Source organism: Phaeobacter sp. HF9A, assembly GCF_011806385.1.
GTDB lineage: Bacteria > Pseudomonadota > Alphaproteobacteria > Rhodobacterales > Rhodobacteraceae > Epibacterium.
This window is the reverse complement of record NZ_JAATOX010000006.1, coordinates 1-57,267: the sequence shown is the minus strand read 5'-3', so window position 1 is coordinate 57,267 and position 57,267 is coordinate 1. Positions and strand designations below refer to the sequence as shown.

The window sequence follows — 57,267 nt, the reverse complement described above, 5'->3', positions numbered from 1 at the left end:
TCATCGTGGTGGGAGATATCGCGCAGGTGCGGTCCTGGCGTCGGCTGACATTGCACAGCAAGCTGATGCTGTCCGGCACCCTGGCGCTGATCTTGATGGGGTGTATTGGTTTTGCGCTGCTGGAATGGAACAACCCCGCGACGCTTGGCGGGTTGCCCGATACCTCAAGCCGGCTCTGGGCGAGCTGGTTTCAGGGGGTCTCGCCGCGCACGGCAGGGTTCAACACGCTCGACACCCATGGCATGCATGACAGCACCGCCTTGATGACCATGTCGCTGATGTTGGTGGGCGGCGGCAGCACCTCCACCGCCGGCGGCATCAAGGTGACGACGCTAATTGTTCTGCTGATTGGCACGGTTGCGTTTTTCCGACGCCAGACGGCGCTGCATGTCTTTGGCCGCAGCCTCGCGCTGGAAGACATCATGAAGGTGATGGCGCTGACCACCATCAGCATCGTGATCGTATTGGCCGGGATTTTCCTGATTTCGATCGCCCATGATTCAGAATTCCTCGACCTCGCCTTTGAGGCGACATCGGCCTTTGGCACGGTTGGGCTGTCGCGCGGGGTGACCCCGGAACTGGACGGTTTCGGCCGGTTGGTGATCATCATCATCATGTTTCTGGGGCGGGTGGGGCCGCTGACGCTAGGGTTTTTCCTGGCCACCCGCAGCACCCCGCGCGTGCGCTACCCCAAGGGCGATGTCTACCTCGGCTAGGGGACGGCATGGCGCCCGGTTTGTTTCACATTGGCGAATTCTGCGATCCTCCGGCGAGGCGGGAACGCGACGGCAATTTTGCCGGGACAGATTGACAGTCTCTGGCGATTCTGGTTTATTTTAATGGCCGAAATAAATATGTGCAGCATTTAGCGGTGCCGCGCAGAAGGCGATTGGGAGGACATCGAATGTTTCTGGGGCTTGACGTGGGAACGTCGGGGCTGCGCGCGTTGCTGGCTGATGAGGCGGGCAACGTGATTGGCGTGGCGGATGCGGCCTATGGGGTTTCGCACCCGCAGAGCGGCTGGAGCGAGCAGGATCCGCAGGACTGGATCGAGGCCTGCAAATCCGCGCTGGCGGGGTTAAAGGCAGCGCATCCCACGGAACTTGCGGCGCTGCGCGGTATTGGGCTCAGCGGTCATATGCATGGCGCAACGCTGCTCGATGCGGCGGGCAAGGTGTTGCGGCCCTGTATCCTGTGGAACGACACCCGCTCCGCAACCGAGGCTGCCGCGCTGGACGCGATGAGCGGCGTGCGGGATCTTTCGGGCAACATCGTGTTTCCCGGCTTTACCGCGCCGAAACTCGCCTGGGTCAAGGCCCATGAGCCGGAGATTTTTGCCAAGGTTGCCAAGGTGCTGCTGCCCAAGGACTATGTCCGCTATTGGCTGACCGGCGCATATATTTCCGACATGTCCGACAGCGCCGGGACCTCCTGGCTGGACGTTGGCGCGCGCGATTGGTCCGAGGCGCTGCTGGATGCCTCTGGCATGCGCCGGGACCAGATGCCTGATCTGGTAGAGGGCGCCGCACCCGGTGGCGATCTGCGGGGTGAACTGCAACGCGAGTGGGGGATTTCCGGCCCCGTTGTTGTTGCCGGTGGCGGTGGTGACAATGCTGTCGCCGCCTGCGGTGCCGGCTGTTTCCGCGACGGTGAGGGATTTGTCAGCCTTGGCACATCCGGCGTGTTGTTGGCCGCCAAGGGGCAGTATCAGCCCGATCCGGCCTCGGCGGTGCATACCTTCTGCCACGCGGTGCCTGACACATGGTATCAGATGGGGGTGATCCTGGCGGCGACCGATTGTCTGAACTGGCTGTCGCGCTCACTCGGGCAAACGCCCGCCGCGCTGGCCGGGTTGTTGCCGGAGCGCATTGCCGGTCCCTCCTCGATCACTTTCCTGCCCTATCTGTCCGGCGAGCGAACCCCGCATAATGATGCCCGCATCCGCGCCACTCTGGCCGGGCTCGACATTGGCGATGGCCCCGCCGAGCTGACACAGGCGGTGATGGAAGGTGTGGCCTTTGCGCTGCGCGATTGCCTGGAGGCATTGAAGGGCACCCAGACCGATCTGACCCGGCTGCTCGCCGTCGGCGGCGGCACCCAGTCGCGCTATTGGGTGGAGACCCTGGCGACCGTGCTCGGCCTGCCGCTGGACATTCCCGACAAGGGCGAATTCGGCGCGGCCCTTGGCGCGGCGCGTCTGGCCATGGCGGCCACTGGTGGCGATCTTGCCAGCATCATGACCGCACCGCCCATTGCCCACACCATAGACCCGCGTGCGGATCTGGCCGAAGCCTTTGACGCCTCATACGCCAAATACCGCGCGCTCTATCCTAGTATGAAAGCACTGATGACATGACGACTGGCTTTTTTGGCGACGTCTCGCAGATCCAATATGAGGGCGAGGACAGCCGCAACCCGCTGGCCTTCCGCCACTACAACCCCGAGGAGGTGATCCTCGGCAAGACCATGAAAGAGCATCTGCGCTTTGCCACCTGCTACTGGCACAACTTTGTCTGGCCGGGCGGCGATCCCTTTGGCGGTCAGACCTTTGATCGCCCCTGGTTCAAGGACACGATGGAGGCCGCCAAGCTCAAGGCCGATGTGGCGTTTGAGATGTTCACCCTGCTGCAATCGCCCTACTACTGTTTCCACGATCTGGACGTGCGCCCCGAGGGCAAGGATTTTGCGGAAAACACCCGTAACCTGAACGAGATCGTCGAGTATTTCGCGCAAAAGCAGGAAGAGACCGGCGTCAAGCTCCTTTGGGGCACCGCCAACCTGTTTTCCAACGCGCGCTTTATGTCCGGCGCGGCGACAAACCCCGACCCGGAGGTCTTTGCCTTTTCGGCGGCGACCATCAAGACTTGCATGGATGCCACCCATCGCCTCGGTGGCGAGAACTACGTGCTCTGGGGTGGTCGCGAGGGCTATGAGACCCTGCTCAACACCGACCTGCGTCAGGAAGACCAGCAATTGGGCCGCATGCTCAATCTGGTGGTGGAGTATAAGCACAAGATCGGCTTCAAAGGGCAGATCCTGGTGGAGCCGAAACCGCAGGAGCCGACCAAGCACCAGTATGATTACGACGTCGCCACGGTTTATGGCTTCCTGAAACGGCATGGGTTGGAAAACGAAGTAAAGATGAACCTTGAGCAGGGTCATGCGATCCTGGCCGGGCATTCGTTTGAACATGAGATCGCCACCGCGCAGGCGCTGGGCATCTTTGGTTCCATCGACATGAACCGCAACGACTACCAATCCGGCTGGGACACCGACCAGTTCCCCAACAACACGCCCGAGGTGGCACTGGCCTATTACCATATCCTCAAGCACGGCGGCTTTACCTCCGGCGGCACCAATTTTGACGCAAAGCTGCGCCGCCAGTCGATCGACCCCGAGGATCTGCTGATGGCGCATGTCGGCGGTATGGATATCTGTGCCCGTGGCTTTAAAGCTGCCGCCGCGATGATCGAAGACGGCACCCTGGATGGTTTCGTGACCGACCGCTATGCGGATTGGCAGAAACCGGATGCGCAGGAGATGCTGGCGGGCAAGCTGTCGCTTGAGGATATCGCGCAGAAGGTCGAGGCCGAGGGCATCAACCCCAAGCCGCGCTCCGGCAAGCAGGAATACCTCGAAAACCTCGTCAATCGGTTCGTCTGATGGGTAAGGCGCAGATCATCAATCACGGGCTGCATCGCGGTCAAATGCTCAAGGAAGTCACATTGCAGAGCGACGGGCTCTCGCTGAGCCTGCTGAACTTCGGGGCGGTGACACGAGATCTGCGCCTGACGGCCAAGGGCGAAGACCGGCCGCTGATCCTCGGGTTCGCGGATCCGGCGGCCTATCTGGACAATCCCGCATATCTCGGCGTGATCGCGGGGCGGGTCGCAAACCGGATCAAGAATGCACAGTTCGCGCTGGGCGGGCAGCATTATTATCTGGACGCGAACGAGGGCAACAATCAGCTGCATGGCGGCCCCAAGGGGCTGTCGCATGTGATCTGGGAGCTGGAACCGCTAAGCGCCGCAAGCGCGCGGTTGAGCTATCACTCCCCGGACGGAGAGAATGGCTTTCCCGGGGCGGTGGATTTCACCGTCGTTGTGACGCTGGACGCGATGTCTGTCGATTACCAGATGTCCGCCACCGTTGATCGGCCCACACCGATCAATATGGCGCAGCACAACTATTATAACCTCATGGGGGGCGGGCAGCCGATCTGGGATCATCGGTTGCAGGTGGATGCCATCGGCTATCTCGCGGTGGATGATACCAATGTCCCCTATGGAGAGATCGCACCTCCCGATGGCACGCGCTACGATCTGCGTATGGGGCAGAGCCTCGGTGATCTGGATCGCGAACGTTTGGGCACGGATATCAACGTTGTGTTTGACGACACCCGCGATCCGGCCTTGCCTGTTGCCATCCTTACTGCGCCAGACGGGTTGCGGATGACCGTCACGACCGAGCAACCCGGTGCACAGGTCTATACAGCGATGATGCTGCCGGCACAGGGCGGTGGCCTGTCCGGGCAAACGATCGGCCCCGGAATGGGCCTGTGTTTCGAACCGCAAGGACATGCCAATGCGGTGAACCAGCCCGATTTTCCCAGCGTGATCGTGACGCCCGATAAACCCTATGTCCAGAACCTGAGGCTGGATTTCGGATGGGGCTGACGCGCGCGATCATCGTTGCGGGGCTGATGGCCTCTGCGTCTTTTACAGTTGCAGGAGAGCGCCCCGCGCTTGGTCCGCGTCCGATCTTTCCCGAGGCCGACATGGCGGCGGTAGAGCTGGGGCAGCTGCTGTTTTACGATCCGATCCTGTCCGGCAATCGCAATATCGCCTGTTCAACCTGTCACCATCCCAAGTTTGGCACCGGGGATGGGGTCTCTCTGGGGATCGGCGAGGGCGGTCTTGGCCTTGGCCCGGAGCGCAAAGCGAACCCCGCCAACCACCCGGAGGAACGTATTCCGCGCAATGCCCCGGGCCTGTGGAACCTCGGCGCGGCGCAGTTCACGGTGATGTTTCACGACGGGCGGCTGGAAGGGCACCCGGATTTTCCCAATGGTCTGCGCACGCCGCTGGGCGAGGATATGGTTGCCGGCTTTGACGACGCGCTTGCCGCGCAGGCGATGTTTCCCGTTCTCTCGCCGGATGAGATGGCCGGACATTATTCAGAGAATGAGGTCGCCGAGGCGGTGCGCCTGGGCCAGCTGTCCACCCCCGGCGGCGCCTGGGACAGAATCGCGGCGCGGGTCGAGGCCATTCCCGACTATCGGGCGCGGTTTGACACGGTTCTTGGCGCAGGCGCGCCGATCACATTTGCCGAGATCGCCAATGCCATGGCCGATTTCATCCGCTTCGAATGGCGCGCCGATATGAGCCCTTTTGATGTCTATATGCTCGGGCAGGGCGGGCTTTCGGATCCCGCCAAACGCGGCATGGATCTGTTTTACGGCGCGGCGGGATGCAGTTCTTGCCATGCGGGCTGGCTACAGACCGACCATGCGTTCCACGCTTTGGCGATGCCGCAGTTTGGCCCCGGCAAGGCGGCCCGGTTTGAGAGCCACCACCGGGATGAGGGCCGCATCCGGGTCACCGGAGAGGCGGAGGACGCCTATGCCTTTCGCACGCCGTCGCTGCGCAACGTAACCCTGACCGCCCCCTACGGGCATGATGGCGCCTATGCCACATTGGAGGGGGCCATCCGGCACCACGTAAACCCCGCGCAAGCGTTGGATAATTACGACAGAACTCAGGCTATCCTCCCGCCGCTGGACGGGGTGGCAGACTGGGCCATCCTTGACAGCGCCGAAGACCGCGCGGCGCTGCGTGCATCGGTCACTGCGCCTGACATCACCCTGACGGAGGCAGAGATCGCGGATCTTGTCGCCTTCCTGAACGCCCTGACGGATGAGACCGCAGCGGCAGGGCGGCTGGGGGTGCCAAAGGCGATTCCCAGTGGCCTGCCGGTTGATCACTAGGTTCTGCCCATCACTGAGGTGACAGCGTAACACGCTGGTTTGCCTCCAGATCCTGCCACTCACCGATCTGGCCGTCAGGCCAGATCACCCGGACCATGGCGGTGGCTGCGGCCCCAAGCCCAACATGGAAATCGCCACTGTCACCGCCTGCATGGCCACCACCAATGGTGACCTCGCGCATCATGCGCTGGCCGTCCACGTCGATTTCAATAAAGGCGCCGACAGCGCGGGTATTGGGGGCGCGGGCCTCCAGGCGCAGCAACAGCCAATTGCCGCCGGTCGCCCCATCGTTCTGCCAGACTTCCATCGCGGCACGTCGGTTGACCACGGCGATGTCGAGAAACCCGTCGCGATTGAGATCCACCAAAGCGCCGCCACGACCCCGGTGCAGGCTGGCGATACCGGCGGCCTCGCCGATCTCAACAAAACTGCCATCCGCCTGTTGCAGCATCAGGTTGTTGGGATCCTTTTGCGCCGCGCCGGGCATCTGTTCCACATTGCCCTTGGTGACAAAGATGTCGTCGCGCCCGTCGTTGTTCACATCACCAAAGGCCGCATGCCAGCCGGTCGAGGGCCGCCCGTCGCCGCCGGTATAGGGGCGATGCGCGGTGGTGCCAAACCCATAGGTTACATCCTCCCACACGGGGCCATCGGAAGCGGGGTTTTGCAGCTGGAACTTCTGATCCCCCATCGAGGTCAGATAGACGTCCTGATAGCCATCGCCGTTCATATCGCGCGAGGCGATCCCCATGCCCCAGAGCGCATAGGGCTTCCAACCTTCCTCGGCGGTATAAAGCCGCGGAGTGTCCTCCATTGCCCACAGTTGTTCTTGCCCACCTCGCACATAGTAGTGGCGGTCATTGGAGAGGCGCAGATCCGCGCGGCCATTGTGGTTCCAGTCGCTGAACAGGACGGAGAGCGCGCAAAACCCCGGCGACAGCGCCTTGGCGGTGTCGTAGTGCCCGTCCTTCGGACGATAGAGCAGGGTATCATCGCAGGTGCCAAAGGGGCCATTGGGGTCGGTGCGGTCCACATAGGTGCCAAAGGCCAGGGTCGGCAGTGTGTTCCCGCCCTCCCAGGTGGCGGAGAATCCAGTGGTCCAGTGATTGTCGCTGCTGAAGCCAAGATCCGCAAAGGGGGTGAAGTGGCAAGAGCCGCTGCCCTTGAGCAAGACATCCGTTCCGGCGCGCATGATGGCCAGGTCGAGGATTGAATCGCCATCAATATCAAGCGGATATGCCCCGGTCACGCCGGTCAGCGCCAGCTCCTCTGGGGTGTCTAGGGCAAAAGATAGCGCCGCACCGTCGCCATCTGTGGTATTCATGAAGAGCTGCGCCGGGTTTTCGCCACCGGCGGCGTAGAGCTCTGGCAGCGCGTCGCCGTTGCAGTCAAACACCGCAAGTCCGCCCCCCACGTAATGCTCCCAGCCACCACCATAGATATGTTCCGCGACCGGAACGGGGGTGAAGCTCGGTGCCTGCGGCGCGGCAGAGAGCGGGGCCGCGATGGTCAGCAAGACCAGGCTCAGATGGCTAGGCGGCCGCATTGGCGAGTTCCTTTACGGTTTGGGTGGTTACTTCTTCGATTCCATAGGCGGCGGCACCCTTGGCCCACATCAGATCGCCCCAATCATGCACGATGACCTCTGGCAGCGGCGCGTCGACCTGCACCACCCAATGGCGCATTTCTTCTATGACCTTGTCGGAATAAAGGTGATCAAAGGACAGTCGTGCTCCGGCCAGAATGATCTTGGACGGGTCAAAGATATTGACCACATTGGCAAGCCCCATGGCGAACATGCGCCGGGCCCGGTCCAGAATGGAGCGCGCAACAGCATCGCCGTTTTGGGCGGCCTCAAAGAGCGAGGCCAAAGTGGCGTGCCGTGCGCCGCCGCTGGAAAGATTGGCCTCTCGCAGCAGCGCGTAATCGCCGACATAGGCCTCCAGACAGCCGCGCTGGCCGCATTGGCAGAGCGCGCCTTCCAGATGGACTTTGGTGTGGCCAAGCTCCGCCCCGCAGCCGCGACTGCCGCGATAGATCTTGCCGTCGATCACGATCCCCATGCCAACGCCATGTTCGATGGTGATGACGATGAAATTCTCGCAGGTGCGCCCCTCGCCAAAGAGATGTTCTGCCTTGGCCACCAGATTGGCGTCATTGTCGAGAAACACCGGGCAGGGGAGGACCTGCGCAAGCGCGTCGCCGAGGGATACATTCCGTTCGTCCAGCGAGGAGGACCAATAGACGAAATTGCGCTCCGCATCGACCATCCCGGCAATGCCGACGCCAACGCCCGAAAGATCGTTGATCGACAGGTTGCCCTTTTGGCAGGCGATTTCCAGCGTGCGCAGGATTTGCGTGCAGAGGTCCTGAACCGGCATGCGCCCCTGCGAGAGCGGCATTTCATGGCTGGCCAGCTCTTCGCCGACAAAATCTGTCAGGACCGCCGAAATAAGATGATGCGACACTTTGATCCCGGCGATCAGCCGCGCCTTGCCACAAATGCGCAGCGCCACGCGCGGCCGGCCGCGTCGGCTCTCGGCGGAGGCATCGGGGGCGACCTCCTCGATCAGCCCTGCGCTCAGCAGCTCGGCGGTGATCGAGGTCACGGTGGCCGGGCTCATACCGGTGGCTTTTGCGATGTCGATCCGGGCGATGCTCTCGGTGGTTCGAATCACATCCAGTATCTGTTGACGTCCATTTTCGCGCTGATCGCCCAAAGACGACAGCCTGCCTGATCGTGCCAAGAGTATGCTCCTCCAGCGCAAGGTTTTTTGCGCTATCTTTCTATTGGTGCCAGCGTAACCGCTGTGGCACCCTCTCCCTGCGGAAAGGATACATGATTTAATTTGAAACTCAAAAAAAATGTTGTTACAGATGAATCACAGTGTGTCCCGTATGAACGTCAGGGCCACACGACAAGGGAGGAAAATATGAAATTTCTGAACGGACTCTCCGTTATCGCACTGAGTGCATTTGCTGCATCTTCGGCATTTGCTGCTGATTTGACCGTGGGCGTGAGCTGGTCGAACTTCCAGGAAGAACGCTGGAAAACCGACGAAGCGGCCATCGTTGCGGCGCTGGATGAAGCCGGAGCCGAGTATATCTCTGCTGACGCGCAATCCTCGTCCAGCAAGCAGCTGTCCGACATCGAAAGCCTGATCGCACAGGGCGTTGATGCGCTGATCATTCTGGCGCAGGACACACAGGCCATTGGCCCCGCCGTGCAAGCTGCGGCAGACGAAGGCATCCCGGTTATCGCCTATGACCGTCTGATCGAAGATGGTCGTGCCTTCTACCTGACCTTTGACAACGTCGAAGTGGGCCGCATGCAGGCGCGCGCCGTATTCGAGGCGATGCCCAAGGGCAACTACGTCATGATCAAAGGTTCGCCGACCGATCCGAACGCAGACTTCCTGCGCGGTGGTCAGCAAGAGATCATCCAGGCGGCTGTTGATTCCGGTGACATCACCATCGTTGGCGAAGCCTATACCGATGGCTGGCTGCCGGCGAACGCACAGCGCAACATGGAACAGATCCTGACCGCCAACGACAACAAGGTCGACGCGGTTGTGGCCTCCAACGACGGCACCGCGGGCGGTGTTGTGGCGGCGCTGACCGCTCAGGGCATGGAAGGCATCCCGGTTTCCGGTCAGGACGGCGACCACGCAGCGCTGAACCGCGTTGCCAAGGGCACCCAGACCGTTTCCGTGTGGAAAGACGCGCGCGACCTTGGTCATGCGGCTGGCGAGATCGCCGTTGCGCTGGCCGGTGGCTCCGCCATGGCAGATGTCGATGGGGCCACGTCCTGGACCTCTCCGTCGGGCACCACCATGACCGCCAAGTTCCTGTCGCCGGTTCCGGTCACCAAGGACAACCTGTCCGCCGTGGTTGACGCTGGCTGGATCACTCAGGAAGCGCTGTGCCAAGGTGTTGAAAACGGCCCCGCACCCTGCAACTGATCTGATCTGACATACTTCAAACGGGCGTTCCGATCTGTCGGAGCGCCCGACCCCTTCCCTGCTGAATACTGGAGCCGGACATGACCGACACCACGTCTCAGCCGATCCCCCCTCAAAACAAGCGCAATATGTTCCAGCAGCTTGAGCTGGATGTGCGGCTGTTGGGCATGATCGGTGCCTTTGTCATTCTTTGCATCGGGTTCAACCTGGTGACCGATGGGCGCTTCTTGACGCCGCGCAATATCTTCAACCTGACGATCCAGACCGTTTCGGTGGCAATCATGGCGTCGGGCATGGTGTTTGTGATCGTGACCCGCCACATCGACCTCAGCGTTGGGGCGCTGTTGGCGACCTGTTCGGCGGTCATGGCGATGACGCAGACCGAATTTCTCCCGCATGTGCTGGGGCTGGGCTTGAACCATCCGCTGACATGGGTGCTGACCGTTGTTGTCGGCCTGGCGACCGGAACGCTGATTGGCGCCTTTCAGGGGTGGATGGTCGGCTACCTGACCATTCCCGCCTTTATCGTCACGCTTGGCGGTTTTCTGGTCTGGCGCAACGTCGCCTGGTATCTGACCGACGGCCAGACCATCGGCCCGCTTGATTCCACCTTTCTGATCTTCGGCGGCACCAATGGCACGCTTGGCGTTTCACTGAGCTGGATCCTTGGGGTTGTGGCGACGGTTCTTGCGCTCCTGACCCTGTGGAACAGCCGCCGTGCCAAGCTGGCACATGAATTCCCGGTAAAACCACTTTGGGCCGAGGGCGTCATGGCGCTGATCGTGTCTGGCGCAATCCTTGGCTTCGTTGCGGTCCTTAACGCCTATGAGATCCCGACCCGCCGTCTGGCCCGCCTGTTCGAGGCACGCGGCGAAGTGATGCCCGAGGGCTTCACCCAGGGTTACGGCCTGCCGATTTCTGTGCTGATCCTGATTGGCGTGGCGGTGGTGATGACCGTTGTCGCAAAACGGACCCGGCTGGGGCGGTATATCTTTGCCACCGGCGGTAACCCGGACGCGGCGGAGCTTTCGGGCATCAATACGCGCCTGCTGACGGTGAAAATCTTTGCCATCATGGGGTTCCTCTGTGCGCTGTCGGCTGTTGTGGCCTCGGCCCGTCTGGCCAACCACTCCAATGACATCGGCACCCTGGACGAGCTGCGGGTGATCGCAGCGGCTGTTATTGGCGGCACCGCGCTTTCGGGCGGCTTTGGCACCATCTACGGCGCCATCCTGGGGGCGCTGATCATGCAGAGCCTTCAATCCGGCATGGCCATGGTGGGCGTTGATGCGCCGTTCCAGAACATCGTTGTCGGCACCGTGCTGGTTGCGGCCGTATTCATCGACATCGTCTATCGCAAACGTGTGGGGGCAAAATAATGGCTACTCCCAAGGAACTCCGCGCCCAGGGCGCAACTCCGATGGTGGAGATGAACAACATCTCCATCTCCTTCGGCGGCATCAAGGCGGTGGACGATGTGTCTGTCGATCTGCATCCGGGCGAGGTCGTCGGCCTGCTGGGTCACAACGGTGCCGGGAAATCGACACTCATCAAGGTGCTTTCGGGTGCATACAAGATGGACTCGGGCGAGATCCGCATCAACGGTAACAAGGTGGAGATCACCAATCCCCGCGATGCGCGCAGCCACAACATCGAGACGATCTATCAGACGCTGGCGCTGGCCGATAACCTCGACGCTGCCTCGAACCTGTTTCTGGGGCGTGAGATCGTCACAGCGACGGGGCTGGTGAATGATGCCGCGATGGAGGCCGAGTGTCGCAAGATCATGGGGCGCCTCAATCCGAACTTCCGCAAGTTCAACGAGCCGGTCTCCGCGCTTTCGGGTGGGCAGCGGCAATCGGTGGCGATTGCGCGCGCGGTCTATTTCAACGCCAAGATCCTGATCATGGACGAACCCACCGCGGCGCTTGGCCCGCACGAGACCCAGATGGTGGCGGAGCTTATCCAGCAGCTCAAGGCACAGGGCATCGGGATCTTCCTGATCGACCACGATGTGCACGCGGTGATGGAGCTCTGCGACCGGGCATCGGTGATGAAGAACGGCCAGCTTGTCGGTACGGTGAACATCGAAGATGTGACCGATGATGACCTGCTGTCGATGATCATCCTCGGCAAGAAGCCGGGCGAAGCCGCCGCCTGATCTGGTGATCGGTCTCAAGAACAAAAAACGGGGCGCGAGGCGCCCCGTTTTGCATTTCAGGTCAGATAACCGTCAAGACGCGTAGGTCGCGCCCTCCTCGTCCAGAATGGCCTTCAATTCGCGCAGATGCGCTGCGGTGGCGTCTACGGGATAACTCTCGATCTCTTGCGCGGTTTTCTCCGCCACGTCAGGGCTAAGCTCGCGCAGCGGCTGGCCGGTTTGCAGGGCGCGAATATAAGTCTCCGCCGCGCGTTCGAAATAATAAAGCTTGTCGAATGTCTCGGCGACGGTGTTTCCGATCACCAATACCCCGTGGTTGCCCATGATCATCACCTTGACCTTCGGATCGGTGAGCATGGCGGCGCAGCGCGCGCCCTCGTCGGCAAAGGCCAACCCGCCGTAGCCATCGTCGATCACATAGCGGTTGTAGAACGTGGCGCAATTCTGGTCGATGGGCGGCAGGCGACTGTCCTTGAGGCTCGCCAGGACGGTGGCAAAGGTCGAATGCACATGCATGATGCAGCGCGCATGCGGGCAGAGCCGATGCAACGAGCCATGCAGCCCCCAGGCGGTGGGGTCCGGCGCGTCGGGGCGCTCCATGGTGCTGGGATCATTGGCATCCACCTCCAGCAGGTCAGATGCCTTGATGCGGGAGAAATGGCGCAGTTTCGGGTTGATCAGGAACCGGCTGCCGTCCTCGTTCACCGCCAGCGAGAAATGGTTGGCGACCGCCTCATGCATATTGAGCCGCGCGACCCAGCGAAAGGCCGCAGCCATATCGACGCGTTCCTGCCAGTGATCGAGATTCGCTTGCATCGGAAATTCCCCTGTCTGATTTCAGGGGCACTCTACTGATGAGATCAGCAATGTGTAGGGGATAAATGGTGCCCAGAAGAGGACTCGAACCTCCACGTCCATACGGACACTAGCACCTGAAGCTAGCGCGTCTACCAATTCCGCCATCTGGGCACGGGTCGGTGAAGCGCGATATACGCAGAGTCGCGCAGGGCGTCAAACGGATTTTTGACATTTTTGCAAAATCCTGCGTCACAGGGGCAGGAACCTCGGATCTTGGAACAATCAGCGACGTTTTGCGCCTTGTTTGAAAGGGCTTGGAGCGGTAGATCGGGGTAACAGCTAGCGCAAGAGGAGCCAAGTCATGTCAAAACTGGTCACCATCTATGGCGGGTCGGGCTTTGTCGGCCGCTATATTGCGCGCCGCATGGCGAAGGCGGGCTGGCGCGTGCGAGTCGCGGTGCGCCGTCCCAACGAGGCGATGCACGTCAAACCCTACGGTGTGCCCGGCCAGGTCGAGCCGGTGTTCTGCAACATCCGCGATGACGCCTCTGTTGCGGCGGTGATGGCCGGGGCCGATGCGGTGGTGAACTGCGTGGGCGTGCTCAACGAGACCGGCAAGAACACCTTTTCCGCCGTTCAGGCCGAAGGCGCGGGCCGCATTGCCCGTATCGCGGCACAGAATGGCGTCGAGACATTGGTGCATCTTTCCGCTATCGGTGCCGACGCGGAGGGGGCCAGCGAATATGCCCGCACCAAGGCCGAAGGCGAAGCCGCCGTGCTCGCGGCCTTCCCGCAGGCTGTGATCCTGCGCCCCTCGGTGATCTTCGGGGCCGAGGATGGTTTCTTCAACCGCTTTGCCGCCATGACTCGCATGGGGCCCGTCCTGCCCATCGCCAGCGGTGCTACTCTGTTTCAGCCGGTCTATGTCGATGACGTGGCGCAGGCTGCGGTTGCCGGGATCCTGGGCAATGCCGCGCCGGGTGTCTACGAGCTTGGCGGTCCCGAGACCAAGAGCTTCTCTGCGCTGATTGCGCAGATGCTGGAGGTGATCAACCGTCGCCGTCTTGTTGTCTCTCTGCCGGGTTTTGTGGCGGGTCTGATGGCCTGGGGCTTTGATATGGTGCAGAAGCTGACGCTTGGGCTGGTCGAGAACAAGATGCTGACCCGCGATCAGCTCAAGAGCCTGAAGAGCGACAATGTCGTCAGCGACGGTGCAAAGGGGCTGGCCGATCTGGGGATCGAGCCGATGCCCATGGGCACGATCCTGCCGGACTATCTGTGGAAGTTCCGCCCCTCTGGTCAGTATGACGAGCTGATGCAATCCGCCCGCAATCTGCGCGGAGATATCTAAAACCGATATTCGATGACGGATCGAAAGGCGCGGGAGACCGCGCCTTTTTTGTCAGCTATAGGCGATGACCAAAAGCACGACGCCCAGAATTACGCGGTAGATGACATAGGGTGTGAAGCTCACCGATTTCAGAAGGCGCATCATGATTGAAAGCGCCACGAGCGCCGAGACCATCGACAGCAGCGCCGCAATCCCCATATCGCGCATCAGGGCCATATTGGCATCCAGGGCGACCTCAGTGCCCAGCAAAACGCCCGAGGCGATGATGGTCGGGATCGACATCAACATTGCGACCCGGGCACCGTCTTCGCGGGCGTAGCCCAGCTGGCGCGCGCCGGTGATGGTAATGCCGGAACGCGAGGTGCCGGGAATCAACGCCACCATCTGCCAGAGCCCCATGATCAGCGCGTCCCCCAGCCCCCAATCGGAGCTCGTTTTCCGGGTGTCGCCTTTTTGGTCGGCGACATAAAGGACAATGCCAAATCCAAGCATGGTCCAGCCGATCACGGTGACGGAGCGCAGCGCGTCGCTCAGCCCGCTGAAATGCAGGAAGGCGCCAAAGATCACGGTCGGGATCGTCGCAACGATCAACCCCATCGCAAGCCGCGCGCCGGGGGTGTCCAGACGGCCTGTTAGCGCGCGGGGCAGGCCGATCAGCCCTTCGCGCACGTCGCTCCAGAAATAGATGATCACTGCCGCAAGCGTGCCGACATGCACCGCCACGTCGATGGCCTGGCCCTGATCCTGCATCCCGGTGAGGCCGGGCAGGAGAATCAAATGGCCGGAGGAGGAGATCGGCAGGAATTCGGTGATGCCCTGGATCAGGGCGACGAGGATCAATTGAAAGAGCGGCATGGGAGGGGTCCAGGGTGATCGGCGCAGGGTGCGCAGTGTCGCTTCTGTATAATCCCATTGATTTTAGAGGGAAGTTGCAATTTAGGACCGTATCGGTCCCAAAAATACTGTACAACCGCTCCAGAATGATTATTCACACAGTAGAGGTTGGATAATAGGTCAGCATTAATGACCTTTCTACCGACCCGGAGGTTTTCTTACTGTCGTCGCCAGCCAAAAGGGAGAGTTTCGCCGTGGCCAAGCAACCGATGCTGAAATTCGTGAAGATCAATCGCGATATGCCGGAGAAACGAACTGCGGATGCACGCAGAGAAGACTTCGATGAGATCTATGCGGAATTCGCCGCCGCCAAGGCCGAAGAGCAGGCCAGCCGGTGCAGCCAATGTGGCGTGCCCTATTGCCAGTCGCATTGCCCGCTGCACAACAACATCCCCGATTGGCTGCGCTTGACCGCCACGGGCCGCCTCGAAGAGGCCTATGCCACCAGCCAGGCGACCAATACCTTCCCGGAGATCTGTGGCCGCATCTGTCCGCAAGACCGCCTCTGCGAGGGCAACTGCGTGATCGAACAATCCGGCCATGGCACTGTCACCATCGGCGCGGTGGAGAAATACATCACCGATACCGCCTGGGAAAAAGGCTGGGTGAAGGCCAACGCACCGCGCGTGGAGCGCGAGGAATCCGTCGGCATCATCGGCGCGGGCCCCGGCGGTCTGGCCGCAGCCGACATGCTGCGCAAGGCGGGCGTGCAGGTCACCGTATATGACCGCTATGACCGCGCAGGCGGTCTGCTGACCTACGGCATCCCCGGCTTCAAGCTGGAAAAAGAGGTCGTGATGCGCCGCAACAAGCTGTTGGAAGACGGCGGCGTGACCTTTGTGATGAACTGCAACGTCGGCGTGGATATCTCCTTTGAAGAGATCCGTAGCAAACATAACGCGGTGATCATCGCGACTGGCGTGTATAAATCCCGCGATCTGGCCATGCCCGGTTCCGGGGCAAGCGGCATCGTCAAGGCGATTGACTTCCTGACCGCCTCCAACCGGGTGGCGAACTTTGGCGACAGCGTGCCGGAGTATGAGGACGGAACCTTCAACGCCGCGGGCAAGAACGTCGTCGTGATCGGCGGCGGGGATACCGCGATGGACTGCCTGCGCACCTCGATCCGTCAGGGCGCGACCTCGGTGAAATGTCTCTACCGTCGCGACCGCGCCAATATGCCCGGCTCGCAGCGCGAGGTGCAGAACGCCGAAGAAGAGGGCGTTGTGTTCGAATGGCTCTCGGCGCCGAAAGGCTTCACCGATGAGGGCGGCAAGGTCGCGGGCGTCATGGTGCAGAAGATGCGCCTGGGGCAGCCCGATGCCTCCGGCCGTCAGGCGCCCGAGGTGATCGAAGGTGCGGATTATGTCGAGGACGCCGACCTGGTGATCAAGGCGCTTGGCTTTGAACCTGAAGAGCTGCCGACGCTCTGGGATCAGCCGAACCTGCCGGTGACCCGCTGGGGCACCATCAAGGCGGAGTTCAAGACCGGCGCAACCAACCTCGATGGCGTCTATGCGGTGGGTGACATCGTGCGCGGCGCCAGCCTCGTGGTTTGGGCGATCAAGGACGGTCGCGACTGCGCCGAGGCGATCCTGGAGCAATTCAACGCAAAAGCAGCCGTCGCTGCCGAGTAAAACCTGACAGTTCCCCATGCGACGAGCGCCCCTGAACGCAGGCGCGGCGGCGTCGCCCAGGCCGAGGAGAGACAAGATGACGAAATACGATGAAAACTGGGTCCGCGCCGAAGAAGCCAAGCGCAAATGGATGGCCGAAAACGGTCTCTATTCCGAGGCGGAAGAGCATTCCTCCTGCGGTGTGGGGCTTGTGGTCTCCGTTGATGGCTCCAAGAGCCGCAAGGTGGTTGATGCGGGCATCAACGCGCTGAAGGCGATTTGGCACCGTGGGGCGGTGGACGCCGACGGCATGACGGGTGACGGCGCGGGCATTCACGTGCAGATCCCGCCACAGTTCTTTTACGATCAGATCCGCCGCACCGGCCACGAGCCGCGTCTGGACCAGCTGATGGCCGTGGGTCAGGTGTTCCTGCCGCGCACCGATTTTGGTGCGCAGGAAACCTGCCGGACCATCGTCGAAACCGAAGTCCTGCGTATGGGCTATTACATCTACGGCTGGCGCCATGTGCCGGTGGATGTGACCTGCCTGGGTGAAAAAGCCAACGCCACCCGCCCCGAGATCGAGCAGATCCTGATCTCCAACTCCAAGGGCGTGGACGAGGAAACCTTTGAGCGCGAGCTTTATGTGATCCGTCGCCGGATCGAGAAAGCTGCCGCCGCTGCGCATGTTGGCGGGCTTTATATCGCGTCGCTGTCCTGCCGGTCGATCATCTATAAGGGCATGATGCTGGCCGAGCAGGTCGCCGTGTTCTACCCGGACCTGATGGACGAGCGCTTTGAATCCGCATTTGCGATCTATCACCAGCGCTATTCCACCAACACGTTCCCGCAGTGGTGGTTGGCACAGCCCTTCCGCATGCTGGCCCATAACGGCGAGATCAACACGCTGAAGGGCAACACCAACTGGATGAAGAGCCATGAAATCCGCATGGCCTCGGCGACTTTTGGTGATCACGCCGAAGACATCAAGCCGATCGTGGCGACCGGCTCTTCGGACTCTGCGGCGCTGGATTCGGTGTTTGAGGTCCTGGTGCGCGCGGGCCGCTCCGCGCCGATGGCGAAAACCATGCTGGTGCCGGAAAGCTGGTCCAAGCAGGCAGAGGAGCTGCCGCTGGCCTGGCGCGACATGTATTCCTACTGCAACGCGGTGATGGAACCCTGGGATGGCCCCGCCGCGCTGGCGATGACCGATGGCCGCTGGGTCTGTGCCGGTCTGGATCGCAACGGCCTGCGTCCGATGCGCTATGTCGTGACCGGCGACGGTCTGGTGATCGCGGGATCCGAGGCCGGCATGGTGCCGATCGACGAAGGCTCCGTTGTGGAAAAAGGCGCGCTTGGCCCTGGTCAGATGCTGGCTGTTGACATGAAAAAAGGCCAGCTGTTCCACGATGTTGAAATCAAGGACAAGCTTTCCCGCGCACTGCCGTTTGGCGATTGGGTCGAAAAGGTCAATGATCTGGACGAGGTGCTGGCGCAGGTAACCGAGGTGCCGCTGTTCTCTGGCGAGGATCTGCGCCGCCGTCAGGTCGCGGCGGGCTACACCATCGAGGAGCTGGAGCAGATCCTGTCGCCGATGGCCGAGGACGGCAAGGAAAGCCTCGCCTCGATGGGTGACGACACGCCCTCTGCGGTGCTGTCCAAGCAATATCGCCCGCTGAGCCATTTCTTCCGGCAGAACTTCAGCCAGGTGACCAACCCGCCGATCGACTCCCTGCGCGAATATCGCGTGATGAGCCTCAAGACGCGGTTTGGCAACCTCAAGAACGTGCTGGACGAGGACGGCTCTCAGACCGAGATCGCCGTGCTGGAAAGCCCCTTTGTCGGCAATGGCCAATGGGACAAGCTGATCGAGAGCCTGGGCACAAAACTGGCTGAGATCGACTGTACCTTTGCCCCTGGTGGTGGTTCCCTGCACAGCGCGCTGACTCGGATCCGCGCCGAAGTCGAAGAAGCAGTGCGCTCCGGTGCCGCCCATATCGTGCTGACCGACCAATATTCCGGGCCGGAAAAAGTGGCGATGCCGATGATCCTGGCAACCTCCGCCGTGCATTCGCATCTGATCCGCAAGGGGCTGCGCACCTTCTGCTCGCTCAATGTGCGCTCCGCTGAATGTATCGACCCGCATTACTTTGCGGTGCTGATCGGCTGTGGCGCGACCGTGGTGAACGCCTATCTGGCCGAAGACAGTCTCGCTGACCGGATCGAGCGTGGCCTGCTGGACGGCAGCCTGACCGAAAACGTCGCCCGCTACCGCGAGGCGATCGACCAGGGCCTGTTGAAGATCATGGCGAAGATGGGGATTTCGGTGATTTCCTCCTATCGCGGTGGTCTCAATTTTGAGGCTGTCGGCCTGTCCCGTGCCATGGTGGCGGAATATTTCCCGGGCATGACCTCGCGGATTTCCGGCATCGGTGTGTCGGGTATTCAGGTGAAGGCCGAGGAAATCCATGCCAAAGGCTGGAACCAACCCGAAGGCATCCTGCCGATCGGTGGTTTCTACAAGGCGCGCAAATCCGGCGAGACACACGCCTGGGAAGCGACCTCGATGCATATGCTGCAAATGGCCTGTAACCGCGCCTCGTATGAGCTGTGGAAACAGTATTCCGCCAAGATGCAGTCGAACCCGCCGATCCACCTGCGCGACCTTCTGGACATCAAGCCGCTGGGCAAGGCGATCCCGATCGAAGAGGTGGAATCGATCACCTCGATCCGCAAGCGTTTCGTGACGCCGGGCATGTCGCTGGGTGCACTGTCGCCAGAGGCGCACCGCACGCTGTCGATCGCCATGAACCGCATCGGCGCTAAGTCGGACTCGGGCGAGGGCGGCGAGAGCCCGGATGATTTCACGCCGGAACCCAATGGCGACAACGCTTCGGCGAAGATCAAACAGGTGGCCTCCGGTCGCTTTGGGGTGACGGCGGAATATCTGCTGCACTGCGAAGAGCTGGAAATCAAAGTGGCGCAGGGTGCAAAACCCGGCGAGGGTGGCCAGCTGCCCGGCATGAAGGTCACCGACCTGATCGCCAAGCTGCGCCATTCGACCAAGGGTGTGACCCTGATCTCGCCGCCGCCGCACCACGATATCTACTCGATCGAGGATCTGGCGCAGCTGATCTATGACCTCAAGCAGATCAACCCGCGCTGCAAGGTGACGGTGAAACTCGTGGCCTCTTCGGGCGTTGGCACCATTGCCGCCGGCGTCGCCAAGGCCAAGGCGGATATCATCCTGATTTCCGGCCACAATGGCGGCACCGGGGCCTCGCCCGCGACCTCGATCAAATATGCTGGCCTTCCGTGGGAAATGGGCCTCACCGAGGCGCATCAGGTTCTGGCGATGAACAACCTGCGGGATCGTGTGACCCTGCGCACCGATGGCGGTCTGCGCACCGGGCGTGACATTGTCATGGCCGCGATGATGGGCGCCGAGGAATACGGCATCGGCACCGCCGCGCTGATTGCCATGGGCTGCATCATGGTGCGTCAGTGCCAGTCCAACACCTGCCCGGTGGGGGTCTGCACCCAGGATGACGCGCTGCGGGCCAAATTCACCGGAAACGCCGACAAGGTGGTGAACCTCATTACCTTCTACGCTCAGGAAGTCCGCGAAATCCTCGCCTCCATCGGCGCGCGCTCGCTGGATGATGTGATCGGTCGGGCGGATCTGCTGGCGCAGGTGTCGCGTGGCTCGGCGCATCTGGACGATCTGGATCTCAATCCGCTGCTGATCACCGTCGATGGCTCGGCAAATATCGTCTACAACCGCGACAAGCCGCGCAATCCGGTGCCAGATACGCTGGATGCGGAAATCGTGCGTGACGCCGCGCGGTTCCTGAAGGACGGTGAAAAGATGCAACTGTCCTATTCGGTGCAAAACACCCATCGGACCGTCGGCACCCGCACGTCGAGCCACATCGTGCAGAACTTCGGCATGCGGAATTCCCTGCAACCCGACCATCTGACGGTGAAGCTGCAAGGCTCTGCCGGCCAATCGCTGGGTGCTTTTGCTGCACCGGGTCTGAAGCTGGAAGTCTCCGGCGATGCCAACGACTATGTCGGCAAGGGGCTCTCGGGCGGTATCGTGGTGGTGCGCCCGCCGCAGGTCAGCCCGCTGACCGCGTCGGAGAACACCATCATCGGCAATACGGTCCTTTACGGGGCGACCGATGGCTATCTCTTTGCCGCGGGTCGCGCGGGCGAGCGTTTTGCCGTGCGTAACTCGGGGGCCAAAGTGGTGATCGAGGGCTGCGGCACCAACGGCTGTGAATATATGACCGGCGGTGTGGCGGTGATTCTCGGCACCCTCGGCGCCAACTTCGGGGCCGGTATGACCGGGGGCATGGCCTATCTCTATGATCCCGAGGGCACAGCCGAACACCTGATGAACATGGAAAGCCTGGTCACCTGCCCGGTCACCGTGGCGCATTGGGAGGCAGAGCTGAAGGCGCTGGTCGAGCGTCACCTGGAGGAAACCGGCAGCCGCAAAGCCGCCGAGATCCTGCAACATTGGGACAGCGAGAAAGCAAACTTCCTTCAGGTCTGCCCGAAAGAGATGCTGGACAAGCTGCCCCATCCGATTGCGCTCGAAGCCTCTGCTGTTCCGGCAGAGTGAGCACAAATCCCCGAGAATAAGAGATCCTCTTATTCCTGAACCTGAGCCCCGCAGTGCCTTGGCCTGTGGGGCTTTTTTGACGTGCGTGACCCCGAGATCCATGCCGGTCCTGGCCGCGCGCTGACCCGCCAGAGGCAAAATTGCGGCTTGCGGGTTTTCTCTGTTGGAGTGCCTCCAATCCCTGTCCTATAGAGGGGCATGGCAAAAGCAGCGCGCAAGAAAACACCCCGAACCTCGAAATCCAAAGCCGCGCGCTGGAGCCCTCGCGCCCTGTGGCTTCGGCTCCGTCGTTGGGTCTTGCGGGTGGGTCTGGGCGTTCTGGCCTTCCTGTTTCTGCTGATACTTCTGTTTTCGGTGGTGAACCCGCCGATCACCCACACGATTTGGGCTGAGAAACGCCGTCTAGGCGAGGTGGATCGCGAATGGGTCCCGATCGAGGATATTGCCCCGGTGCTGGCACGCTCTGTCGTGGCGGCAGAGGATGCGCGGTTTTGCGAGCATTGGGGGTTTGACGTTGACGCCATTCGCAGCGCGTTGGAGGCCGGTGCTAAACGTGGCGGCTCAACCCTGACCCAGCAGGTGGTCAAGAACGTTTTCCTCTGGCAGGGGCGCAGCTGGGTCAGAAAGGCGCTGGAAACCTTCATGACCCCGGTGGTCGAAGCCACCTGGAGCAAGCGCCGCATCGTCGAGGTTTACCTGAACGTGGCCGAGATGGGGGATGGCATCTTTGGGGCCGACGCGGCCGCCCGGCATTATTTCGGGGTGGGGCCAGAGGCGCTCAGCCCACAGCAGGCGGCGCTGATTGCGGCGCTTCTGCCGAACCCAAAAGACCGATCCGCGACCCAACCCGGCAAGTTTATGCGCAAAAGGGCCCGTCAGATCATGGATGGGGCCGCCACCATCGAACGCGACGGCCGCGCCGCGTGTTTCGAGCATTGATGTTTTTGTTCCGGCAAGGCATTGCTGGGTCTGCAAACCCCAACAAACGGAGAGCTCTGGACGCCCATGGCACGTCTCTATCATGTCCCCCTGTCCCCCTTCTGCCGCAAGGTCCGCCTGTCACTGGCTGAAAAGAAGATCGAGGTGGAGCTTGTCGAGGAACGCTATTGGGAGAAGGAGGCCGATTTCCTGCGCCGCAACCCGGCGGCCAAGGTGCCGGTGCTGCGGCTGGATGGGATGCTGATGGCCGAAAGCGCCCCGATCTGCGAATATATCGAAGAAACCCGCCCAGCCCCCTCGCTGATGCCCAAATCCGCCGAAGAACGGCTGGAGGTGCGTCGCCTGGTCAATTGGTTCGACGACAAATTCCACCACGAGGTGACCTCAAAGCTGCTCTATGAGCGGGTCAACAAGAAGATGACCGGCGAGGGCTACCCCGATAGCGGCAATGTCAAATCCGGCGCCAAGGCGATCAAGTATCATATTGATTATATGTCCTGGCTTCTGGACCATCGCCGCTGGCTGGCGGGGGACAGCATGTCCTTGGCGGATTTTGCCGCCGCGGCGCATCTCTCTTCGCTGGATTATATTTCGGATGTGGACTGGGATCGCTCTGCGGTGGTCAAGGATTGGTATGCCAAGATCAAATCGCGCCCGGCGTTTCGCTCCATCCTGGCGGATCAGGTGCCCGGGTTCCGCCCGCCGGCGCATTACGCGGATCTCGATTTCTAAAGGCTTCGACCTGAGCGCCCGTTAGAGCGCGGGCGGATCTGAGGGCGGCGTGAAGTTTTCCATGTCTTCGGCCGCCAGCACCGCCTGCAAACCGCTGCGATACTCCGGATAGAGCAGCGAGACGCCCAGCTCCTCCTTGATGCGGGTGTTGTGGACGCGCTTGTTTTCGCCGTAAAAACTGCGGGCCATTGGGCTCATGCCTGCCTCGTCAAAGGGCACTTCGGCGGGGACGGGCAGGCCAAGAAGCTCGGCAGCATAGCCCAGAACGTCCTGCGGTGGTGCGGGCTCATCATCACAGACGTTATAGATCGCGCCGGGATTTGGGCGCGCGATGGAGGCCATCAGAACCTGCGCAATATCGTCTACGTGAATGCGGGAAAACACCTGCCCCGGCTTCACGATGCGCCGCGCCTTGCCCGCCATCAGCTTGGCAAAGGGGCCGCGCCCCGGGCCGTAAATCCCGGCGAGGCGAAAGACATGCAGCGGCAGATCCGGCAGCGCCTGCCAGGCGGCCTCTGCCTGGGCACGCCACTCGCCGCGTTGGCTGGAGGGGAGGGCCGGGGTTGACTCGTCAACCCAGGCGCCATCCTGGTCGCCATAGACCGCAGTGGTGGAAAGATAGCCGAGCCACTCCAGGGTTGAAATCTGGGTGATCTGATCTTGCAGCGCATTGACCACGGGGTCGCCCTCGCTGGTCGGGCTGATGGAGACCAGGATATGGGTCACGCCGTCCAGCGGAATTGCCTCGCCGGGCCAGGTTACCAGCTCGACGCCCTGCATCGGCGCCGAGTCGCCGCTGTTTCGGGTGGTGCCGATGACCCGCCAGCCCTGATCCAGGAGCCGCGCGGCCAGCGCGCGCGCGGTGTAGCCAAAGCCAAGACAGAGGAGTGTTTTGCGTGTTTCTGTGCTCATGCGTCGGACCATGCGACCGGAAAAGCGCGGATGCAAGTCGAGAGCATGCCGAAACACGCCACTGACCGGATCAACATTACGTATTGCTGCATAAGATCCTGATTTTGGATATCATCTTGGCTTGGCTACGAAGATTTCGTCGGGGTGAAACGTCGCTTGGTCAATCATTCGTCAGCGTCCTTTCCAGACCGGATCTCGCTTTTTCGAGAAGGCCAGGGCGCCCTCGCGGTTGTCGTCTGAGCCATAAAGCACATCCACCGTCCGCAGCTGCCGACCGGTGATCCGGTTCATGGCGTCCTGAAATTTGGAATCCTCGGCGTCGCGCACGATTTCCTTGATTGCCGCATAAACCAGCGGCGGGCCGGAGGCGAGCAGACGGGCCAATTCCCGGGCGCGGTCCATCAATTGATCCGCCGCGACGATCTCGTTCACCAGACCCCAGCGATGCGCCTCCTCGGCATCAAACCAGCGCCCGGTCAGCAAAAGCTCCATGGCGATGTGATAGGGAATGCGCTTGGGCAGCTTGATCGAGGCCGCATCGGCAACGGTGCCAGAGCGGATTTCCGGCAGCGCAAAGGTGGCATGCTCCGCCGCAAGAATGAGATCCGCCGAAAGCGCCAGTTCCAGCCCGCCGCCGCAGGCAATGCCGTTCACCGCCGCAATCACCGGTTTGTTCATGTCGCGCAGCTCCTGCAAGCCGCCAAAGCCGCCGACGCCATAGTCGCCGTCCACGGCATCGCCCGCCGCAGCCGCCTTCAGGTCCCAGCCGGGGCAAAAGAACTTCTCGCCGCCACCGGTGAGAATCGCCACCCGCAGGTCCGGGTCGTCGCGAAAACCCAGAAAGGTCTCGCCCAGGATGCGGGAGGTCGCAAGGTCGATGGCATTGGCCTTGGGGCGGTCCAGTGTCACTTCCAGTATGGCGCCGTCGCGGCGGGTCTTGACGGGGGAGCTCTCGGTCATCGCAACAGGTCCTTTCGGCGTATCAACGCATCTGCCGCCACCGCATCCGTGGGCGTGCAGAGCAGCGGGTTTATTTCAATCTCTTCCAGCCCTTCGGCCTCGGCCAGCACATAGGCTTCCACCGCGCGGATGGCGCGCAGGATGGCCGCGCGATCCGCTGCCGGCGCGCCGCGATACCCGGCCAGCAGGGGCGCGATGCGCAGGCTGTCGAGGGCGGTATTCAGCATCTCGTCACTTGCGGGCAGCAGCAGGGAGGCCTGATCCTGCATGATTTCGGTCAGCGTGCCACCAGCGGCCAGGGTCAGCACAAACCCATGCGCCGGATCCTTGATCACGCCGATCAACAGTTCGGCGACCGCATCGGGGATCATTTCCTCGATGAGAAAACGATTGGTGGGCATGGCGACGGCGGCGTCGCTGACCTCCTGCCCGGAGCAGAGGTTCAGCTTCACCGCGCCGTCTTCGGTCTTGTGGGCGATGCCTTCGCCCTTGAGCACAACAGGATAGCCGATATCCGCCGCCACGGCGCGGGCGGCGACAACCGTGCGGGCCAGTTTGGCGCGCGGCACCCGGAGGCCAAAGCGGGAGAGCCAGGTCTTGGCCTCGCCTTCGGGCACCAGATCCGGGTCACTGTGCGAGGGGGTCGGCAGCAGCAGCGGTGGCGGGGTCGTTGGTTGGGCCGTGGCGGCCGCCTGGATCGCGGTCATGGCCTCCGGCAGGCCGAGCAGGGGCACCACGCCCGCAGCAAGAAGCTCTGCTGCCAGATCCTCGGGCAAGAGCTCCGGCAGGGTCGCAAGCAGGGCGATATTCTGTCCGGTCTCTGCGCGTGCAGCAATCGCGGCTTGCAGGGTGCAGGCCCAATCCGTGGTATCGCAACGATCACCACGCGGGAAATCCGCAATCAGGATGGTCAGCGCCTGCTGCGGATCCGCCAAGGCAGCGAGGGTCCGGGTGATCGCGGCCTGATCGCGCCAGATATAGGTGTGATAGTCGAGCGGATTGGCCAGCGCCACCATCGGCCCTAGAGCCGCACGCAGATCGTTCTGTTGGCGGTCATTCAGCGGCGGGAAGCTGACACCACGCCCATGGGCGGTATCCGCAGAAAGGCTGGCCTCGCCGCCCGAACAGCTCATCGTTGCGATCCGGGTGGAGGGCAGAGGGCCAACCACATGCAACAGTTTCAGCGTTTCCAGAAAGGAGGGCAGATCGTGGAGCCGGGGAATTCCGAGCCGAGCCAGCAGCGCCTGCGCCCCGGCGTCCCCCCCGGCGAGCGAGGCAGTGTGGGACAGCATCGCGGCGCGGGCCTGCGAGGATTGGCCGAGTTTGAGTGCAATAATCGGCTTGCCCAGCTGGCGCGCCTTGGCGGCCAGTGCCTCAAAGGCGCGCAGATCGCCGACCCCTTCGATGTGCAGCCCCAGTGCGGTGACGCGGGTGTCGTCCAGCAGCGCCTCGCCAATGGCGGCAAGGCCGGTCTGGGCCTGATTGCCGCAGGTGACCACATAGGCCAGTGGCAGGGCGCGCCGTTGCATCGTCAGGTTGAGCGCGATGTTGGAGCTCTGGGTCAGGATCGCGACGCCGCTTTCCACCCGCTCCCCGCCATGTTGATCCGGCCAGAGCAGCGCCCCGTCGAGATAGTTGATAAACCCATAGCAGTTCGGCCCGAGGATCGGCATCTCGCCGGCGGCCTCCAGCAACTGCGCCTGAAGGTCGGCCGCTTCTGCATCTTCGGCGTCAGACTCCATAAAGCCCGATGCAAAACAGACCGCACCACCGGCATCGCGCGCGGCCAGGGCGCGCAGGATTTCAACGGTCGTCACACGGTTCACCCCGATGAAGCTCGCGTCCGGCGCGGCGGGTAGGGCGCTGACATCACGGTATGCGGACAGGCCAGCGACCTCGTCGGCCGTGGGGTGGACGGGCCAGATATCGCCCTCAAACCCCATCTTGATGCATTGTTCGATCACCGCAGCGCACCAGGCACCGCCGCCAATCACAGCGATGCTTTTGGGCTGAAATAGCCTTTTTAGAGCCTGCATTTTGGGATCATTCACCGGAGCTATCGCGATCCAGATGACCAAGATCCTGGCCCGGGTTGATGATGTCACGCAGCCGGGTTTTCAGCTCTTTGACATCCGGAAAGCCACCATCCCGCTTGCGTTCCCAGAGCAGTTCGCCATCCACGGTGATCTCGAAGGTGCCGCCGATCTCGCCGGGAATCAGGGTGACGCCACCGAGTTGTTCCTGAAAGGTGGAGAGCAATTCCTGCCCCATCCACGCCGCCCGCAGCAGCCAGTTGCAGCCGATGCAATAGGTGATGCTCACGTTGGGTTTGTGCGGGGTGTGGGTGGTCTCGGTCATGGGTCAGCCTCCTAGCGGTCGCAGTATTTCGCGGCTGATGATATGCCGCTGAATTTCACTGGTTCCTTCCCAGATACGCTCCACACGCGCGTCGCGCCAGATGCGTTCGAGGGGCAACTCCTCCATCAGTCCCATGCCGCCATGGATCTGGATCGCCTCATCTGCAACCATGGCGAGCATTTCCGTCGCCTTGAGCTTGGCCATCGACATGTCGCTTTCGGTGACGCTGCCCTGATCGAATTTCCAACCGGCCTCCCAGGTCAACAGGTTCGCCGCTTTCAGTTCCGTCGCCATATCGGCCAACTTGAAGGAGACCCCCTGGAACTTGCCGATCTGCTGGCCGAATTGTGTGCGCTCTGCGGCATACTCCAGCGCATGTTGCAGTGCTCGCTCGGCCCGGCCAAGGCAGGTTGCCGCGACTTGCAGCCGGGTGGCGCCGAGCCAGGTGTTCGCGACCTCGAACCCTTTGTGCAGCTCGCCGAGGATGGCAGCGGAGGGCAGGCGACAGTCGTCGAATTCCAGCACCGCATTGCTGTAGCCGCGATGGGAGACGTTGTGATACCCCGCGCGCACCGTGAAGCCGGGGGTGCCTTTATCGACAAAAAAGGCGGTGATCTTTTTCTTCTTGCCGCGCGGGGTGTCCTCTTCGCCGGTGGCGACAAAGACGATGGCGAAATCTGCGATGTCGGCGTGGGAGATAAAGTGCTTGGTGCCGTTCAGGATCCAATCCTCACCCTCCTTGCGCGCAGTGGCAGACATGCCGCGCAGATCGGAGCCAGCGCCGGGTTCTGTCATCGCCAGACAGTCCCATTTTTCGCCCCGGATACAGGGGAACAGATATTGCTCTTTTTGGGTCTTGGTGCCAGCCAGCAGGATATTCGAGGGACGCGCAACGCCGGTCCAGTGCAGCGCATAATTGGCGCGGCCGAGTTCCTTTTCATACATCAGCCACGTCAGCGTATCGAGGCCCGCCCCGCCGACCTCTGCGGGCATATTCGCAGCGTAAAGCCCGGCGTTGATCGCCTTGGCCTGGATCTCTTTCACCAGGTCCATATCAAGATGGCCGCTGCGCTCGATTTCCTGCTCATGCGGATAGAGCTCCTTTTCGACAAAGGTGCGGGTGGTCTCGACGATCATCCTTTGTTCATCTTTCATGCCGAAATGCATCGGAGCTCCTTTCCTGAAGCAGAGTCGCCTAGTCGTGTTGCCGCGTGGTCATCCATTGGTTCAGTCGCCAGACACCCCAGGCCAGCGGGATCGCGCCAAGGCCGCCGATCACATAGGCCAGCGGTTCATCGGCGAAGCTTTCAAACATCTGTGTGTAGAAATGGATCGCGGCAAAGGTCAGGGCGGTGTTGAACAGCCCACGCTGGTTGCGCGAGGCCGCCCAGAGGATCATCGTCACCAGCGCGCACGCCCAGATCACCGAATAATGCAGCTCGGACAGGGTGAGCGCATGGGAACGAAAGGTGTCGCGCGCGGCGCTGTAGGTCTCGTAGTCCTCCCAGCCGGTAGTATACCGCCCGGGCCCCCAAAGGTGTTCGCCCACCACATCGCCCCAAAGCGCGCCGACCAACGCGCATAGATTGGCCACGATAAAGCCAAGAATGGCAAGGATGCGCAGATGGCGGGCATCGCGCTCCGGCAGATGCGCGGCTCCCCAGAGGCACAGCGCCACCAGGAGCGCCATTTGCAGAATGGTCAGCGTCGGCTCTGGCGAATAAAACGCATAGAGGGCGTGAAAATAGGCGGTTCCGGTTTCCAGGATCTGGGCGAAGGGGATCAGCGCCAGCGCTGTCACCAGCCGGACGTTCAACTGCCAACCCGCCAGCGCCAGCGCGGCGGCGTAATAAAGCAGCAGCAGATTGCGCCAAGGCCCACCAAGATCATATTGAACAACCAGAAATTCCAGGCCGCCGAGATGCATCAGCAGCCCCATCAGCAGCGCAGTGCCCAAGACGAAATGCGCAGACCATGCGCCGGTGCGCCAGCGCCAGAGACAGATCAGCGCCACCAGCAGCCCGGTGAGTGCCAAGATCCAGCCCGCCAGATCCTCATGCTTGTCGATCAGCTCCACAGTGGCGCCGCCGAGCAGCATGCCGATACCGATCAGCACCGCAGAGTTGCCAAACATCGCATAGGTGGCTGACCCGCGCGCCAGTACCGCCAGCCCGGCCCCCAGCATCAGCGCCCCGATTACCGCGACCGCGACGGGGTTTGCCAGCCAGACGATTAAACCCGCCGTGGCGGCAATGATGCCAAAGCAGAGGATGGCATTGACGGCCAGGGACATCATCACCTCGCGCGAGCGCGTCTCCAACACTTGCGCCTGCTCCCGGGTCAGGGTGCCATCATGGACCAGCGCCTCGGTATCGGCGATTACATGCATTGGGGCTCCTCCCAGCCACTTGGATCTGTGCGCAGGATGAGCGTTTTACGGGCCAGTGAAAAGGCCGGGAAAACCAGATCGTGGAGATTGGCTCCATTGGGCGCCTGAACTAGGCTCTAATATGGTTGTTTATGGCTGATCGCTCGGGATGTGGCGATGGCAAGGACATGCCGAATAGCCGGAAATATGCCTCTGTGCGTCATGGTGACGTTATGATCGCGGATTAGGGGTCTTGCACCCCTGCGTGCAATCAATAAGACTAGGCCATGACACATTCGACTTTCCCTAGCTGGCCCGACGTCGCTTCCCAATTGATCGAAACCGCAGCCGGGCGCGCGCCCGCGGATACGGTGATCCGTAATGGCAAATGGGTGAATGTGCACACGCGCGAGGTGCTCGACGGGCATGACATCGCGATCCGCGCCGGGCGCATCGCCTATGTCGGACCGGATGCCTCATATTGCACGGGGCCCGACACGCAGGTGATCGAGGCCGAGGGGCGCTATATGGTGCCCGGCCTTTGCGATGCGCATATGCATATCGAGAGCGGCATGCTGACTCCGGCGGAATTTGCCCGCGCGGTTATTCCGCATGGCACCACCAGCATGTTCACCGACCCGCATGAGATCGCCAATGTGCTCGGCCTTGAAGGTGTGCGATTGATGCACGACGAGGCGCTGTTGCAGCCGATCAATATCTACACCCAGATGCCCTCCTGCGCGCCATCCGCGCCGGGGCTGGAGACCACCGGCTATGAGATCTCGGCCGAGGATGTGGCGGAGGCGATGACCTGGCCCGGCATTATCGGCCTGGGCGAGATGATGAACTTTCCCGGTGTCGCCAATGCCGACCCAAAGATGCTGGCAGAGATTGCCGCCACCCAGCGCGCGGGCAAGACCGTCGGTGGCCATTATGCCTCGCCCGATTTGGGGCCGGATTTTGCCGCCTATGTTGCCGGTGGTCCGGCGGACGATCACGAGGGCACCTGCGAGGCGGATGCGATCGCGCGAATGCGGCAGGGGATGCGGGCGATGGTGCGGCTGGGCTCAGCCTGGTACGACGTCGAGGCGCAGATCACCGCGATTACCGAAAAGGGCCTCGATCCGCGCAACTTTATCCTCTGCACCGATGATTGCCATTCCGGCACGCTGGTGAACGACGGTCATATGAACCGGGTGGTGCGCCACGCCATCGACTGCGGCTGTGATCCGCTGATCGCGCTTCAGATGGCGACGATCAACACCGCGACCCATTTCGGGCTGGAGCGCGAAATCGGCTCCCTCACCCCCGGTCGGCGGGCGGATGTGATCCTGACGTCTGATCTGAGCAGCCTGCCGATCGAGCTGGTGATCGCGCGCGGGCAGATCGTGGCGGAAGCAGGCTCTATCAAGGTGGATTGCCCGCATCTGGATTGGCCGGACGCGGCCCGTGGCACCGTGCATCTGGGCCATGAGCTGAGCGCGACGGATTTTGAACTTGCCGCACCAGAGGGCGCGAATGCGGTCACCGCCAATGTTATCGGAGTGGTGGAAAACCAGGCCCCGACCAAGGCGCTGAAAGCCGAGCTGCCGGTCAAGGATGGGCTGGTCGAGGGCGTGGGCGACGTCTGCCAGATCGCACTGGTGGAGCGGCATCAGGCCACCGGTGGTGTCACCAACGCCTTTGTGTCCGGCTTTGGGTATCAGGGCAAAATGGCGATGGCCTCCACCGTGGCGCATGACAGTCATCATATGATCGTGGTTGGCACCGATCGGGCGCAGATGGCGCTGGCGGCGAACCGGCTGGCCGAGGTCGGCGGCGGCATCACCCTCTATCGCGACGGCGAGGAACTGGCGCTGGTGGAGCTGCCGATTGCCGGGCTGATGTCGGATCGCCCCGCCTCCGAGGTGGCCGCCAAGGCGCAAAAACTGGTCGAGGCCATGCAGGACTGTGGTTGTCGGCTCAACAATGCCTATATGCAGCACTCGCTTTTGGCGCTGGTGGTGATCCCGGAACTTCGGATCAGCGACCTTGGCCTTGTCGATGTGCGAACCTTCAAGAAAATTCCAGTAATCGAGCCGTTCAATGAGTGATATCAAGACCCCCAGCCTTCCCGCCGCAGAGAGCTTTACCGATCCCAAGGCCGCCGTGGCCCGGCTGATCGAGCTTTATGACGCCGCAACCAGTTTTCTGTGCGATGAGTTCATGGCTGCGATGCGCGCGGGCGCTGCCCCGGGCGGGCGTGTGCGTGCCTATTACCCGGAGGTACGCTTTACCACCACCACCTATGCGCAGGTGGACAGCCGGTTGAGCTTTGGCCATGTGGCCGATCCCGGCACCTATGTCACCACCGTGACGCGGCCCGATCTGTTCCAGCAGTATCTCGAACAGCAGATCGGCCTTTTGATCAAGAACCACGATCAACCGGTGGTGATCGGTGTTTCCGACACGCAGATGCCGGTGCATTTTGCCGTCGCCTCCCGGCCCGGTCTGACAGTGCCGCAGGAAGGGGCCGCGCGGTTCCCGCTGCGCGACGTTTTTGACGTGCCGGATCTGGCGACCACCAATGACGATATCGTCAACGGCACCTTTGTGCGGGAAAACGGTGTCGGCCCGCTGGCGCTGTTTACGGCCCAACGGGTCGATTATTCGCTGGCGCGCTTGTCGCATTATACCGCCACCGAGCCGGAGCATTTCCAGAACCATGTGTTGTTCACCAACTACCAGTTCTATGTGACCGAGTTCGAGGCCTACGCCCGTGCCCAGCTTGCTGACCCGGAGAGCGGCTACACCAGCTTTGTCTCGACCGGCAACGTCGAGATCACCACGGCGGACGGCCAGCTGCCCGACAGCCCCAAGATGCCACAGATGCCGACCTATCACCTGAAACGCCCGGACGGGAATGGCATCACGCTGGTCAATATCGGTGTCGGACCTTCCAACGCCAAGACCGCCACAGACCATATCGCCGTGCTGCGCCCGCATGCCTGGCTGATGGTGGGCCATTGCGCGGGGCTCAGGAACTCTCAGGCGCTGGGGGATTTCGTGCTGGCGCATGCCTATCTGCGCGAAGACCACGTGCTGGATGACGATCTGCCGGTCTGGGTGCCGATCCCGGCGCTGGCGGAAATCCAGGTCGCGTTGGAGGAAGCCGTGGCAGAGGAAACCGGGCTTGAGGGGTATGATCTCAAGCGCATCATGCGCACCGGCACCGTCGCCAGCCACGACAACCGCAATTGGGAACTGCGCGACCATTCCGGCCCGGTCCAGCGGCTCAGCCAGTCCCGCGCGATTGCGCTGGATATGGAAAGCGCAACAATTGCCGCCAACGGCTACCGCTTTCGGGTGCCCTATGGCACGCTCCTGTGCATCTCCGACAAGCCGCTGCATGGCGAATTGAAACTGCCGGGCATGGCATCGGACTTTTATCGCACCCAGGTGTCAAAGCACCTTCTGATCGGGATCAAGGCGATGGAGCGACTGAGGACAATGCCACTGGCGCGGCTCCACAGTCGGAAACTGCGCTCGTTTGACGAAACGGCCTTCCTGTAATCGCGAAAATATGCTGTTTTCCACGGAAAATCACTTGATTGGCGCTTGATCTTCGGCGCTACGCGTTGTGTTGTCCCACAACATAACGCTAATGTTACGCGATGAGGCCCCAACACGTCGGGCAGTTTCTAGGAGAGATAAAAATGTCCAAACCGATGACCAAAACTCAGCTTGTGGCAGCGCTGGCCGAGGAAATGGGCAGTGATAAAAAAGCTGCGGGCGCAGCGCTGGATGCCGTCTGCAACCTGATCACCCGTGAAGTGTCCGGCGGCGGTGCCGTGACTCTGCCGGGTGTTGGCAAAATCTATTGCCGCGAGCGTCCCGAGCGCGAAGTGCGCAACCCGGCCACCGGTGAAAAATTCATGAAAGAAGCTGACAAGGTCGTGAAAATGACCATCGCCAAAGCGCTGAAAGACAGCGTAAACGGCGAATCCTGATCCATCTGTTGATCCGGCGACGGTTTCGGGGCTGCCCAATTGGGCGGCCCTTTTTGTTTGTACCAATCCCCTTCTGTGCCCTGTTCCTCCGGCTGAGACGCCGCTAGTTTGCCGCGACGAAAACGAAAGGGTGTTTCATGGATTTCCGCGCGATTGCGATGGGGCTGACCTTTGCCCTGATGTGGTCTTCGGCCTTTACCTCGGCCCGGATCATTGTGGCGGACGCATCGCCGCTTTATTCGCTGGCATTGCGCTTCTTAGTGTCCGGCTTGATCGGGGTCGGCATTGCGCGCCTGTTGGGCCAGACCTGGCGACTGACGCGCGGGCAGTGGAAGGCGACGATCCTGTTCGGGATCTGCCAAAACGCGCTCTATCTCGGGCTGAACTTCGTGGCGATGCAATGGGTGGAGGCCTCGCTGGCGGCAATCATCGCCTCGACCATGCCCTTGATGGTGGCGCTGGCCTCGCTGGTGATCTTTCGGGAAAAAATCCGCCCGCTGGGGTTGCTTGGCCTGGCTGCGGGCGTGGCGGGCGGGGGGCTGATCATGGGGACGCGGGTTGGGGCTGGGGGCGGGCTCCTTGGGGTGGGGCTCTGCGTGATCGGGGTGCTGGCGCTCACCACGGCGACACTGGCCCTGCGCGGGGCGACCTCGGGCGGCAATTTCATGATGGTCGTGGGCTTGCAGATGCTGATCGGTGCCGCGGTGTTGTTTCCGGCGGCGGGCCTGTTTGAAACCTTCCGTGTGGATCTGAGCTGGCCGCTGGTGATCGCCTTTGCCTATACCACGCTGGTGCCGGGGCTTGCGGCGACGCTGATCTGGGTGATGCTTCTCAACCGGATCGGCGCGGTTCGGGCCGCCACCTTCCACTTTCTGAACCCGGTTTTTGGCGTGGCGATTGCCAGCGTGCTGCTGGGCGAGCACCTCGGCCCGTTGGATGTGGTCGGTGTGGGTGTGGTGACGCTGGGTATTCTTGCGGTACAGCTCTCACGCCAGCCGCGCAGGTCAGCGTTGCCCGGCTCTGTTGCGATCAACGCCTGACGGCCGAACCATGGCGCATATGCTCAGTTTGCCGCGCCGGGCCGATCACATTTGGGCTGAACCCTGCGGTGCGGGGTTTGACAGCGCCGCCCCAGACCCCATCTTAACCTCTAGAAAACCAGCTGTGAGGGCCTCATGACCACATATTTCAAGAACCCGGATGCCATTGCCGCGCTGACGGAGGAGGAGTTCTATGTCACCCAGCAGGCTGGCACCGAACGCCCCGGCACCGGCAGGCACTTGGGCAATAAAGAGCCGGGGATCTATGTCGATATCGTCTCGGGCGAGCCGCTCTTTGCGTCATCCGACAAATACGAATCCGGCTGTGGCTGGCCGAGCTTTACCAAGCCGCTGGAGCCCGCCCATGTGCAGGAAATCGAGGACCGCAGCCTCGGTATGATCCGCACCGAGGTCCGCTCGACCCATGGCGACAGCCATCTGGGGCATGTGTTTCCCGACGGGCCTGCCGACCGGGGCGGACTGCGCTATTGTATCAACTCGGCGTCGCTGCGGTTCATCCATCTCGATGATATGGAGGCCGAAGGCTATGGCGCCTATGTCAATCAAGTGGAGGGTCAGTGATGGTCCAGAGTGAACGCGCCGTCCTTGCTGGGGGCTGTTTTTGGGGCATGCAAGAGCTTGTTCGGACGCGCAAGGGCGTGCTCAGCACCCGCGTGGGCTACACCGGTGGCGACGTGCCCAACGCGACCTATCGCGACCATGGCACCCATGCCGAAGGGATCGAGATCATCTTTGATCCGCAGCAGACCTCTTATCGCGAGTTGCTGGAGTTTTTCTTTCAGATCCACGATCCCACTACGGTGAACCGTCAGGGCAATGATGTTGGCATGAGCTATCGCTCCGCGATCTACTACGAGGACGCGCGGCAGAAGCAGATCGCAGAAGATACCATCGCCGATGTGAATGCCTCCGGGATCTGGCCGGGCAAGGTGGTGACCGAAGTCGAACCCGTGGGCGCGTTCTGGGAAGCCGAGCCCGAGCATCAGGACTATTTGCAACGGCTGCCGAATGGCTACACCTGCCATTTCCCGCGCCCTGACTGGGTGCTGCCCAAACGGGTCGTTGATGTCGAATAGGCCTTGTTAGAGCCTGATATCTGCACCCCGATGCACCCGCTGGGGCATCGGGGCACGGAGATCAATCATGCGCCACGCGCGGGCGGCCGCTGGCCTCCACGGTCAGCGTGGCCTCGACAAAAACCTCGCGGGCCTCGACCTCGGCGGTACGGATATCGTGGTTGATGTGAACATGGATGTCCCCGGCGCCAGCGGATTCGGCGGCGGCGACGGCCTCTTTCTGCAGACTGGCCTCTAGGGCGGCGATGGCATCGGCAGAGGTTGCGAAATCCTGCGGGCCCGTTTCAAAATGCACCCGGAACCGTCCCTCGGCGGGGGTGGTCACGGTGCCGCTGCGGCGCTGGGTAATGCGCCCGACCACAGCTCCGATGGCATTGGCAACCCCAGCGTGCTCCGGCAGGATCATGGTGCAGTTCAGCCGCTCACCCACCGCCGGGTAATAGCTGGGGGCAGAGGCGCCAAGCCCGATCACATCGACATTCACGCGCGCCTCTATTGCCAGCAACCCGTAGTATCGAGACAGGCCTTGTTGCAGCAGCACATGCCGCGCCAGCGTCTTGGCATCGCCTCCGAAGGTCGCGTGTTCTTCTGCAAAAACAGACTCTAACAAGGTCAATGCAGTCTGTTCCGTCAACTGATCCACGATCATCTGGGCAAGAGCCTCGGCGTTCTTGGCGATGGGATCGCCGCTGCCGACCCGGCGTCGGGCAAAGATGGTGAGCGCTTTTTCCGCTGCATCCCGGTCCCAGGCCGCCACCCGGCCCAGCACATGGCTGGCGTCCGAAGGGGTGACGCCGGCGACCTGCACCAGACCCCGATCCACCAGCCGGTTGAGCGCGCCCTGCTCCATCCGCGTGCGCAGAATATCCCCCATGGGACGGGTGTTGGTGCCAATCCGGGCCAGCAGAGCGGCCTCGCGTTCCGAAAGGCCGGTGGCGATCTGGCCAATCACCGCGCGAACAAAGCGACCATCGTATTCGCCAACCACCGGCGCGTTGATCTGCGCATCCAGCGCGGCATGCACGACCTCAGGCGCCTCCGCCGCGATGAGCGACACCGGTAGCACCCGTCGTGGGCCCAGAGTGATACCACCAGCAAGCCCCTCGGTGTTCAGATGCACCTGACTGTCACCGCCAAGCCCGGTGGTGCGCATCGCGACCGCCTCGACCATGGTGCGAAAGCCGCCGACCTCGGCGCCCGCCGCGTCAATCTTGGGCAGGCCGCGTTCGATCAGGGCCACATCGGTGGTGGTGCCTCCGATATCGCTGACCAGCGCGTTCTGAGCCCCGGTCAACCAGCGCGCCCCGACGATGGAGGCCGCGGGGCCGCTGAGGATGGTCTCGATCGGGCGGCTGCGGGCCTGTTCGGCGGACATCAGCGCGCCATCGCCGCGCACCACCATCATGGGGGCCTCGATGCCAATCTGGGTCAGCGTATCCGCCGCGCGATTGATCAAACGGTCGATCATACCGATAAGCCGCGCGTTCAGTACGGCGGTCAGGGCGCGTTTCGGGCCGTTCAGCTTGGCGCTCAGCTGATGCGAGCAGGTGACCGGCGCGCCAGTGCGTTCCTGGATAATCCGGGCGACCTCCAGCTCATGTGCCGGGTTGCGGGTGGCAAAGACCCCGGCGACGGCAAAGCCGCTCACCCCGGCTGATTCAGTCTCTAAAAAGGCGATCAGGGCCTCGGTATCCAGGGGATGGGCCTCATTTCCGCTGTGGTTGTGGCCGCCTGCAAGGATCAGCGCCGGGTCGCCTTTCAGTGCCTCGCTGAGGCCGTGACGCTCCAGATCCTGCGGGGCGAAGCCGATGTAGATCAGCGCCACCCGCCCGCCCTGACCTTCGACCAGCGCATTGGTCGCCAATGTTGTGGAGAGCGCCGCGAGCGAGATGTCAGAGGGCGCAACGCCGGATTGCTCCAGCACCGCGCGTACGGCGCCGCCGACCCCGATCGCGAGATCCTGTCGGGTGGTGAGCGATTTGGCCGAGGCGATGACCTCCTCCTCGTCGCGGATCAGGACCGCATCCGTATAGGTGCCCCCGGTATCAACCCCAAGCAACAGCGCCATTTTGACCTCAAATCTTGTTCACGCGCCCTCGGGTTTAGCGGGTTTTGGGCCAAGGTCCACTCTGTTTGCGTCATTCCGGCAGGCGTTGCAGGGCCCAATGCGCCGCATCCGCGACGGTGGGGTCGGGATCATTGCCGAGGTTCGCCGCCAGGGGTCGCAGCGCAGCATCGCCGGAATTTCCAATCGCATAGAGCACATTTCGGATGAAGCGGTCCCGCCCGATGCGTTTGATCGGCGAGCCGGAAAAGCGTTCGCGAAAGGCGGTATCATCAAGCTGGGCCAGCTCCGCCAAGGGCGGTGCGACGGTGCCCTCCCGCGCGGCATAGCGCATGTCCGATGCCGTGACGGCGAATTTATTCCAGGGGCAGGCGGCAAGGCAATCGTCACAGCCATAGATGCGATTGCCGAGTTTATCGCGCAGCTCCTCGGGGATCGGCCCTTTGTGTTCGATGGTCAGATAGGAAATGCAACGTCGCGCGTCGAGCTGGTAGGGTGCCGGAAACGCATCGGTGGGGCAGGCGGAAAGGCAGGCACGGCAGGAGCCGCAGCGATCCGCCTCTGGCGTATCAGCGGGCAGCTCAATCGTAGTGAAAACAGAGCCTAAAAAGGCCCAATTGCCCCAATCACGGCTGACCAGATTGGTGTGCTTGCCCTGCCAGCCCAGTCCCGCGGCCTGTCCCAGCGCCTTTTCCGGCACCGGGGCGGTATCCACAAAGACCTTTACCTCTGTCGTCTCGCCCGCCTCGGCGATCAGCCAGCGGGCCAGTCGTTTCAGCCGTTTCTTGACCAGGTCGTGATAATCCTTGCCGCGCGCATAGACCGAAATCGCGGCGCGGTCGGGCAGGCCGACGACTTCCATCGGGTTCTCATCCGGGGTGTAGCTTTCGGCCAGCATCAGCACAGAGCGCGCCTCGGGCCAGAGCGCTGCCGGGTTTTCGCGCCAGTTGACCCGCTCCGCCATCCAGCACATCTGCCCGTGATACCCGGCATCCAGAAAGCCGCGCAGCCTGTCGGGGACCTGCGGCACATCCCAGGGCCGGCATATCTTTGCGGCGACAAAGCCCTCAGCCCGGGCCTGCGCCAGCAGCCGTTGTTTCAGATCCTCAGGGTCGGTCATGGGCTCCAGCCTAGCCGCTGCGGGCGGCGGGTCAACGCTCAGGCCCGCTGCGCGCCGATTTGCGTGACGCCCAGCACGTCGAGCACCTTGGCCTCGATGTGTGAGGCGTTCATGGCGGCGGTGGCATACATGTCGGCGGGGCTGGACTGGTCAATAAAGATATCCGGCAGCACCATGGAGCGGAACTTCAGCCCGTCGTCAAAGACAGCCTCGTCGCTCAGCAGCTGCGCCACATGCGAGCCAAAGCCGCCCACTGCGCCCTCTTCGATCGTGATCAGCGCCTCATGCTCGGCGGCAAGCGCAAGGATCATCTCGCGGTCCAGCGGCTTGGCAAAGCGGGCATCGGCGATGGTCGGGGTGATGCCCTTGGCCGCGAGCGCTTCGGCGGCCTTGCGGACCTCGCCCAGACGGGTGCCAAAGGACAGCAGCGCCACGCGCGCGCCCTGCTGGATCATCCGGCCCTTGCCGATTTCCAGCAGTTCTGCTTGCTCGGGCATCTCGACGCCCTCGCCCTCGCCACGCGGATAGCGGAAGGCGATGGGGCCGTCGTCATGGGCGGCGGCGGTGGCAACCATATGTCTCAGCTCTGCCTCGTCGGCGGCGGCCATCACCACCATGCCCGGCAGGTTGGTCATAAAACCAATGTCAAAGGATCCCGCATGCGTCGCCCCATCAGCGCCGACCAGCCCGGCGCGGTCGATGGCGAAGCGTACCGGCAGGCGCTGGATCGCCACATCATGCACGACCTGATCATAGCCCCGTTGCAGGAAGGTGGAATACATCGCGCAGAAGGGTTTCATCCCACCGGCGGCCAGTGCGGCGGCGAAGGTGACGCCATGTTGTTCCGCAATGCCAACGTCAAAGCAGCGCGAGGGGTAGCGTTCCGCCATCAGGTTCAGCCCGGTGCCATCGGGCATCGCGGCGGTGACGGCGCAGATCTTGCTATCCTTGGCAGCCAGATCGACCAGCGTCTCACCAAAGACCGAGGTATAAGCGGGCGCGTTGGAGGGCGTTTTCTTTTGCTCCCCGGTCACCATGTCGAATTTCGCGGTGGCATGGCCCTTGTCGCGGGCGATCTCGGCGGGGCGATAGCCTTTGCCCTTCTTGGTCAGCACATGGATCAGGATCGGCCCGGTGGCGCGCTCCTTTACCGTGCGCAGGACCGGCAGCATTTCGTTCAGGTCGTGACCGTCAATCGGCCCGATGTAGGAAAAGCCCAGGGATTCGAACAGGGTGCCGCCCATCGCCATGCCCTTCAGCATGTCCTTGGCGCGTTTGGCACCCTCGCGGAAGGGTTCCGGCAGCAGCGAGACCGCACCTTTCGCGGCGGCTTTCAGGTCGTGAAACGGCGCCTCGGTGTAAAGATGGCTGAGGTAGGAGGACAGCGCCCCCACCGGCGGGGCGATCGACATTTCGTTGTCGTTGAGGATCACCACCAGCCGCTTGCCCAGATGACCTGCGTTATTCATCGCCTCAAAGGCCATGCCAGCGCTCATCGCCCCATCGCCGATCACCGCAATCGCATCGCCGAGGCCCTCCTCGGTGACGCCGCCCAGATCGCGGGCGACAGAAAACCCCAGCGCGGCGGAAATCGAGGTGGAGCTATGCGCGGCGCCAAAGGGGTCATAGGCGCTTTCGGAACGTTTGGTGAAACCGCTGAGCCCATCCTTCATCCGCAGGGTGCGGATGCGGCCGCGCCGCCCGGTCAGGATCTTGTGCGGATAGCACTGGTGCGACACATCCCAGATCAGCTTGTCCTTGGGCGTGTCAAAGACCGCGTGCAGCGCCACGGTCAGCTCCACCACGCCAAGGCCCGCGCCAAGGTGGCCGCCGGTCACCGAGACGGCAGAGATGGTTTCTTGCCGCAGTTCATGCGCAACCTGCACAAGCTGCGCATCCGACAGCCGTTTCAGGTCGGCGGGTGTTGCGATCTGGTCAAGGAGCGGGGTTTGCGGCCGGTCCGTCATAGTGTTCCTGGCTCCTGTTGGCGGCGTATCAGCTATCGCGCGAGATAACGAAGCGCGCGGCGTCCTTCAAGGTCTCGCCTGCCATACCATAGGGCGTCAAAGCCTCGCAGGCGAGATCCACCAGTTCTTGCGCGCGGATCTTGGCGTGGTCCAGCCCCAGAAGCGAGACAAAGGTCGCCTTGCCCGCCTCGGCATCTTTGCGCACCGCCTTGCCGACGGTGGCGGCGTCGCCCTCGATGTCCAGAATGTCATCGGCGATCTGAAACGCCAACCCCAGCGCCTGGGCATAGTGCCGCAGGGGCGCCGGGTCGTCGCCTGCCAGAATTGCGCCAGCACAGGCGGACCATTCGATCAGGCAGCCGGTCTTGCGGGCCTGAAGGGTGGTGATCTGATCCAGGGTCAGCGGCGTTGCGGCGCTCTCGGCGGCGATATCCATCATTTGCCCTGAAACCATGCCGTCCTTGCCCGCTGCCTGCGCCAGGCTGCGGATCAGCGGGATCGCATGGGGGCCGAGCGAGTCCTGGGCAAGCCGTTCAAAGGCAAAGCTCTGCAAACTGTCGCCCGCGAGCACGGCGGTGGCCTCGTCCCATTTGCGGTGAAGGGTCGGCTGACCGCGACGCAGATCGTCGTCATCCATGCAGGGCAGATCATCATGCACCAGCGAATAGGCGTGAATGCATTCGATCGCCAGCGCCGCCTCCAGCGCTGCGGCGTCCGGCACGCTATGCAGGCGCGCACTTTCCAGCACCAGAAATCCGCGCAGCATCTTGCCGCCGCGCAGGGCATAGGCCATCGCCTGATGCAGCTGATCTGTCTGCCCCAGGCAGCTGCCCATATGGGTGGAGATCTTCGCCTGCGCCTGCGTCAGCGCGGCGGCAAACCCTGCCGACATCTGCGTTTATCCCGCGTCGAGCGGTTGGGTGCCGGTGGCTTGACCATTGGCATCAAGGGTAATTGCGGCGACTTTTTCTTCGGCCCGCTTCAGCTCGTCCTCGCAGCGCTTTTTCAGCTTGGCACCGCGATCATAGAGATCGATGGATTTATCCAGCGCCACGTCGCCGCGCTCCAGCTGGTCGACGACACGCTCCAGCTCTTTCATCGCCTGTTCAAAGCTCATTTCTTCGACGGGGGTTTCACTGGTCATGTCGCGGCCTTTATCAATTCTTCCACATGCGCCTTGGCGGCTTTGCTCAGGGCGTTCAGATCATATCCGCCTTCCAGAGTCGAGACGATACGGCCCTGACACAGCTCCTTCGCCAGCGCGCAAAGCTGTGCCGTCAACCAGCGAAAATCCTCTGTCTGCCATTGCAGCTGCGCCAGCGGATCGTCTGCATGGGCGTCAAACCCGGCAGAGATGATAATCAACTCCGGCTTGAAGGCGCGCAGCCGGGGAAAGACCTGTTCGCGATAGATCTCACGCATCACCGCGCCGTCACTTTCGGGGGGAAGAGGCAGGTTCATCACGTTGCCAAAGGCCCCGTCTTCCTCCGCAGCGCCGGACCCGGGCCAGAGCGGCATTTGTTGCGAGGTGACCAGAAGCGCGCGTTTCTCATCCCACAGCAGATCCTGGGTGCCATTGCCGTGGTGAACGTCGAAATCGACCACCGCGACGCGGCTCAGCCCGTGATGATCCAGCGCGTGTTTGGCCGCGAGGGCGGCAGTCCCGAACAGGCAAAATCCCATCGGCGTGTCGGTTTCCGCGTGGTGGCCAGGTGGGCGGGTGGCGCAAAACGCATTGTCCGCCTCGCCGCCCATGACCATATCCACTGCCCGCACCGCGGCCCCCGCCGCCCGAAAGGCCGCGTCAAGCGAGCCCGGCGACATCCAGGTGTCAGAGTCCAGTTGTTTTTGGCCCTCCGCAGGCAGGGCACGGCGCAGCTCCGCTAGATAGCTGGCGGGATGTATGCGCAGAATGTCATCCTCGGCCGCCATCGGTGCGGTAACGCGCGTCAGATCCAGCCCCTCAAGCGCATGCAGAACATGCTCCAGCCGTGCGACCTGCTCCGGGTGGCCGGCTGGGGTTTCGTGACGCAGGCAATCGGCGTGGGTCAGGAGCGTGGTGGTCATATCACTAGGGTCCCTCTGCGGGTTGGTTTCATGCCGAACTTTTGCAGCCGCAACACGAAAGCTCAACCCCGGGGGCGTGGAGATATGCCTAATAGTGGATTGGTGCCAGCAGCTCCGGCGCGGTCACGAGTTCGCGCACGCCGTGACTGTGGTTTTCCCCAAACACATTGCCATTTGCCGCCCAGGAATTGATCGAGGAATAGGAGAGTTTCGCGCAGGAGGGGCGCACGCTCCAGGTCACTTGATAGGGTGAGCAGGTGCTTTCGGTATAGCTTGGTCCGGTGGTGGAGCCGCGAAACACCACGGGCGCGCCGGTGCCGGTTGGCAGGGATTGCGGCTGATGCAGGCCGTTTTCCATATGTCCGGCGTAGGCGAAGTCGTGAAAGTTCAGCGCGTCATCATCATTCACCACCAGGAACACCTGGCTTTCCACCCGCAGGGTGGGGTTGGCGCAGCTGTCGCTGACACAAGAGCCAAGGCCGTGGCCGGGGGTGACATTGCAAGAGGTATAGACCCAATGCACCTCGATCGTATCGCCGGGATGGATCCCCTCAAACGCGCCATGGCCGCCGGTCGGATCAATCTGTTCCTGAATGCTCAGGTCCCGGGTTTCATTGCACAGATAGCCGCCCGCCTTGCTGCCGCCTGCGGGCTGAGAGAATCCGGGGCCTTTGTGTTCGGCATTGGTGTGGGTATGGATATTACAGAGGTTCATCGCTGCCGGTGGCGGCGCCATGGCAAAGCTCGCTGTATTGGCACCGGCAAAATCGCCAATGTCGCGGGGGGTTTGAGGTCCAAACCCATGGCAAATCCCGCCATTGGTTGCGGCGGATGTCGTGTCGGCGCTGGCATGGCTCGTCGCTGCTGCGCCGTGCCCGTCAGAGGCCTGCGCCGCGGTGTTCGACAAAATCCCGACCAGAAAACTTGCGATGACCCATTTGCACAGAGTTCCCCTTGCCCCAACTGTCATTGCGCGTCTTGCCCCTTGAATGATGCGAATGCGTCCGACGCTAGGGATCAAAGGTTGATGAATTCTACTCAGCGACCGGCGCAGGCGCAAAAAATCCGTTAGAATTGATATTTTGGCAGGATCGTCAGCTGGACAATCGGCACTGCCCTGCTGGTGAGGCGTCAGTCAGGGGCGAGCATATATCCCGCGCCGCGCACGGTTTGCAGGTATTGCGGCTGTTTGGGGTTCGGCTCGATCTTGCGTCGCAGGCGGGTGATTTGCACGTCCACCGCCCGTTCCTGCGCTTGGCCGCGGTCGCGTCCCAGATCCTCCACCAGCTTTGTGCGGCTGACCGGCTCGCCGGGCTGGGCGGAGAAGATCTTCATCAGCTGGCTTTCAGTCGAGGTCAGCCGGACCAGTTCCTCGCCTTGCCACATCTCGCCCCGTTCCAGGTCGTAGCGGATGGCGCCCAATTGCAGGAACTTCGGGGTCACGTCCTCGGCGCGGTTTTCCGGCATCCGGCGCAGGATCGCATTGATCCGCAGCAACAACTCCTTGGGTTCAAACGGTTTTGGCAGGTAGTCATCGGCCCCGGCCTCCAGCCCCTTGATCCGGTCATCGGTCTCGCCCCGCGCGGTCAGCAGCAGGATCGGCGTCGTCATGGTTTCGCGCAACGCGGCGGTGAGCGAGAGCCCATCCTCGCCGGGCATCATCACATCCATCACAATAAGGTCGAATTCCAGCCCAGAGAGGATCCGTCGCGCATGCGCCGCATCACGCGCCGCGCTCACCAGGAATCCGGCGCGCACCAGGAATTTTTTCAAGAGATCGCGAATGCGTTCGTCATCATCGACGATCAGCAGATGCGCGTCGGGCGCGCTCATTGCGCGGTCTCGCGCAAATCGGCGTAGGCGCGGCGCATGTCAGAATCCATCATGGCTTCCAGTACTTTCTTGAAGCCCTGAACCGCGTCTGGCCCGGCCTCCTTATAGGCGGCGCGCATGCGGATGCGCTGGGCGTCGGAGAGCCGGCTTTCCAGCTCATGCCCCTGCTCGGTCAGGTAGAGGTTGCGTTCGCGCTTGTCCAACGCGCCCACGCGGCTGTCCACCAGCCCGTCCTCCACCAAGGCGCGCAGAACGCGGTTGAGGGACTGCTTGCTGATGCCAAGAATGCTGAGCAGGTTGTTGACCGTGGTGCCAGGTGCGCGATTGATGAAATGCAGGGCCCGATGATGGGCGCGGCCATAGGCAAGCTCTGCCAGGATCCGGTCGGGATCTGCGGTAAAGCCCCGATAGGCAAAAAACATCGCCTCGATCCCCTGGCGCAGCTGCTCATCGGTCAGGAACAGCAGGCTTTCACCTCCAAACCCGGTTCCGGTCCGCCCGTCAGACATTGTTGCCTCTCCTTCGTTTTGCGGGGCATTTTAGGTCAGCATTGTTGACATTCCAAGAGGCGAGATGTATCGAGACGCGGATTTTGCGTAATTATGAGAACGGAAACCCATAGATTTGCGCAACAACTGAAAATGCCCTGGCGCTGAAGAGGAACACGGAATGGCTGGATATGATGACCGCGATGGCCTGATCTGGATGGATGGCGAGCTGGTGGATTGGCGCGATGCCAAGGTTCACATCCTGACGCATGCAATGCACTATGCCTCCTCCGTGTTCGAGGGCGAGCGCGCCTATAACGGCAAGATCTTCAAAAGCCGGGCCCATTCCGAACGTCTGATTGCCTCGGCCGAGGCGCTGGACATGCCGATGCCCTATACGGTCGATGAGATCGAGGCAGCAAAGGACGCGGCGCTCAAAGCTTCGGGGCTGCAGGACGCCTATGTGCGGGCCGTGGTGTGGCGTGGCTCGGGTGAAGACATGGGCGTGGCTTCAGCCAGGAACCCGGTGCGCATGGCTGTGGCGGTTTGGGGCTGGGGCGCCTATTACGGCGACGCCAAGATGCAGGGCGCCAAGCTCGACATCGCCGAATACAAACGCCCCTCGCCGGAAACCATCCCGGTGCACGCCAAGGCTGCCGGTCTCTATATGATCTGCACCATCTCCAAGCATAAGGCCGAGGCCAAGGGCTGCTCGGATGCGCTGTTCATGGACTATCGCGGCTATGTGGCGGAAGCGACCGGCGCCAATATCTTCTTTGTGAAAGACGGCGAAGTCCACACGCCAAAGCCGGATTGCTTCCTCAACGGGATTACCCGCCAGACGGTGATCCAGATGTTGAAAGACAAAGGCATCACCGTGCATGAGCGCCACATCATGCCCGAGGAGATGGACGGGTTTGAGCAATGCTGGCTGACCGGCACCGCCGCCGAGGTCACCCCGGTGGGAGAAATCGGTCCCTATACATTCGAGGTGGGACAAATGACCCGCGAGATTGCCGAAGCCTATGAGGCGCTGGTGCGCAGCTGACCCGGCGATCCCTGTTAAAACGGAAAAGCGCGGAGCTGACGCCCCGCGCTTTTTCTATTTTAGCACCTGCGGTGCCGATGGCGCATGCTGCCTGTTCATCGTGCTCCCAATACTCTGGGGCGCAAGGCAGAGCGTTGCGGATCAGGCGATCTGTGTCGTGATGCTGACATTGCCGTTGATGGCGTTGGAGTAGGGGCAAATCTTGTGTGCCGCCTCGGTCAGCCGTTGCGCAGCCTCTTGGTCTACGCCGGGCAGGGTGACGGTCATGCTCACGGTCAGGCCAAACCCGCCCGCGTCGCGCGGGCCGATGCCGACTGCGGTCTCGACCTCTACCGCATCCGGCACTTTGGGGAGGCTGTCGTCCTGGCTGGCCGCGAATTTCATCGCGCCGATGTAGCAGGCGGAATAGCCCGCGGCAAAGAGCTGCTCCGGGTTGTAGCCTTTGCCGTCGCCGCCCATCTCGGTCGGCGGGGACAGGTCCAGCACCAGATCGGTCCCTGAAACCTTGGCCTGACCATCGCGGCCTCCGGTTGCGGATCCATGTGCGGTGTAAACTGGCGAAACGGACATTTCAGCTTCCTTTGATGGTGATAATATATCGTGCACGATACATATGGGGTGCTTCGGCGCAGGGTCAAGCGCTTGCGCATAAATCGCGCGCGACATAGCTTCCTTCTATGGATCGACCTTTGAAAATTGACGAGCTTCTGTGTTTCTCCGTCTATGCGGCGAACCATGCGATTTCGCGCCTGTACCGTCCGCATCTGAGCCGGATGGGGCTGACCTATCCACAATATCTTGTGTTGGTGGCGCTTTGGGACCGCGACAATCGACAAGTCACCGATCTTGGCAGGACGCTCCAGCTGGATACAAATACGCTGACGCCGCTGCTGAAACGCATGGAGGGCGCGGGGCTGATCTCACGCGCGCGCAACCCGGAGGATGAGCGCAGTCGCATTGTGGCGCTGACCGACAAGGGGGATGCGCTGCGTGTTCAGGCGCGCGAGATAAGCTCCTGTCTCGCGGAGGCATTGGGGGAGGATCTGGCCGAGATTGTCGCCCTGCGGGACAAGCTGACGCAACTCCGTGATCGCATCGAAAAGATCTAGCCCTATCAGCCGCCCTTGGGGTCGGTGAGCGGCTTGGCGCGGCCGCGATCCAGCCCCAGCCGGCTTTCCCGCCAGATCACGATGGCATTTGCGGCGATCACCACTGCGGCACCGGCCAGCATTACGGTAGAGGGCCATTCGGCGAACCAGACATAGCCGATGACCAGCGCAAAGAGCATCGAGACATAGTCATAGGGGGCCAGCATGGAGGCGGGCGCATAGCGATAGGAGGAGGTGATGATAATTTGGGCCAGGGCGCCAAGAAATCCTGTTCCGATCATCATCAGCAGCACCGGCGTGTCCGGCATGACCCAGCCAAAAGGCAGCGTCAGCAGGGACAGGAGTGAAGCCGTGACGGAGAAATAAAACACAATGGCCGAGGTTTCCTCGCTCTGCACCATCTTGCGGATATGGATCTGAACAAAGCCGCGCAGGGCTGCGGCCATCAGCACCAGAATAGCGCCGAGTAGCGCCTGATCTTGCAGTGTTTCACTGCTTCCCAGACGTGGCGACAGCATGATCAGCACGCCGATCAAGCCAACCGCGACGGCAGTGACGCGAATGACGCGAATGCGCTCGCCCAGCAGGAGGGCGGAAAGTATCAGCGTGAAAATCGGCGTCGCGTAGCCAAGCGCTGTGACCTCCGGGAGAGGCAGAAGCGCCAACGCGGCGAAGTTAAGCCCCATGGCGGATGTGCCCACCAGCCCGCGCCAGAAATGCAGGATCGGGCTTTTGGTTCTTAGCCCCTTTGGCAAATCGCCGCGCAGTGCCAGCCAGACCAGGATAACCGGCAGCACAAAGAAAGAGCGGAAAAACACCACCTGCCCGGTGGGCACGGAATAGGTGATTTCCTTGATCAGCCCGGACATGATGGTGAACAGACCGATAGCGATCACCTTGAGCGTGATCCCCACCAATGGTCGATGCGATGTTAAGCTTTTTGCCATGAGCAGACCCTGCGCGCTCGCCCCGGAAATGACAAGCGCGCGGGGCTTTATTGGTACACTCTTTCCGTAAAAGCGTGGCGGTCAGCGCGTCAATGAGCACTGCGGTGATCGTGGTCCGCACTCTGGGCGTGAGAGGCCGCGTGCTGATGTGGCTCGGCGTTCTCGCGCCATTCTTCCAGTGCTTGCCTCAGAATCTGAAAGGCCGAGTTGAGGAACAATCCGGCCATAATCCCGGCGACGATCAGATCCGGCCAGCCGGTGGCGGTGCCCCAGACCCCGAGGGCCGCGATCATCACGGTGACATTGCCGATGGCGTCATTGCGCGAACACAGCCAGACGGAGCGTACATTGGCGTCGCCATCCTTGTAGGCCGCCAGCAGCAGAACCGACAGGAGGTTGGCGGCCAGGGCCAGGAATCCGATCCAGCCCATCACCTGGGCCACCGGCACGCCGACCATGAAAACCTGCCAAACCGTCGAGCCAAAGACCCAGAGCCCCATCAGCAACAGGCTTAGCCCCTTGCCGATGGCCGCCATTGCGCGCGTGCGCAGGCTGGCGCCAATGACCGCGAGCGAAATACCATAGGTGAGCGCGTCACCGAGAAAATCCAGCGCATCCGCCTTCAGGGCCTGGCTCCCTGCGGCCTCGCCCGCTGTCATCTCGACGATGAACATCACTGCGTTGATCACGATGACCGCCCAGAGGCGGCGTCGATAGGCTGTGGAAACCCCGTCGAACCGGGCGCCATGTCCGCAACAACCTGCCATGGGGAATGCTCCTTGTGCTTTTGCTGATTCGAGACCAATCTAATGGCTCTAGTCACTAGAGGTTCAAGAGGGGGCTACAGTGTTTTCCATCGGCGCATTATCCAAAGCGACCGGGGTCAAGGTTCCGACCATTCGCTACTACGAAGAGATCGGCCTGATAGATCCGGCGACCCGCAACGCTGGTAACCAGCGGCGCTATGATCATGCGGGGATGGAGCGGCTCGGCTTTATCAAACATGCCCGCGATCTTGGCTTTGGGCTGGAGGACATCAAGGAGCTGATGGGATTGAACGGCGAATTGGGGCAGGATTGCCGCGCTGCAGATGAGATCGCCAAGGCGCAGTTGGAAAAGACCCGGCACCGCATCGCACGGCTGCAACGGCTCGAAGCGGAGCTGGAGCGGATCACCCATCTCTGCGAAGGCGGCGCGGGCGGCACCTGTCGGGTGCTCTCGGCGCTGGGCGATCATAGCCAATGTCTGGGAGAGCACGGCTAGGGCGTCGGGGCTGGGGCGTAGGGGCTAGATGATCAGATCAGAAGCCAGAGCAACCCGTTCAATGTAAAGAAGGCCAGCACCGTGGCCGCCAACGTCGCCAGGCTGGCCGCGCCCTCATGGCCGCGCGCCTGGGCAAAGATCACATAGGTTGCAAACATCGGCATCGCGGCGGAGAGGATCAGCGCGGCGCGGATCTCGGGCGAGATCGTCAGCACGCCCGTCAGCGTGAAAAGACCCGCCACTGCGGCCACAAGCGCGGGGTGCAGAAGAAGCTTGCCCAGGGTCGCCTGAAGCGCGAGGCTCTTGTTGCCCCGCAGCGGCAACCCCGCCAAGGATCCTCCGATCACGATCAACGCCACCGCACCCGCTGAGGCAGCCAACATATCAGTAAAGCGAAAGAAGGGCGCGGGCAGGGGCAGATGCAACAGCGCCACAACCGCGCCCGCCATCAAGGCGATCATCGCCGGCATCTTGAGCACATTCCATATGATACGCCGCAAACGCACCGGCAGCGGCAAAGTGCTATTGCTGGCCGAAGCCTCCATCAGCATCAGGCAAATGGGAATCAGGATCAGGGTCTCCACCACCAGGTTCAGCGTCAGAACCACGCCGGCGATCTCGGGGAACACCAGCAACATCACCGGATAGCCGACGAACCCGTTGTTGGGGCAGGTGGAGCCCATCACGCCGATGGCGCGGCGCATCGGGTCAAACCCGCGCAGGGTGAACATGACATAGGTCACCACGATATTGATCAGCCCGCCGATCAGATAGGGCAGCACATAGCCGGCCTGGAAAACCTCGACCGGATCACGCTGCGCCAATGTGGTGAAGATCAGCCCGGGCAGGGCGAGGTTGAACACAAACGCACCCAGCGCCCGAATGTCCCGCTTGTCGAAAATACCTTTCCATACAACAAGGTAGCCAAGTCCAAGCATGGCATAGATCGGAAAGGTGATCCCCAGGATGGTGGTCATGAGGCGGTCTTAGCCGATCCGCCCCTGGTTCTCTCCGATTTGGCCGCGATGCAGCAACAAGTGGTCGAGGATCACACAGGCCATCATGGCTTCGGCCACCGGCACGGCGCGGATGCCAACACAGGGGTCGTGGCGGCCCTTGGTGATCACCTCGGCGGCGCTGCCGTCCTTGCGGATTGACTGGCGCGGCGTCAGGATCGAGGAGGTCGGTTTGACCGCAAAGCGCACCACCACATCCTGCCCGGTCGAAATGCCGCCCAGAATGCCGCCGGCATGGTTGGAGGAATAGACCGGCTGACCGTCATTGCCCATGAAGATCTCATCGGCATTTTGTGACCCCTTCAGAACGGCCGCATTCATGCCCTCGCCAATTTCCACCGCTTTCACCGCGTTGATCGACATCATCGCAGCCGCCAGATCGGTATCGAGCTTGCCATAGATCGGCGCACCGATGCCTGCGGGCACACCGCGCGCCACGACCTCGACCACCGCGCCGACCGAGTCATGATCCTTGCGCAGCGCTTGCAGGTAGTCTTCCCAGTCCTGCACAGCGGCGGCGTCGGGGATCCAGAAATCGTTCTGGTCAATCGCGGCCGAATCAAAGCGGCTGCGGTCGATTTCCAGCTCGCCCATGCGGGTCATGTAGCCCTTGATCTCCAGTCCCGGCACAAGGGTCTTGATCGCCTCGCGCGCAACGCCACCTGCCGCCACCCGCGCTGCGGTTTCGCGCGCCGAGGAGCGCCCGCCGCCGCGGTAGTCGCGGTTGCCGTATTTCTGGAAATAGGTGATGTCGGCGTGGCCCGGACGGAAGGTCTGGGCGATATCGCCATAATCCTTGGAGCGTTGATCGGTGTTTTCGATCATCAGCTGGATCGGCGTGCCGGTGGATTTGCCCTCAAACACGCCGGACAGGATTTTCACCGCGTCGGGCTCATTGCGCTGGGTTGTGTTTTTGTTCTGCCCGGGGCGGCGTTTGTCCAGCCACTGCTGCAACAGCGCCGGCTCAAGCGGCACGTTGGGCGGGCAACCATCAACAGTTGCGCCAAGCGCGGGCCCGTGGCTTTCGCCCCAGGTGGTAACACGGAAGAGGTGGCCAAATGAGTTCATGGACATGCGCGCGGGTCTCCTTTGTCTTGCCCCTTTAACGCCAAAGGTCGCGCGGGAAAAGGGATCGCGCGTGTTAATGCGCGATCCCAAAAGCCCCTAGAAGTCGAGGTTTTCGACGCTAAGCGCGTTTTTCTGAATGAACTCGCGGCGCGGCTCCACCACATCGCCCATCAGCTTGGTGAACAGATCGTCGGCTTCGATCATATCGTCCACGCGGACTTGCAGCAGGGTGCGGGCATCCGGGTCCAGCGTGGTTTCCCAAAGCTGATCGGGGTTCATTTCGCCCAGACCCTTGTAGCGTTGCAGGGTCAGCCCTTTTTCGCCTTCGTCCAGAATGGCTTTTAGCAGATCCAGCGGCCCGTAGATGGCTTGCTGGCGATCCTTGCGCTGCAACACGGCAGGCGTGCCGTAAATCTCTTGCAGGGATTTGGTAAAGCTGCCGGTCTTGCGCGCCTCGCCGGAGCGCAGCATCGGGCCGTCCAGTGTGCGAACCTCTTCCACACCGCGCAAGATGCGCGCCAGGCGGATGCCGTGATCCTGCGTGATCCGCCCCTGCCAGCCGCGTTCGTATTCCAGCGCAATCAGGTCAAGACGGGTTGCAACCTTGTCGGCCACGCCTTGCAGATCGTGGTCAACGGCACCGGGCACGAAGGCCCCCGCAATCGCCGCCTGTTCAAGAATATGACGCGGGTAGTGGGTTGGGAAGGCGTCCAACAGACGCTTCAGCCGCCGCGCTTCGTCTACCACGCGGGTGAGATCCTGGCTGGCGATTTCCGATCCGTCCCCGAGGCGCAGAACCGCACCATCAACCCCCTGATTGATCAGGTAATCCTCCATCGCGGCCTGATCCTTGAGGTAGACCTCGGATTTGCCGCGGCTCACTTTGTACAGCGGCGGCTGCGCGATGTAGAGATACCCGCCTTCGATCAGCTCCGGCATCTGACGGTAGAAGAAGGTGAGCAGGAGCGTGCGGATATGCGCGCCATCGACGTCCGCGTCGGTCATGATGACGATCTTGTGGTAGCGCAGTTTGCTGATGTTGAACTCGTCCCGGCCAATGCCCGTGCCGAGCGCCATCACCAGGTTGCCGATCTCTTGCGAGCCCAGCATGCGGTCAAACCGCGCCCGCTCCACGTTCAGGATCTTACCCTTGAGCGGGAGGATCGCCTGGGTCTGACGGTCGCGCCCGGTCTGAGCGGAGCCCCCGGCGGAATCCCCCTCCACGAGGAAGACTTCGGTCTTGGCGGGATCTTTTTCGGAACAATCCTTGAGCTTGCCAGCGAGGAAGTTCACATCCATCGCCGTCTTGCGCCGGGTCAGCTCGCGCGCCTTGCGGGCGGCCTCGCGGGCCAGGGCGGCTTCGATGATCTTGCCGACCACCTGTTTGGCTACATTGGGGTTTTCCTCGAACCATTCGGCGAGCTTTTCGCCCATCAGGCTCTCGATCACCGGACGAACCTCGGAGGACACCAGTTTGTCCTTGGTCTGGCTGGAGAACTTGGGGTCCGGCACCTTTACGGACAAAACGCAGGTCAGACCTTCGCGCGCATCATCACCGGTGAAGGAAACCTTTTCCTTCTTGGCGATGCCGGAGGATTGCGCATAGTTGTTGATGGTCCGGGTCAGCGCGCCACGGAAACCCGCGACATGGGTGCCGCCATCGCGCTGCGGAATGTTGTTGGTGAAGGGCAGCACCGTCTCGTGGTAGCTGTCATTCCACCACATCGCGATCTCGACGCCGATGTCATCCTTCTCGCCCACGATATAGATCGGCGCGTCCATCACCGGCGTTTTGGAGCGGTCGAGGTATTTGACGAACTCCTTGACGCCCCCCTCGTAGAACAGCTCTGTTTCCAGCGCTTCTGCCGGGCGCTCATCGCGCAGGACAATACGCACGCCGGAGTTCAGGAAGGCCAGTTCGCGCAGGCGCTTTTCCAGGGTCTCATAGACATATTCGAGGTTCGAGAATGTGTCGGTCGAGGCGAGAAAACGCACCTCGGTGCCGGTGCGATCCCCGCAGTCGCCCACGATCCTGAGGTGCTCTGCGGTATCGCCGCGTTCAAACCGGGCCACGTGTTCCTTGCCGTTGCGCCAGATGCGCAGCTCCAGCCAATCCGACAGCGCGTTGACAACGGATACGCCGACGCCGTGCAGACCGCCGGAGACCTTGTAGGAGTTGCTGTCGAATTTGCCGCCCGCATGCAGCTGGGTCATGATGACCTCGGCCGCAGAGACACCCTCTTCCTCGTGCAGATCCACCGGAATACCGCGCCCGTTGTCGCTCACCGAGACACTGGAATCCGCGTGGATCGTGACCGTGACACGGTCCGCATGGCCAGCCAGGGCCTCGTCGATCCCGTTGTCCACGACCTCATAGACCATATGGTGCAGACCGGACCCATCGTCGGTGTCGCCGATGTACATGCCGGGCCGTTTGCGCACGGCCTCCAACCCCTTGAGAACCTTGATGGAATTCGCACCATATTCTTCGGGAGCTTGCTCGTTTTCGGACATTCACGCCATCCTATTTTTACTTTCCGATTTTATACGCGCTCCGGTGGGGGATGTCACGCCCAAGCCCCTTTTTTTCTTGGCAGAATCACGCCGCGCGGGTGCCCAGATCAGATACTTTTTTGAGCCAGCTCCGCAGGTGGTTTTCCTTTGGGTGCGACGCCGGCGCAAAGGAGGTGAAACGGGTTGGCTTGATCCCCACAAAGCCGAGGATCTGACGCGTCAGAATCTTCTTGACCGCATTGCTATAGGCCAGGCGCAGAAACAGCGGGGGCGTGTCCATTGTCAGGATCACCCGCGCGGTCTTGCCCGACAGCATCGGTGCAGGCAGTCCGATCAAAGAGGTATTGCGGGTGTCAAAGGTGCGCCCGGGCAGCAGGACGCGATCAAAGAGCCCCTTGAGCTTGGCCGGAAGCATGCCCCACCACAGCGGCGTCGTGATCACCACATGTTCGGCCCATTCAAGATCCGTCAGGAATGTCTCCAGCACCGGCTCCAGCGGTTTGTAATTGGCATAGCCGCCCAAACCGTAATCGCTGTCAAACTCCATCTGTGACAGATCGTGATAGCGCAGCTGATGTCCGGCCTCTTCTGCCGCCGCGCGATAGGCCTCCGCCAGTGATTTGTTGAGAGACGTGTGGCCGGGATGACCGTTTAGAAGTAGAATTTTGCGCATCGACATGAGGACCTTCATTCTGATATGTGACCGTGGTCAATTTGTTGATGTAAAAAATGACCGCAGTCAACTTTAAAATTGACCGTGGTCAATATTTGTCCAGTGGAGACCCCGTCCCATGTCACGTGCCCCGCAAAAACGGCGTTTGGAAACCAGAGCAAAGCTCCTGTCGGTGGCTGAGCATATCATCGACACCGAGGGCTGCGCCGCGCTGCGCATGGAGGAGGTCGCCGCCAAGGCCGGCGTCGCCAAGGGCACCTTGTTCTCTCACTTCGGCGACAAGGAGGGCTTGCTTGCGGTGATCTTCGGCGCGCGGGTGATGGGATATCTCGACCAGATGGAGGCGATGCCCGATCCAGACACGCCCGACGAGATCGCGAGCAGGCTGGCGCCCTTGCTGGACTTCGTCGCACAGGACCGGATGATTTTTGAGCTGCTGCTTCGCTACTCTGGCACCACCAGCGAAAATGTGGACGAGGTCATCACCCAGGGGTTTATCCGTCAGGTTACGCTCTGTGCCGGCTGGATCACAGGCATGCAGCAACGCGGTCGCATCCGCGATGATCAGGATCCGGTGCTATTGGCCGAGGGGGTGCAGGCCTTCCTGACCCATGTGCTGGCGATCGGCTTCTGTCAGGAGCACGCGCAGATGATCCCCCCGGCGGAGGCGATGCTGCCCTATTTGCGCGGCTGGCTCGACATCAGGTAAAGGGGATGATGCAGCCCACTGCGATCAGCAGGCAGCCCGCGCCAATGTTCATCCGCCGCAGCGCGCTCGGTGCGCTGAGCACAGCCCGCAAACGGCTGACGAGCCCCGCCAGAATGACGTTCCCCATCAGCGGCACCGCCATCGAGACCAGAAGAATGGCCAGCACATCGCGCCAGGTCACGACCGACAGATCAAAGAACCCCGGCAGGATCCCCATGTAGAACAACGCCGCTTTGGGATTGCCCAGGATCACAATCACTCCGGCGGAAAATCCCGCAAGCCGTCCCGGTCGCGTCAGGCGGCTGTTGGTCGTGATCGTCTGATCCGCGCCGCGCAGCGTCACGATCCCCATCAGCAGAAAGACCAGAACCGCCACGCCCTTGAGAACCAGCGCGATCATGGTCGAGGCCGCCGTGACCCAACTCACCCCCAAGATCGCAATCAGCGGCCAGAAGATGTCGCCCGTTGCCACGCCAAGCGCCAAAGGCCAGCCTGCGTGAAATCCGCCGGAAATGGCTCGCGCCACCAGCGCCAGCCAGACCGGGCCAGGGGTTAGAAACAGCGCAAACACCGCTGCGGCATAGATTGCGAGATCCCATATGCTCAAGGTCACAGCAGGTGTACTCCGCTCTGCCCACCGGTATCGGTGACTTCAAGATGCTGGGCCCGATCCCCAAGCTCGGCAAAGAGTTCCGGCCCGGTGCCGGTCATCCAGGCTTGCGTTCCCAAGGCGCAAATTTCGTCATAGAGCGCCGCCCTGCGCCCCGCATCCAGATGCGCCGCCACTTCATCCAGCAGCAGGATCGGGGCGGCGCCCTCTTCCGCCTGCAAGGCGCGGGCATTGGCCAGGATCAGCGAAACCAGCAGCGCCTTTTGCTCGCCGGTCGAGCAGTCCTTTGCGGGCAGCCCCTTGGCGGCGTAGTGACCCATCAGATCACTGCGATGTGGCCCGATCAAAGTACGCCCCGCCGCCAGATCCCGCCCACGCCCCGCATCCAGCGCCGCGCGCAGATCTGCCGCGCTCTCCGGCATCTCGCCCTCGGCCTGGACGAGCTGCAACTCGGCCACGGGAAAGGCGGTCTCTGCCTCCGCCTGAGCACGGGCAAGCTGCGACACCGCCTCCACACGGGTCTGGTGGATCCGATGACCGGCCTCGGCCATCTGCGTTTCCAGCACCCGATACCAGGCGGCATCACGCACGCTGTCCTTCAGCAGCCGGTTGCGCTCTCGCATCGCCTTTTCATAGCTCAGGCTCGCCTCGGCATGGTCCGGATCAAAGCTGAGCGCGATGCGATCAAGGAACCGCCGCCGCCCCTCGGCCCCCTCGATCCACAGCCGGTCCATGGCCGGGATCAACCAGACAACCCGCGCAAGACGCCCCAATGCCACCTGGCTTGCTGCCTTGCCGTCGATCTTCACCTGCCGCGCATTGCCACCTTCAGAGGAGGTCTCCACCTCATAGGACTGCTCCGCCGATTGCAGAACGCCGCGCAGCTTCCAGCCCAAAGCCTCCGGTCGGCGGGCCATATCGGCCGCCGCCGCCCGCCGCAAACCACGGCCGGGTGAGAACAGCGATACCGCTTCCAG

Annotated in this window: 51 protein-coding genes and 1 tRNA gene (1 of these 52 only partly in view); 23 read left to right on the top strand and 29 right to left on the bottom strand. The window is 62.1% G+C overall.

Annotated elements, in window-relative coordinates:
- The 5 genes from HCZ87_RS02060 to HCZ87_RS02040 all read left to right on the top strand — a co-directional run.
- Positions 1–716: the 3' portion of a TrkH family potassium uptake protein gene (locus tag HCZ87_RS02060; protein ID WP_254868490.1), read on the top strand. The gene continues 631 nt to the left of window position 1, outside the view; 716 of the gene's 1,347 nt are visible here — the last part of the coding sequence; the start codon falls outside the window, past its left edge; its stop codon occupies positions 714–716.
- 188 nt (positions 717–904) lie between these two features.
- Positions 905–2,356 carry a xylulokinase gene (gene xylB / locus HCZ87_RS02055; protein WP_167642109.1) on the top strand — a complete coding sequence of 484 codons (1,452 nt, stop codon included), beginning with the start codon at positions 905–907 and terminating at the stop codon, positions 2,354–2,356.
- Positions 2,353–3,663, top strand: coding sequence for a xylose isomerase (gene xylA, locus HCZ87_RS02050; RefSeq protein WP_167642108.1), 1,311 nt, complete (start codon positions 2,353–2,355; stop codon positions 3,661–3,663). Before xylB ends, xylA begins: the two co-directional genes overlap by 4 nt.
- A complete protein-coding gene (locus HCZ87_RS02045) occupies positions 3,663–4,676 on the top strand; it encodes an aldose epimerase family protein (RefSeq protein ID WP_167642107.1) in 1,014 nt (337 codons plus the stop codon). The genes xylA and HCZ87_RS02045 overlap by 1 nt, the downstream gene beginning before the upstream one ends.
- A 26-nt stretch (positions 4,677–4,702) precedes the next feature.
- The gene (locus tag HCZ87_RS02040) at positions 4,703–5,986 is read left to right on the top strand and encodes a cytochrome-c peroxidase (RefSeq protein ID WP_254868492.1); all 1,284 of its coding nucleotides are present in this window, start codon (positions 4,703–4,705) and stop codon (positions 5,984–5,986) included.
- 10 nt (positions 5,987–5,996) lie between these two features.
- Here the strand turns inward: HCZ87_RS02040 and HCZ87_RS02035 are convergent, their stop codons facing one another.
- Complete coding sequence (locus tag HCZ87_RS02035; protein ID WP_167642105.1) at positions 5,997–7,532, bottom strand: CRTAC1 family protein; 1,536 nt, start codon at positions 7,530–7,532, stop codon at positions 5,997–5,999.
- Complete coding sequence (locus HCZ87_RS02030) at positions 7,519–8,706, bottom strand: ROK family protein (RefSeq protein ID WP_368484069.1); 1,188 nt, start codon at positions 8,704–8,706, stop codon at positions 7,519–7,521. Before HCZ87_RS02030 ends, HCZ87_RS02035 begins: the two co-directional genes overlap by 14 nt.
- Positions 8,707–8,919: 213 nt before the next feature.
- Between HCZ87_RS02030 and xylF the strand changes: the two genes are divergently transcribed.
- From xylF to HCZ87_RS02015, 3 genes are all read left to right on the top strand, one after another.
- Positions 8,920–9,948: a D-xylose ABC transporter substrate-binding protein gene (gene xylF / locus HCZ87_RS02025; RefSeq protein WP_167642103.1), complete on the top strand. Its 1,029-nt coding sequence runs from the start codon at positions 8,920–8,922 to the stop codon at positions 9,946–9,948.
- A gap of 80 nt (positions 9,949–10,028) precedes the next feature.
- Positions 10,029–11,327 carry a sugar ABC transporter permease gene (locus HCZ87_RS02020; RefSeq protein ID WP_167642102.1) on the top strand — a complete coding sequence of 433 codons (1,299 nt, stop codon included), beginning with the start codon at positions 10,029–10,031 and terminating at the stop codon, positions 11,325–11,327.
- On the top strand, positions 11,327–12,109 hold the full coding sequence (locus tag HCZ87_RS02015; RefSeq protein ID WP_167642101.1) for an ATP-binding cassette domain-containing protein: 783 nt from the start codon (positions 11,327–11,329) through the stop codon (positions 12,107–12,109). Before HCZ87_RS02020 ends, HCZ87_RS02015 begins: the two co-directional genes overlap by 1 nt.
- Positions 12,110–12,181: 72 nt before the next feature.
- Here HCZ87_RS02015 and HCZ87_RS02010 read toward each other — a convergent pair whose 3' ends face one another.
- Complete coding sequence (locus tag HCZ87_RS02010) at positions 12,182–12,925, bottom strand: class II aldolase and adducin N-terminal domain-containing protein (protein WP_167642100.1); 744 nt, start codon at positions 12,923–12,925, stop codon at positions 12,182–12,184.
- 66 nt (positions 12,926–12,991) lie between these two features.
- Positions 12,992–13,078: transfer RNA gene (locus HCZ87_RS02005), tRNA-Leu, on the bottom strand.
- Positions 13,079–13,268: 190 nt separating this feature from the next.
- Here HCZ87_RS02005 and HCZ87_RS02000 point away from each other — a divergent pair.
- Positions 13,269–14,258 (top strand): complex I NDUFA9 subunit family protein, encoded by a 990-nt coding sequence (locus HCZ87_RS02000; protein ID WP_167642099.1) that lies wholly within the window; start codon positions 13,269–13,271, stop codon positions 14,256–14,258.
- A 51-nt stretch (positions 14,259–14,309) separates the two neighbouring features.
- On the opposite strand, the gene HCZ87_RS01995 is transcribed toward HCZ87_RS02000, so the two are convergent.
- A complete protein-coding gene (locus tag HCZ87_RS01995) occupies positions 14,310–15,113 on the bottom strand; it encodes an undecaprenyl-diphosphate phosphatase (protein WP_167642098.1) in 804 nt (267 codons plus the stop codon).
- Positions 15,114–15,346: 233 nt separating this feature from the next.
- On the opposite strand from HCZ87_RS01995, the gene HCZ87_RS01990 reads away from it, so the two are divergent.
- From HCZ87_RS01990 to HCZ87_RS01975, 4 genes are all read left to right on the top strand, one after another.
- Entirely contained in the window at positions 15,347–16,789 is a 1,443-nt protein-coding gene (locus tag HCZ87_RS01990; RefSeq protein ID WP_167642097.1) for an NAD(P)-dependent oxidoreductase, read from the top strand.
- A gap of 76 nt (positions 16,790–16,865) precedes the next feature.
- The gene (gene gltB / locus HCZ87_RS01985) at positions 16,866–21,398 is read left to right on the top strand and encodes a glutamate synthase large subunit (RefSeq protein ID WP_167642096.1); all 4,533 of its coding nucleotides are present in this window, start codon (positions 16,866–16,868) and stop codon (positions 21,396–21,398) included.
- A 198-nt stretch (positions 21,399–21,596) separates the two neighbouring features.
- Positions 21,597–22,337 carry a monofunctional biosynthetic peptidoglycan transglycosylase gene (mtgA, locus tag HCZ87_RS01980; RefSeq protein ID WP_167642095.1) on the top strand — a complete coding sequence of 247 codons (741 nt, stop codon included), beginning with the start codon at positions 21,597–21,599 and terminating at the stop codon, positions 22,335–22,337.
- Positions 22,338–22,403: 66 nt separating this feature from the next.
- Complete coding sequence (locus HCZ87_RS01975) at positions 22,404–23,069, top strand: glutathione S-transferase family protein (RefSeq protein WP_167642094.1); 666 nt, start codon at positions 22,404–22,406, stop codon at positions 23,067–23,069.
- 21 nt (positions 23,070–23,090) lie between these two features.
- Here HCZ87_RS01975 and HCZ87_RS01970 read toward each other — a convergent pair whose 3' ends face one another.
- From HCZ87_RS01970 to HCZ87_RS01945, 6 genes are all read right to left on the bottom strand, one after another.
- Positions 23,091–23,981, bottom strand: coding sequence for an SDR family oxidoreductase (locus tag HCZ87_RS01970; RefSeq protein WP_254868489.1), 891 nt, complete (start codon positions 23,979–23,981; stop codon positions 23,091–23,093).
- A gap of 171 nt (positions 23,982–24,152) precedes the next feature.
- Entirely contained in the window at positions 24,153–24,941 is a 789-nt protein-coding gene (locus HCZ87_RS01965; RefSeq protein WP_167642093.1) for a carnitinyl-CoA dehydratase, read from the bottom strand.
- The gene (locus tag HCZ87_RS01960) at positions 24,938–26,977 is read right to left on the bottom strand and encodes an acetate--CoA ligase family protein (protein WP_167642092.1); all 2,040 of its coding nucleotides are present in this window, start codon (positions 26,975–26,977) and stop codon (positions 24,938–24,940) included. The genes HCZ87_RS01965 and HCZ87_RS01960 overlap by 4 nt, the downstream gene beginning before the upstream one ends.
- A gap of 7 nt (positions 26,978–26,984) precedes the next feature.
- Positions 26,985–27,299 carry a SelT/SelW/SelH family protein gene (locus HCZ87_RS01955; RefSeq protein WP_167642091.1) on the bottom strand — a complete coding sequence of 105 codons (315 nt, stop codon included), beginning with the start codon at positions 27,297–27,299 and terminating at the stop codon, positions 26,985–26,987.
- A 3-nt stretch (positions 27,300–27,302) separates the two neighbouring features.
- Positions 27,303–28,466: an acyl-CoA dehydrogenase family protein gene (locus HCZ87_RS01950; RefSeq protein ID WP_167642090.1), complete on the bottom strand. Its 1,164-nt coding sequence runs from the start codon at positions 28,464–28,466 to the stop codon at positions 27,303–27,305.
- 28 nt (positions 28,467–28,494) lie between these two features.
- The gene (locus tag HCZ87_RS01945) at positions 28,495–29,688 is read right to left on the bottom strand and encodes a hypothetical protein (protein WP_167642089.1); all 1,194 of its coding nucleotides are present in this window, start codon (positions 29,686–29,688) and stop codon (positions 28,495–28,497) included.
- Between the two features lie 266 nt (positions 29,689–29,954).
- On the opposite strand from HCZ87_RS01945, the gene ade reads away from it, so the two are divergent.
- The 6 genes from ade (at position 29,955) to msrA (ending at position 35,793) form a co-directional block, all read left to right on the top strand.
- A complete protein-coding gene (gene ade / locus HCZ87_RS01940; RefSeq protein WP_167642088.1) occupies positions 29,955–31,760 on the top strand; it encodes an adenine deaminase in 1,806 nt (601 codons plus the stop codon).
- Complete coding sequence (locus tag HCZ87_RS01935; protein ID WP_167642087.1) at positions 31,753–33,219, top strand: AMP nucleosidase; 1,467 nt, start codon at positions 31,753–31,755, stop codon at positions 33,217–33,219. The genes ade and HCZ87_RS01935 overlap by 8 nt, the downstream gene beginning before the upstream one ends.
- A 143-nt stretch (positions 33,220–33,362) precedes the next feature.
- A complete protein-coding gene (locus HCZ87_RS01930) occupies positions 33,363–33,656 on the top strand; it encodes an HU family DNA-binding protein (RefSeq protein ID WP_167642086.1) in 294 nt (97 codons plus the stop codon).
- Positions 33,657–33,793: 137 nt separating this feature from the next.
- Positions 33,794–34,696 (top strand): DMT family transporter, encoded by a 903-nt coding sequence (locus HCZ87_RS01925; protein ID WP_167642085.1) that lies wholly within the window; start codon positions 33,794–33,796, stop codon positions 34,694–34,696.
- A gap of 135 nt (positions 34,697–34,831) precedes the next feature.
- A complete protein-coding gene (gene msrB / locus HCZ87_RS01920; protein WP_167642084.1) occupies positions 34,832–35,278 on the top strand; it encodes a peptide-methionine (R)-S-oxide reductase MsrB in 447 nt (148 codons plus the stop codon).
- Complete coding sequence (msrA, locus tag HCZ87_RS01915; RefSeq protein WP_167642083.1) at positions 35,278–35,793, top strand: peptide-methionine (S)-S-oxide reductase MsrA; 516 nt, start codon at positions 35,278–35,280, stop codon at positions 35,791–35,793. Before msrB ends, msrA begins: the two co-directional genes overlap by 1 nt.
- A gap of 61 nt (positions 35,794–35,854) precedes the next feature.
- Here the strand turns inward: msrA and HCZ87_RS01910 are convergent, their stop codons facing one another.
- The 9 genes from HCZ87_RS01910 to HCZ87_RS01870 form a co-directional block, all read right to left on the bottom strand.
- A complete protein-coding gene (locus HCZ87_RS01910; RefSeq protein ID WP_167642082.1) occupies positions 35,855–37,861 on the bottom strand; it encodes a hydantoinase/oxoprolinase N-terminal domain-containing protein in 2,007 nt (668 codons plus the stop codon).
- A 70-nt stretch (positions 37,862–37,931) separates the two neighbouring features.
- Complete coding sequence (queG, locus tag HCZ87_RS01905; RefSeq protein ID WP_167642081.1) at positions 37,932–38,978, bottom strand: tRNA epoxyqueuosine(34) reductase QueG; 1,047 nt, start codon at positions 38,976–38,978, stop codon at positions 37,932–37,934.
- Between the two features lie 38 nt (positions 38,979–39,016).
- Positions 39,017–40,945 (bottom strand): 1-deoxy-D-xylulose-5-phosphate synthase, encoded by a 1,929-nt coding sequence (gene dxs, locus HCZ87_RS01900; protein ID WP_167642080.1) that lies wholly within the window; start codon positions 40,943–40,945, stop codon positions 39,017–39,019.
- Between the two features lie 28 nt (positions 40,946–40,973).
- Complete coding sequence (locus tag HCZ87_RS01895; protein WP_167642079.1) at positions 40,974–41,837, bottom strand: polyprenyl synthetase family protein; 864 nt, start codon at positions 41,835–41,837, stop codon at positions 40,974–40,976.
- A gap of 6 nt (positions 41,838–41,843) precedes the next feature.
- Entirely contained in the window at positions 41,844–42,089 is a 246-nt protein-coding gene (locus HCZ87_RS01890; protein ID WP_167642078.1) for an exodeoxyribonuclease VII small subunit, read from the bottom strand.
- Positions 42,086–43,012 carry a histone deacetylase family protein gene (locus HCZ87_RS01885; protein ID WP_167642077.1) on the bottom strand — a complete coding sequence of 309 codons (927 nt, stop codon included), beginning with the start codon at positions 43,010–43,012 and terminating at the stop codon, positions 42,086–42,088. The genes HCZ87_RS01890 and HCZ87_RS01885 overlap by 4 nt, the downstream gene beginning before the upstream one ends.
- 88 nt (positions 43,013–43,100) lie before the next feature.
- Positions 43,101–43,982, bottom strand: a complete 882-nt coding sequence (locus tag HCZ87_RS01880; RefSeq protein ID WP_167642076.1) for a delta-class carbonic anhydrase — start codon at positions 43,980–43,982, stop codon at positions 43,101–43,103.
- Between the two features lie 161 nt (positions 43,983–44,143).
- On the bottom strand, positions 44,144–44,845 hold the full coding sequence (locus HCZ87_RS01875) for a response regulator (protein ID WP_167642075.1): 702 nt from the start codon (positions 44,843–44,845) through the stop codon (positions 44,144–44,146).
- On the bottom strand, positions 44,842–45,354 hold the full coding sequence (locus HCZ87_RS01870) for a MarR family winged helix-turn-helix transcriptional regulator (RefSeq protein ID WP_167642074.1): 513 nt from the start codon (positions 45,352–45,354) through the stop codon (positions 44,842–44,844). Before HCZ87_RS01870 ends, HCZ87_RS01875 begins: the two co-directional genes overlap by 4 nt.
- 160 nt (positions 45,355–45,514) lie before the next feature.
- Here HCZ87_RS01870 and HCZ87_RS01865 point away from each other — a divergent pair, with 160 nt between their 5' ends.
- Positions 45,515–46,381: a branched-chain amino acid aminotransferase gene (locus tag HCZ87_RS01865; protein WP_167642073.1), complete on the top strand. Its 867-nt coding sequence runs from the start codon at positions 45,515–45,517 to the stop codon at positions 46,379–46,381.
- A 141-nt stretch (positions 46,382–46,522) separates the two neighbouring features.
- Here HCZ87_RS01865 and HCZ87_RS01860 read toward each other — a convergent pair whose 3' ends face one another.
- A complete protein-coding gene (locus HCZ87_RS01860; RefSeq protein WP_167642072.1) occupies positions 46,523–46,951 on the bottom strand; it encodes an organic hydroperoxide resistance protein in 429 nt (142 codons plus the stop codon).
- 107 nt (positions 46,952–47,058) lie between these two features.
- Here HCZ87_RS01860 and HCZ87_RS01855 point away from each other — a divergent pair, with 107 nt between their 5' ends.
- Positions 47,059–47,490: a MarR family winged helix-turn-helix transcriptional regulator gene (locus HCZ87_RS01855; RefSeq protein WP_167642071.1), complete on the top strand. Its 432-nt coding sequence runs from the start codon at positions 47,059–47,061 to the stop codon at positions 47,488–47,490.
- 5 nt (positions 47,491–47,495) lie between these two features.
- Here HCZ87_RS01855 and HCZ87_RS01850 read toward each other — a convergent pair whose 3' ends face one another.
- The gene (locus HCZ87_RS01850) at positions 47,496–48,437 is read right to left on the bottom strand and encodes a DMT family transporter (RefSeq protein WP_167642070.1); all 942 of its coding nucleotides are present in this window, start codon (positions 48,435–48,437) and stop codon (positions 47,496–47,498) included.
- Positions 48,438–48,526: 89 nt separating this feature from the next.
- A complete protein-coding gene (locus HCZ87_RS01845; protein ID WP_167642069.1) occupies positions 48,527–49,204 on the bottom strand; it encodes a cation transporter in 678 nt (225 codons plus the stop codon).
- 79 nt (positions 49,205–49,283) lie between these two features.
- On the opposite strand from HCZ87_RS01845, the gene HCZ87_RS01840 reads away from it, so the two are divergent.
- Positions 49,284–49,700 carry a helix-turn-helix domain-containing protein gene (locus tag HCZ87_RS01840; RefSeq protein WP_167642068.1) on the top strand — a complete coding sequence of 139 codons (417 nt, stop codon included), beginning with the start codon at positions 49,284–49,286 and terminating at the stop codon, positions 49,698–49,700.
- A 32-nt stretch (positions 49,701–49,732) separates the two neighbouring features.
- Here the strand turns inward: HCZ87_RS01840 and HCZ87_RS01835 are convergent, their stop codons facing one another.
- The 4 genes from HCZ87_RS01835 to HCZ87_RS01820 all read right to left on the bottom strand — a co-directional run bounded on the left by HCZ87_RS01835 (position 49,733) and on the right by HCZ87_RS01820 (position 54,977).
- Complete coding sequence (locus HCZ87_RS01835; protein WP_167642067.1) at positions 49,733–50,677, bottom strand: AEC family transporter; 945 nt, start codon at positions 50,675–50,677, stop codon at positions 49,733–49,735.
- Positions 50,678–50,686: 9 nt separating this feature from the next.
- Positions 50,687–51,790 carry a chorismate synthase gene (aroC, locus tag HCZ87_RS01830; RefSeq protein WP_167642066.1) on the bottom strand — a complete coding sequence of 368 codons (1,104 nt, stop codon included), beginning with the start codon at positions 51,788–51,790 and terminating at the stop codon, positions 50,687–50,689.
- A gap of 90 nt (positions 51,791–51,880) precedes the next feature.
- Complete coding sequence (gene gyrB / locus HCZ87_RS01825) at positions 51,881–54,298, bottom strand: DNA topoisomerase (ATP-hydrolyzing) subunit B (RefSeq protein ID WP_167642065.1); 2,418 nt, start codon at positions 54,296–54,298, stop codon at positions 51,881–51,883.
- A gap of 85 nt (positions 54,299–54,383) precedes the next feature.
- A complete protein-coding gene (locus HCZ87_RS01820; protein WP_167642064.1) occupies positions 54,384–54,977 on the bottom strand; it encodes an NAD(P)H-dependent oxidoreductase in 594 nt (197 codons plus the stop codon).
- A 112-nt stretch (positions 54,978–55,089) separates the two neighbouring features.
- Between HCZ87_RS01820 and HCZ87_RS01815 the strand changes: the two genes are divergently transcribed.
- Positions 55,090–55,680 carry a TetR/AcrR family transcriptional regulator gene (locus HCZ87_RS01815; RefSeq protein ID WP_167642063.1) on the top strand — a complete coding sequence of 197 codons (591 nt, stop codon included), beginning with the start codon at positions 55,090–55,092 and terminating at the stop codon, positions 55,678–55,680.
- Here HCZ87_RS01815 and HCZ87_RS01810 read toward each other — a convergent pair.
- Both HCZ87_RS01810 and recF read right to left on the bottom strand, forming a co-directional pair.
- Positions 55,673–56,293 carry a LysE family translocator gene (locus HCZ87_RS01810; protein ID WP_167642062.1) on the bottom strand — a complete coding sequence of 207 codons (621 nt, stop codon included), beginning with the start codon at positions 56,291–56,293 and terminating at the stop codon, positions 55,673–55,675. The genes HCZ87_RS01815 and HCZ87_RS01810 overlap by 8 nt on opposite strands.
- A partial coding sequence (gene recF, locus HCZ87_RS01805; RefSeq protein WP_167642061.1) for a DNA replication/repair protein RecF occupies positions 56,290–57,267 on the bottom strand: 978 nt, incomplete at its 5' end. The genes HCZ87_RS01810 and recF, both read right to left, overlap by 4 nt.

Bases quoted from the DNA above. Each gene is read 5' to 3' on its own strand.
- xylB (WP_167642109.1), top strand. From the start codon at position 905: ATGTTTCTGGGGCTTGACGTGGGAACGTCGGGGCTGCGCGCGTTGCTG.
- xylA (WP_167642108.1), top strand. From the start codon at position 2,353: ATGACGACTGGCTTTTTTGGCGACGTCTCGCAGATCCAATATGAGGGC.
- HCZ87_RS02045 (WP_167642107.1), top strand. From the start codon at position 3,663: ATGGGTAAGGCGCAGATCATCAATCACGGGCTGCATCGCGGTCAAATG.
- HCZ87_RS02040 (WP_254868492.1), top strand. From the start codon at position 4,703: ATGGCCTCTGCGTCTTTTACAGTTGCAGGAGAGCGCCCCGCGCTTGGT.
- HCZ87_RS02035 (WP_167642105.1), bottom strand. From the start codon at position 7,532: ATGCGGCCGCCTAGCCATCTGAGCCTGGTCTTGCTGACCATCGCGGCC.
- xylF (WP_167642103.1), top strand. From the start codon at position 8,920: ATGAAATTTCTGAACGGACTCTCCGTTATCGCACTGAGTGCATTTGCT.
- HCZ87_RS02020 (WP_167642102.1), top strand. From the start codon at position 10,029: ATGACCGACACCACGTCTCAGCCGATCCCCCCTCAAAACAAGCGCAAT.
- HCZ87_RS02015 (WP_167642101.1), top strand. From the start codon at position 11,327: ATGGCTACTCCCAAGGAACTCCGCGCCCAGGGCGCAACTCCGATGGTG.
- HCZ87_RS02010 (WP_167642100.1), bottom strand. From the start codon at position 12,925: ATGCAAGCGAATCTCGATCACTGGCAGGAACGCGTCGATATGGCTGCG.
- HCZ87_RS02000 (WP_167642099.1), top strand. From the start codon at position 13,269: ATGTCAAAACTGGTCACCATCTATGGCGGGTCGGGCTTTGTCGGCCGC.
- HCZ87_RS01995 (WP_167642098.1), bottom strand. From the start codon at position 15,113: ATGCCGCTCTTTCAATTGATCCTCGTCGCCCTGATCCAGGGCATCACC.
- gltB (WP_167642096.1), top strand. From the start codon at position 16,866: ATGACGAAATACGATGAAAACTGGGTCCGCGCCGAAGAAGCCAAGCGC.
- mtgA (WP_167642095.1), top strand. From the start codon at position 21,597: ATGGCAAAAGCAGCGCGCAAGAAAACACCCCGAACCTCGAAATCCAAA.
- HCZ87_RS01975 (WP_167642094.1), top strand. From the start codon at position 22,404: ATGGCACGTCTCTATCATGTCCCCCTGTCCCCCTTCTGCCGCAAGGTC.
- HCZ87_RS01970 (WP_254868489.1), bottom strand. From the start codon at position 23,981: ATGAGCACAGAAACACGCAAAACACTCCTCTGTCTTGGCTTTGGCTAC.
- HCZ87_RS01965 (WP_167642093.1), bottom strand. From the start codon at position 24,941: ATGACCGAGAGCTCCCCCGTCAAGACCCGCCGCGACGGCGCCATACTG.
- HCZ87_RS01960 (WP_167642092.1), bottom strand. From the start codon at position 26,977: ATGCAGGCTCTAAAAAGGCTATTTCAGCCCAAAAGCATCGCTGTGATT.
- HCZ87_RS01955 (WP_167642091.1), bottom strand. From the start codon at position 27,299: ATGACCGAGACCACCCACACCCCGCACAAACCCAACGTGAGCATCACC.
- HCZ87_RS01950 (WP_167642090.1), bottom strand. From the start codon at position 28,466: ATGCATTTCGGCATGAAAGATGAACAAAGGATGATCGTCGAGACCACC.
- HCZ87_RS01945 (WP_167642089.1), bottom strand. From the start codon at position 29,688: ATGCATGTAATCGCCGATACCGAGGCGCTGGTCCATGATGGCACCCTG.
- ade (WP_167642088.1), top strand. From the start codon at position 29,955: ATGACACATTCGACTTTCCCTAGCTGGCCCGACGTCGCTTCCCAATTG.
- HCZ87_RS01935 (WP_167642087.1), top strand. From the start codon at position 31,753: ATGAGTGATATCAAGACCCCCAGCCTTCCCGCCGCAGAGAGCTTTACC.
- HCZ87_RS01930 (WP_167642086.1), top strand. From the start codon at position 33,363: ATGTCCAAACCGATGACCAAAACTCAGCTTGTGGCAGCGCTGGCCGAG.
- HCZ87_RS01925 (WP_167642085.1), top strand. From the start codon at position 33,794: ATGGATTTCCGCGCGATTGCGATGGGGCTGACCTTTGCCCTGATGTGG.
- msrB (WP_167642084.1), top strand. From the start codon at position 34,832: ATGACCACATATTTCAAGAACCCGGATGCCATTGCCGCGCTGACGGAG.
- msrA (WP_167642083.1), top strand. From the start codon at position 35,278: ATGGTCCAGAGTGAACGCGCCGTCCTTGCTGGGGGCTGTTTTTGGGGC.
- HCZ87_RS01910 (WP_167642082.1), bottom strand. From the start codon at position 37,861: ATGGCGCTGTTGCTTGGGGTTGATACCGGGGGCACCTATACGGATGCG.
- queG (WP_167642081.1), bottom strand. From the start codon at position 38,978: ATGACCGACCCTGAGGATCTGAAACAACGGCTGCTGGCGCAGGCCCGG.
- dxs (WP_167642080.1), bottom strand. From the start codon at position 40,945: ATGACGGACCGGCCGCAAACCCCGCTCCTTGACCAGATCGCAACACCC.
- HCZ87_RS01895 (WP_167642079.1), bottom strand. From the start codon at position 41,837: ATGTCGGCAGGGTTTGCCGCCGCGCTGACGCAGGCGCAGGCGAAGATC.
- HCZ87_RS01890 (WP_167642078.1), bottom strand. From the start codon at position 42,089: ATGACCAGTGAAACCCCCGTCGAAGAAATGAGCTTTGAACAGGCGATG.
- HCZ87_RS01885 (WP_167642077.1), bottom strand. From the start codon at position 43,012: ATGACCACCACGCTCCTGACCCACGCCGATTGCCTGCGTCACGAAACC.
- HCZ87_RS01880 (WP_167642076.1), bottom strand. From the start codon at position 43,982: ATGACAGTTGGGGCAAGGGGAACTCTGTGCAAATGGGTCATCGCAAGT.
- HCZ87_RS01875 (WP_167642075.1), bottom strand. From the start codon at position 44,845: ATGAGCGCGCCCGACGCGCATCTGCTGATCGTCGATGATGACGAACGC.
- HCZ87_RS01870 (WP_167642074.1), bottom strand. From the start codon at position 45,354: ATGTCTGACGGGCGGACCGGAACCGGGTTTGGAGGTGAAAGCCTGCTG.
- HCZ87_RS01865 (WP_167642073.1), top strand. From the start codon at position 45,515: ATGGCTGGATATGATGACCGCGATGGCCTGATCTGGATGGATGGCGAG.
- HCZ87_RS01860 (WP_167642072.1), bottom strand. From the start codon at position 46,951: ATGTCCGTTTCGCCAGTTTACACCGCACATGGATCCGCAACCGGAGGC.
- HCZ87_RS01855 (WP_167642071.1), top strand. From the start codon at position 47,059: ATGGATCGACCTTTGAAAATTGACGAGCTTCTGTGTTTCTCCGTCTAT.
- HCZ87_RS01850 (WP_167642070.1), bottom strand. From the start codon at position 48,437: ATGGCAAAAAGCTTAACATCGCATCGACCATTGGTGGGGATCACGCTC.
- HCZ87_RS01845 (WP_167642069.1), bottom strand. From the start codon at position 49,204: ATGGCAGGTTGTTGCGGACATGGCGCCCGGTTCGACGGGGTTTCCACA.
- HCZ87_RS01835 (WP_167642067.1), bottom strand. From the start codon at position 50,677: ATGACCACCATCCTGGGGATCACCTTTCCGATCTATGCCATGCTTGGA.
- aroC (WP_167642066.1), bottom strand. From the start codon at position 51,790: ATGTCCATGAACTCATTTGGCCACCTCTTCCGTGTTACCACCTGGGGC.
- gyrB (WP_167642065.1), bottom strand. From the start codon at position 54,298: ATGTCCGAAAACGAGCAAGCTCCCGAAGAATATGGTGCGAATTCCATC.
- HCZ87_RS01820 (WP_167642064.1), bottom strand. From the start codon at position 54,977: ATGTCGATGCGCAAAATTCTACTTCTAAACGGTCATCCCGGCCACACG.
- HCZ87_RS01815 (WP_167642063.1), top strand. From the start codon at position 55,090: ATGTCACGTGCCCCGCAAAAACGGCGTTTGGAAACCAGAGCAAAGCTC.